Origin of the sequence: Streptomyces lienomycini (assembly GCF_027947595.1) — a bacterium.
In the GTDB taxonomy this organism is placed as follows: Bacteria; Actinomycetota; Actinomycetes; order Streptomycetales; family Streptomycetaceae; genus Streptomyces; species Streptomyces lienomycini.
In genome coordinates this window covers 6,951,927-7,009,597 of the sequence record NZ_CP116257.1, presented here as the reverse complement: position 1 = coordinate 7,009,597, position 57,671 = coordinate 6,951,927, and the positions used below count along the sequence as shown (strand labels likewise).

The following is a 57,671-nucleotide window of genomic DNA, read 5'->3' as shown; positions in this document are numbered from 1 at the left end:
ACCAGCGCGTCGGCCGCCAGGCAGAGTTCCTCGACGGGCTCGTAGGAGGAGACGTCGACGAGGCGGCCGGTGCGGCGCAGGCGCGCGAGGGGGGCGGAGGTGCCGTACGGGGTGGACGCGCCGTCGTAGAAGTAGTGGGCGCGCACCAGCAGGACCGTTTCCTCGCCGAGTCGGTCGGCGAGGTCCGCGAGGTCCAGGCGCGGGGTCCAGGCCGCCTCGTAGTCGCGGTGGGTGGGCGCGTAGAGGATCGCCCTGCGGCCGGGCGCGATGCCGAGGCGCTCGCGGACCGCGCGGACCTCGGCGGCACCGGCGGTGTAGTAGACGTCGTTGCGCGGATAGCCGTGGTCGAGGCAGATGTGGTGGGACGGGTAGGCGCGCTGCCACATGCGGGAGCTGTGGCTGTTGGAGGAGACGCTGTAGTCCCACCGGTCGACGCGCTCGAGGAGGGCCTGGAAGTCCAGTCCGTGGGCGGCGGCGGGGTAGGGCAGCTGGTCGACGCCCATGCGCTTGAGCGGGGTGCCGTGGTGGGTCTGGAGGTGGACGGTGCCGGGGCGTTTGACCACCGCGTCCGGGAAGTTGACGTTGTTGACGAGGTACTTGGCCCGGGCCAGCACCTCCCAGTAGCGGCGGGTGCCGGGCACGACGTGGTCGGTGCCGGGCGGCAGCAGGGCGGCTCCCTGTGCCGTGACCACCCACACCGGGTGGACGCCCGGGGCGAGTTCGGCGAGCTTGGCGGCGATCGCGGCCGGATTGCAGGCCACCCCGCGGTTCCAGTAGGCGGAGAAGACCGCGAGGTGCGGGTCGAGGGGGCGGGAGAGGGCGCCGCGGTACCGGAGGGCGCGCAGCCGGGTGCCGGCCCGGTGTCTGCCGGTGCGCACGGCGGAGCGCGCCCCGCGGCGGGCGTGGTTGGCGGTCTGGAGGGCGCGGTACCGGTGGTAGGCGTCCTCCTCGAGCAGCGACCGGCGCACGCCCTCGAGGCCGGCCGGGCGGCGGTGGCCCTCGGGGCGGTGGCGCCGGGCGGTCACGGACGCCCGGTGGAAGAACTCGCGCGCCACGTCGTCCGGCATCCCGGCGCGGGCGAAGGTGCGCAGGCAGTCGCGGACCATCAGGTCGTACAGGACGCCGTGGACGGCCGGCCGGTCGGCGGTGAGGCCGAGCAGGGTCTCGTAGCGGTCGACGAGCGCGTACCGCTGCGCCGGGGTGGGAGGCGGGAGGCTCTCGGGGCGCAGTCGGCGGTCCTCGTACGCGGGGTGGGGCGCGCAGGCGACGCGGTCGGCGAGCAGCAGGGCGGCGTACGCGGCGAACGCCTCGTCCTCGGTGGTCAGGAGCCGTTCGTGCCGTCGCCAGAAGGCGGCGCGCACGGCGCGGTTGCCGAGCAGCGGAGTCAGGCGGAGCAGCGCCGCGCGGTCGTGGAGGGCGAGACCTTCCTCGGCGCGGCCCGCGCGGGCGAGGCGGGGACCGTCGGGGGACGGCAGGCCCGAGGCGTGCCAGGAGCTGCGGACGTGGTCGAACAGCAGGACGTCCACCGCGTCGCAGAGGGCGGCGGCGTGCCGGGCGAGCGCGGGCGGGGCGCCGACGGGCACCCCGTCCTTGGCGTGCACGAACTGAAGCCACCGGCCCCGCGCCCGCGCCGCCCCCGCCGAACGGGCCGCGGCGTCACCGGCCCCGTCCGGGAGGGGCAGCACGGTGAAGGCGGGGGTGTGCCGCTCGGCCGTCTCCCGCGCCCAGTCCCCGACGGCGGCGACCACCACCTCGACGCCGGTCAGGGGGTGGGCGTCCAGGGAGTCGAGGAGGGCGGGCAGGTGGTCCTGGGCGTTGCGGCCGTGGACGACGACGCTGAGGTCGGGGGCCGTCTCGGGGACCGTCTCGGACATCGCGGGACTCCTTCGCCTCGGCCTTCGCTGCGTCGCTCCCGGAGCACTCCTGTGGTCGGCTTCTCTTCGGTCATACTGACATCAATCAGGCAAAAGGCTTAATCGTGGGCGCCGTGGCTCCGCCTCCCGGGGGACGGCGCGGGCACGCTCACGCGGCCGCGGGCGCCTTCGGGGCGGGTGCGCCCTTGGTCTGCGGGCCGGGCTTCGCCGCCTTGTCCGGGCCGCCGGTGAACTTCTCGTACTCCTTCAGGACGGTCTCCGTCGGCCCGTCCATCCGCAGCTCGCCGCGCTCCAGCCACAGCACCCGGTCGCAGGTGTCGCGGATGGACTTGTTGCTGTGGCTGACCAGGAACACCGTCCCGGCGTGCTTGCGCAGCTCCCGGATGCGCTCCTCGGAGCGCCGCTGGAAGGAGCGGTCGCCGGTCGCCAGGGCCTCGTCGACCAGGAGGACGTCGTGGTCCTTGGCGGCGGCGATGGAGAAGCGCAGGCGGGCCGACATGCCCGAGGAGTACGTGCGCATCGGCAGGGTGATGAAGTCGCCCTTGTCGTTGATCCCCGAGAAGTCGACGATCTCCTGGTACCGCTCCTTGATCTGCGCGCGGGACATGCCCATCGCCAGACCGCCCAGGTGCACGTTGCGCTCGCCGGTGAGGTCGTTCATCAGGGCCGCGTTGACGCCGAGCAGGGAGGGCTGGCCGTCGGTGTAGATGCGGCCGTTCTCCACCGGGAGCAGACCGGCGACCGCCTTGAGCAGCGTCGACTTGCCCGAACCGTTGGTGCCGATCAGGCCGATGGCCTCGCCCCGGTACGCCACGAAGGACACGTTCTTCACGGCGTGCACCCGGCGTACGCCCGCCGCCCGCTCGCTCTTCTCACGGCGCAGGATGCGGTTGAGGGCCGCGGTCGCGGAGCCGCGGCCGGCGCCCGTGCCGTTGACCCGGTAGACGATGTCGACGCCGTCGGCGACGACGGTGGGCACGCGCTCGGCGGGAGTGTTGTCAGCCACGACCGTACGTCTCCTCGGCCTTCCAGAAGTAGATGAAGCCGCCGATCCCGGCGACCAGCGCCCAGCCCAGCGCGAGCGCCCACACGTGGGGCGGCAGCTGGCCGCCCCCGAAGGAGTCGATCAGCGCGAAGCGCATCAGGTCGATGTAGACGACGGCGGGGTTGAGCTGCAGGACGGTGCCGACCCAGGACGGCAGGCCGCTGTCCGGGCCGGTCATGCTGTCGATGCTGAACATGACGCCCGAGGCGTACATCCAGGTGCGCAGCAGGAACGGCATCAGCTGGGCCATGTCGGGGATCTTGGAACCCACCCGGGCCATGACCATCGCCACGCCCGCGTTGAACAGGAACTGCAGCACCAGCGCCGGGACCGCCAGCATCCAGGACGGGGAGGGCGGCACGCCGAAGGCGAGCAGGATGACGACGAGGGCGGCCATCGAGAACAGCAGCTGCTGGAGCTGCTGGAGGCAGAACGAGACCGGCAGCGCCGCCCGCGGGAAGTGCAGGGCGCGGACGAGGCCCAGGTTGCCCGAGATGGCCCGGGTGCCCGCCATGATCGAACTCTGCGTGAACGTCCACACGAACACGCCGGTGACCAGGAACGGGACGAAGTCCTCGACGCCGCGCTTGGTGTCCATCAGCAGGCCGAAGATGAAGTAGTACACCGCCGCGTTGAGCAGGGGCGTCATCACCTGCCAGACCTGGCCCAGCTTCGCCTGGCTGTACTGGGCGGTGAGCTTGGCGGTGGAGAAGGCGCCGATGAAGTGCCGGCGTGCCCACAGCTGACGGACGTACTGGGGCAGGGAGGGGCGGGCGCCGCTGACCGTCAGACCGTGGCGGGCGGCGAGGGCCGCGAGGTCTTGGCCGGCGGCGGCCGGGGCGGCCCCGGCCGCTGTCGGGGACGGTGGATCGAGGACCTGGCTCACATCCGGTGCTTTCGCTCGGGGGGAGGGGGTGAGGTGGGCGAGAGGGGGAGGCCCGTCGTTCACCTGGGCGTCCGTACGCGTTCACTCACGTCGGGACGGGACCGTATCGTCGTGACGTGAGCGTAGGCCGAGAGGACGTCGGAACGCAACCGTTTCGTCGTGACGCCCTATGCTTGACCCGTATGACGACCAACGCCGCCGCCGAGCCGCCGCCGCGCCCGCGCCGCCGGGCCCCCGCCGGGGCGGCGGTGCTCCGCGAGGACGTGACGGAGGCCATCCGGGCGGCGGTCTTCGAGGAGCTCGCGGCGGTCGGCTACGCGCGCATGTCCATCGAGGGCATCGCGCGCCGCGCGGGCGTCGGCAAGACCGCCGTCTACCGGCGCTGGCGCTCCAAGCTGCACCTGGTGCTCGACATCGTCTCCGCGCTCGCCGTCCAGGGCCTGCCCGCGCCGGACACCGGCTCCCTGGAGGGCGACCTGCGCCTGCTCTACGAGGTGACGTCCCGCGCCCTGCGCCACCCGGTGGCCTCGCAGATCATCCCCGACCTCCAGGCGGAGGCGGCCCGCAACCCCGACATCGCCGAGGTGCTGCAGAAGACGCTGCGCGAGGGCCAGGACGGCGTCGCCAGCAAGATCCTCGCGGCGGCCGCGGAACGCGGTGAGCTGGGCCCCGCCGTCGACGCCGACCTCGCGCTCGACCTGATCTCGGGCCCGCTGTACTGGCGCTCGGTGGTCGTCCGCAGCGCGAAGCTGCCCAAGGGCTACCTCGGGTCGCTGGCACGGGCGACGGCGGAGGGCCTGAAGGCGCTCTGAGCCGGAGCCGCACTGTCAGTGGCCCCTGCCAGGATGCCCCGATGGAACAGAGAGAACCCACGGCGGTCGTCCACGCGTTCTGGACCCGCATGCAGGCCCGGGACTGGGAGGGCCTCGGCGCGCTCCTCGCCGACGACCTGGTGGTCGAGTGGCCGGTCAGCGCCGAGCGGATCGAGGGCCGCGCGGACTTCGTCGCCGTCAACGCCCGGTATCCGGAGGGCTGGTCGATCGAGGTGCTGCGCGTCGTGGCCGACGGCGAGGCCGTGGTCTCCGAGGTGGAGGTCCCGCACGAGACGATGGGCGTCCACCGGGTGGTGTCGCTGTGGACGGTCCGGGACGGCACGATCACCGGCGGCCGGGAGTACTGGACGGCGCTGGGCTCCGACCCCTCGCCGCAGTGGCGGGCGCCCTTCGTGCGGCCCCTGTGACCGGGCGGGCCCCGCTCACCAGGCGGTGAGCCGGACCACCTGCGCCGCGATGTCCGGCACCGCCCGTCCGTCCGTGGGCACGCGCACCGTGCCCACGGGTGCCTCCTCGGCCAGCCGCCGCCCCGTGCGCAGACTCCGCTCGATGTGGACGCCGAGCTGCGACCCGGTCTCGCGCCCGGCGAGCCGTCGCCGCACGGTGGCCTCCTCGGCGGTCAGCAGCACGCACGTCACCCTGACCTCGTCCCCGCCCATGGCCCGGCCGATCATCGGCGCCTCGAGGATGCTGACGGTGTTGGTGTAGATCAGCCGACGCTGCCCGAGCGCCGCGTAGTTCGCCCACACCGCCGCGATGTTCCGCTCCGTGATCGCCGTGCGGTGCGGGTCTCCGCCAGGGGCGGGGTGGATCTGGTCCATGCAGTCCCCCTCGATCAGGCAGTGCGCGGTCCCGGCGTCCCGCAGCAGCGCGGACACCTCCCAGCCGACGGTGCTCTTGCCGACGCCGGAGCCACCGCCGAGGAGCAACAGGTCGTACGTGCCCGCTTCTTTGTCCATGCCCGCAGTGTGAGGCGCGACCGGAGCGTCCCGCACGGATATTCGGCTCTTCCCGGAGAACGCCGCACTACGCTCGTGCCGTGACCATCACCTACCGGTGGCGGGGAGACCTCGACAACGCCGCCCTCGACGCCCTGCACGCCGACGGCTTCGGCCACCCGGCCACCGGGACCGACTGGCGCACCCGACTGGAACGGCACAGCCTCGGCTGGGTCTGCGCGGGCGAGGACGGGGCACTGGCCGGCTTCGTCAACGTCGCCTGGGACGGGGGAGACCACGCCTTCCTCCTGGACACGGTGGTGGCCCGCGACCACCGCTCCCGCGGGGTCGGCACCCGACTGGTGGAGGTCGCCGCCGAACACGCCCGTGCGGCCGGGTGCGAGTGGCTCCACGTCGACTTCGAGGACCACCTGCGCGCGTTCTACCTCGACGCGTGCGGATTCCGGACCACGGCGGCCGGGCTCATCGCGCTGTGACGTGCCGCTCCTTGGCCGCGACCCTGGCGAGCAACGTGTCGCGGACCGACGGCCACTCGTCCGCGAGCAGGCTGTAGTACACCGAGTCACGACGCGTGCCGTCCTGACGGACCATGTGGCTGCGCAGGGTGCCTTCCGGAGGATCCTGTGCGGCAGCACGGCAGCACGGCAGCACGGCAGCACGGCAGCACGGCAGCACGGCAGCACGGCAGCACGGCAGCACGGCAGCGCCGCGGACGCGGAGCGCGGTTTCGGGTGCGGGAGACTGGCGTCATGACATCGACGGCTGCCAAGACCGATCTCCGCTTCTACCTCCAGTGCGCACGCGACGCGCTGCTCTGGAAGCTGGAAGGGCTCTCGGAGTACGACGTCCGTCGCCCGGCGACACCGACCGGCACCAACCTCCTGGGGCTGGTGAAGCACGCCGCCGGTGTGGAGTTGGGGTATCTCGGCGACACCTTCGGGCGGCCGTCCGGCGAACCGTTGCCCTGGCTGGAGGACGGTGCCGAGGCCAACGCGGACATGTGGGTCACCGCCGACGAGTCACGCGAGGACGTCGTGGAGCTGTACCGCCGGGCGTGGGCCCACGCGGACGCGACGATCGACGCGCTGGCGCTGGACACGGTCGGCCGGGTGCCCTGGTGGGCCGACGGGAAGGACGAGGTGACGCTGCATCACGCCGTGACCCGCGTGATCGCCGACACCCACCGGCACGCCGGGCATGCCGACATCGTCCGGGAGCTCATGGACGGTGCCGTGGGGATGAGCGAGGGCAACGTCGGCGTGGCGCCGGGGGATGCGGCCTGGTGGGAGGACCACCGCGGCCGGCTGGAGCGGGCGGCCCGGGAGGCCGACCGGCGTGCGGCCCAGGACCGGGTCCGGTGAACGGGCCGGAGAGGCGGGGCACGAGACGGGTGTGGGCGGGACCGGCGCTGCTCCTGGTCGCCGGAGCGGGCGCGGCGACCGGGCAGGTGGTCCAGGGGCGTCCGGGCGCCGCCGCCGTGCTGCTAGCGGCGTTCGCGCTGCTGGCGGCGCTGATCTCGCCGCTGGTCTTCCCGAGGTCGATCGGCGCGCTGGAGGCGCGGCGTCGCAGTGCCGTCGACGGCCGGCCGGTCGTGTTCTGGCGGCCGGGCTGCACGTACTGCCTGCGGATGCGCGTCCGGCTGGGGCGCGGGGCGCGGCGGCTGTACTGGGTCGACATCTGGCGGGACGGCGACGGCGCGGCGCTCGTGCGCGCCGCCAACGACGGCAACGAGACGGTGCCCACGGTCCTGGTGGCGGGCCGGCCGTACACCAACCCCGACCCGGCGTGGGTGCGCGAGCAGCTCTCCTCGTCCGGGTGACCAAGCCCCGGCGCCCCGCGGACCGGACCCGCGGGGCGCCCCGGGCGTCAGGCCCGCGCCGCCTCCGGGTGCAGCCGCACCCAGCCCGCCCACGCCGACGTGATCATGTCCTCGACGTCGTACCTGGCCTTCCAGCCCAGCTCCGCGGCGGCGCGGTCGGCGGAGGCGACGACGCGGGCCGGGTCGCCGGGGCGGCGGGGGGTGACCGTCGGGGGCTGGTCGCGGCCGGTGAGGGCGTTGATGCGGTCGATCATCTCGCGGACGGAGACGCCCTCGCCCGTGCCGATGTTGAGGGTGAGGGAGCGGCCGGGGGAGGACCGCAGGGCGCGGGCCGCGGCCACGTGCGCCTCGGCCACGTCGACGACGTGGATGTAGTCGCGCACACAGGTGCCGTCCGGCGTCGCGTAGTCGTCGCCGAAGATCCGGGGCGCCTCGGACGCCGTGAGCTTCTCGAAGACCATCGGGACGAGGTTGTGGACGCCGGTGTCGGCCATCTCCGGGCTCGCCGCGCCCGCGACGTTGAAGTAGCGCAGCGAGGCCGTGGACAGACCCGTGGCCCTGCCGGTGGCCCGGACCAGCCACTCGCCGGCCAGCTTGGTCTCGCCGTACGGCGACATGGGCACGCACGGCGTCTCCTCGGTCACCAGGTCGACGTCGGGCATGCCGTACACGGCGGCGGAGGAGGAGAAGACGAAGGACGGGACGTCGGCCTTCGTGACCGCGTCCAGCAGGACGCGCAGGCCCTCGACGTTCTGCCGGTAGTAGTGCAGCGGGAGGTCCACCGACTCGCCGACCTGCTTCTTGGCGGCCGTGTGCACCACGCCGGTGACGGAGTGGTCGGCCAGGGCGCGCGCGACCCGCTCGCCGTCCAGGACCGAGCCCACCACCAGCGGGACCCCGTCGGGCACGCGCTCGGCGATCCCCGAGGACAGGTCGTCGTACACGACCGTCCGCTCGCCCGCCTCGGTCATCGCCCGTACGACGTGCGCCCCGATGTATCCGGCGCCGCCGGTGATCAGCCAGGTCATTGCGGCCGTCCTCCTCGTCGGTGGTCCTTGGTGGCCATGATCCTGCATCGCGGCGCCCTGCGGACGCCCGCCACCGTCAGGACGGGCCCGGGGCCGGATCGGTGCCGTAGGCGTCCATGGCCGCCGTGAGCCGGTCGAGGCGGGCGCGCAGGTCCTCGATCTCCGCGAGGTCCAGGCCGGTCGCCGCGGCGATCCGGCGCGGCACCTCGACGGCCCGCCCGCGCAGCGCCGCGCCCTCGCCGGTCAGCCGCACCTCCACCGAACGCTCGTCGCGCGTGCTGCGCTCACGCCGGACCAGGCCTGCCGCCTCCAGCCGCTTGAGCAGGGGCGACAGCGTGCCGGAGTCGAGGCGGAGGTGCTCGCCGAGTCTCTTCACGGGCAGCTCGCCGTGCTCCCACAGCACCAGCATCACCAGGTACTGCGGATAGGTCAGCCCCAGGTCCTTGAGGACCACGCGGTAGACGCCGCCGAAGGCGCGCGAGGCGGCGTTCAGGGAGAAGCAGATCTGCTGGTCCAGGCGGAGCCAGTCGGTCGCGGGCGTCGTCATGCCGTCCAGGGTAGCCGACAGGACTTGCCCGTCATTTAGTTGTGCACAATCAAGTTGCGTTCAATCAAATGGCGTGCTCTACTTGCGTCTGTCAGGCACGCAGCCCCACCTGAAAGGGACGGTTCCCATGGACGCGCTCTACACCGCCGCCGCCACCGCCACCCACGGCCGCGACGGCCGCACCGTCAGCTCCGACGGCACGCTCGACCTCGCGCTCGGCATCCCCGTCGAGATGGGCGGCAACGGACAGGGCACCAACCCCGAGCAGCTGTTCGCCGCCGGATACGCCGCCTGTTTCGGCAGCGCCCTCGGCGTGGTCGGCCGCGCGGCGAAGGTCGACGTCAGCGACGCCGCGGTGACCGCCGAGGTCGGCATCGGCAAGCAGGGCGAGGGCTTCGCGCTCGCCGTCACCCTCCGGGTCGAGCTGCCCGAGGGCCTCGACGCGGAGACCGGCCGCAAGCTGGTCGAGCAGGCCCACCAGGTCTGCCCCTACTCCAACGCCACCCGCGGCAACATCCCCGTCGACCTCGTCATCGAGTAACCCGCCCGCGGGGCGCTCACCCGACCCGCGCCAGCACCTCGCCCGTCCGTTCGCTCCACGCCACGACCACCGCCTCCTCGGGCACCGGGTGCCAGCGCGTCAGCAGCAGCCACCGGACGTGGTAGCGGCGGACGACGGCGGCGCGCTCGGCGCGGGTCGAACCGGGGGCGAGGTACGCCTCGACGCCGGCCACCCGCCGCCCGCGCTCCCGCTCGTCCAGCGACGGGTCCGGCCAGGCGGGCGCCGCGAGGTTCGGCCCGTACCCGGCGATGGTGTGCCCGGCGTAGTAGCCGTCGGTGATCACGACCTCGCCGGGGCCGATGTACCGGGCGGCCCACGCGTACGACGGCCACCGCGGCGGCTGCTCGAAGCCGACCGGGTCCAGGGCGCGCGGCACCACCGCCCCCGCGTGGACCGTGAGGAACCCCAGCAGCGCACCGGCCGTCGCGGTCCAGCCCAGCGCGGCCCGCCACCGCGCCCACGGCCGGGGCGCCGCCAGCTCCACCGCCAGGGCGAACTGCAACGGCACCAGCGTCAGCCCGAGGATCCGGCCGTAGGTGTAGTGCCCGCTGAACCAGCCGTACGCCACCACCGCGCAGTCCAGCGCGAACATCAGCACCAGCGGGTCGCGCGGCGAGCGGCGCCCCCGTACCCACAGGGCGGGCAGGCCGAGCAGGGCCAGCCAGAACTCGCCGGGCAGGTCGAGGTACAGCACCCGGTGCATCGCGTCCACGCTGTCGTCGCCCGCCAGGGCGAACACGTCGAAGTACGGCCAGGCCGCCGCCGTCGCCACCGCCACGGCCCCCGTCAGCGCCCACCGCCCCGCGACCGGTCCGCGCCACCCGCGCTGCCACCCGGCCACCAGCGCCACCGCGCCGAGCACCGCCGCCATCGAGGTGATCGGGTGGACCAGGAGGACCAGGCCGTAGAGGGCGCCGAGCCCCGCGTACCCGGGAAGCCCGCGCAGCCCGCTCGGCCCCACGTACCGCACCCGGCGTTCGTCGCGCGCCCGCGCCCCGGTCAGCGCCCAGGCCCAGAAGGTCAGTCCGATCGCGAACGTCGACGGATAGCCGAGGTTGCCCGTCATCGACATCAGCCCGAGGTAGCCGCTCCACCAGGCCCGCTCGGTGCCCCACAGCAGCGTCATCGCGCCCAGCGCCAGCACCGGCGCCCACGGCCGCGGGGTCAGCGCCCGGACGAAGCGGTTCAGCCCGGTCAGCAGCACCAGCAGGTTCAGCGGCCCGGCGAGCCTGACCACCTCCCAGCCGCCCAGCCCCGTCAGCCGGGCGAACACGCCCTGGGTCAGCGCGTACGGCGAGTAGTACGCGCTGCCCTCGCCCGGCAGGTCGGCCATCGGGTGGCGGGGGTGGAGCAGGTCGTCCTTCAGGCGTTCCACGACGGCGGCGTGCTGACCGGCGTCGCAGCACAGCGGGACCGCCCAGTACGCCAGCGTCGTCACGAGGAAGAAGAGGAGACCGGCGGCCTGGTACGGGGTGGGGCGCCAGACGCGGCCCCCGCGCAGCGCCGTCGCGCCGCGCACGGGCCGCCGGACGAGGGCGTCGGCGCTCACGGAATGATCGAGGGGTGGGACATCCTGGACATTTGCGGTATGTTCCCGGCGGAGTCGGGCCCATGACCACAAGTCACCTCAACGGGTGATGCTCAGCCGGTCGCCCCGACGCGGTCCGGCCGCCCCCGTGTCGGCAGCGGCACCCGGCCGTCCCGCCGCACCGCGGGGGCGAGCAGCAGCGGCACCCCCACCACCGGCAGCAGCCACGCCAGGACGATCAGCCGGTCGCCCCAGATGTTGATGTCCGGGTGCCCGGCCTGGGTGAGGATCCCCGTGAACGCCGCCGCCACCAGGAAGCCGCCGACCGCGCCCCCGCGCCGCAGCGCACCCCACGCCCCGGCGCCCAGCGCCGCCACGAACAGCGGCTGCCACGCCTGCCGGCGCAGCCACTCCACCCAGAAGTTCCCCTGCAACTGCCAGAACTCCGCCCACGGGCGCTCCCGGTCGGGACGGGCGAAGTGGCCGGTGAGCAGGTCCTGGAGGCTGTCCGCCTCGGAGGGGTGGTGCAGCAGCCGCGCCAGCAGCACCGTGACGGCCGCGCCGGCCAGGCCCACGGCCGCGAGCGCCACCGCCCGACGGGGCCCGCGACCTTCCCGCCGCCGACGCCGCCGGTGCCGCAGCAGGGCGAGGACCGTGCCCGCCGCCGCGAGGCACAGGCCCAGGAACAGCGCCTGGGAGTGCTTGACCGTGAACAGGGCGAGCAGCGACCCGGCGACCAGGGCGAGCCCGGAGCGCGTGCGTCCCGCCCGCAGCACCAGCGCGCAGCCCCACACCGCCGCCAGGGTCAGCGCCAGCAGCAGCCCCTCGGTCATCGGGCGCATCGCGGTCGTCCCGCACGGCAGCACGTAGTACAGCGCCTGCCCGGACAGCGCGAGCGGCACCGGCACCGCCAGCGTCCGCAGGATCAGGAAGGCCAGGACGCCACCCGCGCACGCGAGGACGACACCCGCCGCCCACAGGCCCCACGTGACCCCGAAAGCCAGCACGAACGGCATCAGGAACACCGGATAGCCCGGCCGCGCCTCGAAGATCCGCATGAAGCGCTCGGACATGTACGGCACGGTGTGGCCGCCGGTCTGCCCGGCCGCCAGCCGCGGCCGGACCGCCGCCCACTCCCGCGCCCGGCACTCGGCCACCACCTCGTCGGTGGGGTCCGGGCGGTGGAAGCGGACCACGTGCACGCTCTGGTCCCGGCGGGCCCGCCCCGCCCGGCTCGCGCACACGTAGTCGATGGTGGCCGCCGCCGCCTCGCGCTTGCCCGCCCCGGTCAGACTCAGCGCGTACGACAGGTAGTTCTTGGTGTCGGGCGTGTCCCGGCCGGTGACGTTCGCGAGCTGGAGCACGGCGAACACGGCGGCCAGGACCAGCACCCAGCTGCGGGGTCTCACGTGGAGGTCAGCAGGTCGCGACCCGACGGGACGGCACGGGCCCCGGGCACGCCGGACGGCTCCGGCGCGGGCATCGGCTCGCCCAGCAGCAGCGTCCGCACCACCCGCTCGGCGGCCCGGCCGTCCTCGTACTCGCAGTACCGGGCCCGGAACGCCGCCCGCAGCCGCGCCGCCTCCTCGTCCCGCCACGCCCCGGACGCCAGCAGCCACGCCAGCTCCCGGTAGGAGCGCGAGACGTGCCCGGGCGCCTCGCGGGTGATGTCGAAGTAGGCGCCGCGGCTCGCCGCGTACGTGTCCCAGTCGTCGGCGTGGACCACGACCGGGCGGTCCAGGAGGGCGTAGTCGAACATCAGGGACGAGTAGTCGGTGATCAGCAGGTCGGAGGCGAGCATCAGCTCCTCCACGTGCGGTTCGTCCGTCGCGTCGATCACCACGCCCCGCCGGTGCAGTTCCGTGAGGCCCAGGCCGCGGGCCGGACCGGTGGCGAGGGACGGGTGCAGGCGGACCACCAGGGTGTGACCGTCGCCGAGGTCGGCCGCGAGCCGGGCCACGTCGACGCGCTCGACGAGCCCGCCCCGCCGGTGGTCGCGACGCGTCGGCGCGTACAGCACGACGGTGTGGCCGTCGGGCACGCCGAGCCGCTCGCGGACCCGGCGGCCGTCCTCGGGACCCGCGTTCACCAGGACGTCGTTGCGCGGGCTGCCGGTGCGCGCGGACGCGAAGTGGCAGGGGTACGCCCGCTCCCACATCCGCTCCGCGTACCGGCCCGCGACCAGGCTGTGGTCCCAGCGGTCGGCCCGGCGCAGCATCTGCGGCACGTCCAGGCCGTGCCGGGCGCCGGGCCGGTGCAGCAGGTCGACGCCCATGTACTTGAGCGGAGTGCCCTGGTGGGTGTGGATGTGGACACTGCCGTCCCGCTTGGCCACCGCGCCGGGCCAGTTGACGTTGTTCACCAGGAACGCCGCCCGCTCGGTCACCCGGCGGTAGGCCGCGCTGCCCAGGATCACGTGCTCGGTGCCCGGCGGCAGCAGGGCCGGGTCCGCCGCGCACTCCTCGTCGCGGACCACCCACACCCCGCGCAGATGCGGGGCGAGTTCACGGGCCGCGCGGTCGATCGCCGCCGGGTCGCCGAGCACACCCCGGTGGGAGAACGCCGAGTAGACGACGAGGTCCGGGTCCAGCGAACGGCGGGGCCGCACCGCGGTCGCGGCCCGGCGCAGGGCCCGCCGCCGCGCCGCGCACCTGCCGCGTCCGGCGCTCCAGCTCCCGCGCCGCCCGCCCCGACTGCCGCCGCAGCCGGTAGGCGCCGTACGCGTGCTCCAGGACGCGCAGTTCGGCCGGGGTCTCGGCGCCCTCGGGCCGGTACGTCCGGAACATCTCGGCGGTGCGGTGGAAGAACTCGGCCTTGTCGGACGGCGGCAGCCGGTCCGGCTTGGACAGGATGTCCAGGCAGTGCTCGCCCATCTTGGCGTGCAGGAAGGACCGCCAGCGGGACGCCAGTTCGGGGCGGGCGTCCAGGAAGGCGAAGACCCGCTCGTACTGGGCGTGGACGTCGAAGTGCTTGCGGCTGGTCGTGGACAGGATGTTGCCCTGGCGGCGCTGGCGGTAGTTCAGGCAGATCCGGTCCAGCGCGACGATCCGCTCCGCGCTGAACATGACCGGGAAGGTCCAGGGCGTGTCCTCGTAGTAGCCCGGGGGGAAGGCGAAGCCCTCCCGCTCGACGAAGTCGCGCCGGTAGACCTTGTTCCACACCACCATCAGCAGGTCGAGGATCTCCGGGTGCCCGGCCGCCGTGAACGGGCCGTCACCCGCCTCCGCGAGCACCCGGGCCAGGGCGTTGCGCCGGGTGCCGCCCCACCAGTAGGTGCGCGCGTAGTCGAACACCAACACGTCCGGGGCGGTGCGGGCGTCCGGGGCGTCGGGGGTGCCCGGGGCCTCCGTCTCCGCGAGCCGGTCTGCCATGGCACGCAGGGCGCCCGGGGTGAGGGTGTCGTCGCTGTCGAGGAAGAAGAGGTAGTCGCCGCCGGCGAGCGGCATCCCGGCGTTGCGGGCCCGGCCGAGGCCCACGTTCTCCTCCAGGTGCAGCACGCGCACCCGGTCGTCGCGGGCCGCGTACTCGTCCAGGATCGCCCCCGAACCGTCCGGGGAGCAGTCGTCGACGGCGATCACCTCGATGTCCCGGAAGGACTGGTCCAGCACCGAGTCGAGGCACTCGCGCAGGAAACCCTGCACCTTGAAGCAGGGGATGATGACGCTGAAGCGGGGCACGGCGGGGTCAGCTCCTTACGAGGGTGGCGGCGGGGGCCGGGACGCGCTTCGCGAGCGGGACCACGGGCGGCAGCGCCTCGGGCGGCTCGCCGAGCAGCACCCGGCGCACGACGCGCTCGGCGGCCCGGCCGTCGTCGAACTCGCAGAACCGCTCCCGGAACGCCGCCCGCAGCGCCGCCGCCTCGGGGCCCGCGTACGTGCCGTCGCGGAAGACGCGGGCCAGCTCCTCCGGCGTCCGCGCCACCGGCCCCGGCGGCGCCGCCATCAGGTCGAAGTAGACGCCGCGGGTCTCCCGGTAGACGTCCCAGTCGTCGGCGTACACGACGATCGGGCGGTCCAGGTTGGCGTAGTCGAACATGATGGACGAGTAGTCGGTGACCAGCACGTCCGCGGCCAGGCACACGTCCTCGGAGGAGCGGTGCGCGGTCACGTCGATGATCCGGCCGGTGCGGGCCCGCTTCCCTCCCCGGTCGTAGAAGTAGTGGGCGCGCAGCAGCACCACCACGTCCTCGCCGGCCGCCTCGCAGAACGCCTCCAGGTCCGGTCCGCCCGCGCCGGAGCCGGTCTCCCAGTCCCGGTGCGTCGGCGCGTACAGGACGGCCGTCTTCCCCTCCGGCACGCCCAGTTCACGCCGGACGCGGGCCACGTCCTCGGCGCTCGCCGTGCAGTAGACGTCGTTGCGGGGATAGCCGTACTCCAGGTGCTCGTAGGAGCCGGGGAAGGCGCGCTCCCACATCTGGGTGGAGTGCCGGTTGGCGGACAGGTTGTAGTCCCAGCGGTCCACCCGGCCAAGAAGCTTGGTGAAGCTGCCGCTGGCCGCCGCCACCACCGGGTACGTCGACTGGTCCACGCCCATCGTCTTCAGCGGCGTGCCGTGCTGCGTCTGCAGGTGCACGCTGCCGGGGCGCTTGACGACCCCCTCGGCGAAGTTGGCGTTGTTCACCAGGTACGTGGCACGGGCCAGCACCTCCCAGTAGCGCCGGCCGCCGATGACGGCGTGCTCGACACCCGCCGGGACCGTGTGCGCCTGGTCCGGCTCGACCAGGAACACCGACCGCAGGTGCGGGGCGAGTTCGCGGGCCTTGGCGTGGATCGCGGCCGGGTTGCAGGCGTAGCCGCGGCCCCAGTAGGCGCAGTACACGACGAGGTGGGGATCCAGCGGGCGGCGCAGGTGGCGGCGGTATCGCAGGCGGGTGCGCAGCCCCCGGGGCCACGGCAGGCGCCGCAGTACGCCGGTCGCGGCCCGGTTGGCGGCGCGCAGGGCGCGGAATCCGGTGTACGACCCCGACGCCAGCAGCCGGTGCTGCACGCCCAGCCGTCCGCCCGGCGGCCGGAACCCGGCGGGGCGGTGGCGCCGGTACAGGCGGCTCGCCCGGCGGTAGAAGGCACGGCGCCCCCGGCGCGTCAGGCGCCGGGGATGGGTGGCCGTCTTCAGGACCGCGGCGAACAGCTGCTCGAACAGCGGGCCGCGCCGCTCGGCCGGCAGCCCGTGCTCGGCGGCGTGGGTCAGCGCCAGCTCCGCCTGGTCGAGCAGTTCCGCGTGGTGCTCGCCCGGCAGGTTCAGCCGGCTGCCCTGGCGCCGCACCAGATGCCGGACGACCACGGACCGCAGCACCGCCACCCGCTCGGCGCGCGCCGCCACCAGTGCGCCGAAGCCGACGTCCGTGAAGTGCCCGCCGGGGAACTCCAGCCGGCGCTCGGTGAGGAAGGTACGGCGGTGGACCGCGCTCCACGCGGGCAGGTGCACGCCGGTGAGGTGCGGGGCGCGGCCGGGGGAGAAGGCGCCGTCCGGTGCCTTCGCCAGCAGCGGGGCGGCCGGATTGGTGGCCTCGCCCTCCCACCAGGGCACCCGCTCGTGCTCGAAGTACAGCACGTCCACGCCGCCGGTGTCCGCCAGCCGCGCGTCCAGGGCCGTCAGCGCGCCCGGCACGAGCACGTCGTCGCCGTCGAGGAACAGCAGGTAGGCGCCGGTCGCCGCCCGCATCCCGGTGTTGCGCGCCCCGGCGAGACCGGCCGACGGCGGTGAGTGCACGGGCGTCACCCGCGAGTCCCGCTCGGCGTGCTCCGCGGCGACGCCCGCCGCGGTGGAGTCCGGGCCGTCGCAGACCGGGATCAGCTCGAAGTCGCCGAAGGACTGGGCGAGGACCGAGTCCAGTGCCGGGGAGAGCCGCCCCGCGACCCCATGGGACGGGACGATGATGCTGAAGCGGGGCATACTGCTCTTTCTCTCGAAGTCCTGGTCAGACCTGTCCCGGTCCGACGGGAGTCCCCCGCAGGCCGGGCCGGCGGCCCGGCCGCCCCGTCGGCCGCCGCGTGGACGGCCGGGTCGGGGTGGGCCGCGACGAACTGCGGGGCATGCGGACTCCCAGTGGGCAAACGGCGGTCAGAGGCTGTCGGTGACGGTGCGGGGGCCCGCGGGTTGCGGCACCGTGGTCAGCGGGGCACGCGCCGGGTCTCCTGTCGCCGCGTTCGCGTCGTCCGCCCGGAGGGCGGGCACGGCGGACGGAAGCGGGGCGACGGGGCCCAGGGAGGCGGCCGAGGGCGCGGGGCGGCGCGCGGCGAGCGGTACGACGGGCGGGAGGTCCGTCTCGCCCAGGACGACCCGGCGCACGACGCGGTCGGCGGCGCGGCCGTCGTCGTACGGGCAGAACCGCTCGCGGAAGGCGGCCCTGAGCCGGGCGGCCCGGGCGCCGTGCCAGTCGCCGCCCGCGAACACCGCGATCAGTTCGTCCTCGTCCCGCGCGATCGCGCCCGGCGGGAAGGAGCGCAGGTCGAAGTAGGTGCCGCGGGCCGCCTCGTACGCCTCGGGCTCGGCCGCGTGGATCACGACCGGGCGGTCCAGGCCCGCGTAGTCGAACATCAGGGACGAGTAGTCGGTGACCAGGGCGTCCGAGGCCAGGCACAGCGACTCCACGTGCGGATGGTCGCCGACGTCGAGGACCCGGCCGCCGGACGCCGCGAGGGGGCCGCCGTGGCGGGGGTGGGCGCGGGCCAGCACCATGAAGCGCGGGCCGAGGCGGCGCACGACACGCTCCAGGTCCAGGGCGGCGCGCTGGGTGCGCCGGTAGTCGCGGTGGGTGGGCGCGTACAGGATCGCGACCGTGCCCTCGGGGATGCCGAGGGTCTCGCGCAGCCGGGCCACGTCGGCGGCCGTCGCCCGCTGGAGGACGTCGGTGCGCGGCTGGCCGTACTCCAGGGTGGTCCAGTCGCCGGGGTGGACGCGTTCCCAGGTCAGGGTGGAGTGGCGGTTGGCGGAGACCACGTGGTCCCAGGAGTCGACGTCGCGCAGCAGCCGGGCGAAGTCGGTGCCGTGGGCGGCCGCCGGGCGCTCCTGGAGGTCCAGGCCCATGTGCTTCAGGGGCGTCCCGGCCTGCGTCTGCACCAGGACCTGGCCACGGCGCCTGAGCAGCCCCGGGTCGAAGGCCGAGTCGCGCACCAGGTAGCGGGAGCGGGCCAGGGCCGTCCAGTGGGCGGCCGTGCCGGGGGTCAGGCGCCGGGTGCCGGGCGGGACGGTGTGGTGGTGCGCGGGGTCGGCGGCCCACGCCGTGCGCACGTGCGGCGCGAGGCGGCGGAACGCCTCCTCCAGCGCGCCCGGATCGCGGCCGTACCCCCGGTTCCCCTCGACGGCGAAGACGGCACGGTCGGCGCGCAGCGGGAGGCAGCGCTGGACCCGGTAGTGCAGGCGGAGGGCGCCGGCCCGGACGGCGTTCAGCAGCGCCGTGGTGCCGTTCGCCGTACGGCGGCGCAGGGCCGACGCGAGGCGCAGCGCCGCGTAGGTGCGGCGCAGGCCGAGGCGGAGCAGGGCGTGGCGCAGCCGGACGGGCAGCGGGGCGGGGGCGCCGGGGACCCGGTAGCGGCGGCAGTGGACGCGGGCCCGGCGCAGGAACTCGGCGCGCAGGGAACGCGGGAGGCGGTCGGGGCGGGTGTACACCGTCGTCAGGTGGTCGGCCATCCGGCGGTACAGCAGGGGCCGCCAGCGGGCCGGGTCGGGGTGCGTCCCGGGGCGGGACTCGCGGGACTCCAGGAACGCGAAGACGCGGTCGTACTGGTCGAAGACGTCCAGGTGGCGCTCGCTCGGCGTGCCCAGGATGCTGCCGCGCCGGCGCTGCCGGTAGTGCACGCAGACCCGGTCGAGGGTGGCGACGGACCCCGCCGTCATCAGGACCGGGTACGTCCACGGGGTGTCCTCGTAGTAGCCCGGCGGGAAGGTGAGGCCCTCGCGCTCGGCGAACTCCCGGCGCACCGCCTTGTTCCAGGCCACCATCAGCAGCTTCAGCAGCCCCGGCCGGTCCGTGAGCCGGAACGGCGCCGGGCCCTGCTCGGTGAGGTGCGCGGCGGCCTGGTTGCGGACGGTCTCGCCGGTCCAGTACGTGCGCGCGTAGTCGTAGACCAGGACGTCCGGGCCGCCGGTCTCCTTGATCCGGTCGGCCACGGCCCGCAGCGCGCCCGGGGTGAGGGTGTCGTCGCCGTCGAGGAAGACCAGGTAGTCGCCGCCCGCGCGTGCCATTCCCGCGTTGCGGGCGGGGCCCAGGCCCTCGTTGCGCGGCAGGCGGACGACACGGACGCGCGGGTCGAGGGCCGCGAACTCGTCGGCGATCGCGCCGCAGGCGTCCGGCGAGCCGTCGTCGACCACGATCAGTTCGAAGTCCGGGTACGACTGGGCCAGCACCGACTCCAGGCACGCGTGCAGATACGCCTGAACCCGGTACGCGGGAACGATGACACTGAACCTGGGCACGGGGGACATCCATGGGTCGGCGGGGTCGGTGCGGGCGCTCGGCCCGGCAACGGCCGGGGGAGCGACTTGGTTACGGCCCCCGCGGCATTCGGGGGACGCCGTACCCGTACGGATGAGAGGGACGGCCCGGTGTCCGGACCGCCCCTCTCAAGGGTGTTGCCGCATCGGCTACTTGACAGCGCCCGCCATCACGCCGGAGACGAACTGGCGCTGGAACGCGAAGAACACGGCCAGCGGGATCACCATGGAGATGAACGCTCCCGGCGCCAGTACGTCGATGTTGTTGCCGAACTGCCGTACCTGGGTCTGCAGGGCGACCGTGATCGGCTGGCTCCCGGAGTCCGAGAAGATCAGCGCGACCAGCATGTCGTTCCACACCCACAGGAACTGGAAGATGCCGAGGCTCGCGATCGCGGGACCGCCGAGCGGCATCACCACCCGGGCGAACAGCCGCAGTTCACCCGCTCCGTCCAGGCGGGCGGCCTCCAGCAGCTCCCGCGGGATCTCCGCGAAGAAGTTCCGCAGCAGGAACACCGCGAAGGGCAGACCGAAGCCGGTGTGGAAGAGGACCACGCCGACGACCGAGCCGAACAGGCCGATCTTGCCGAAGAGTTCGGCGATCGGGATCAGCGCGACCTGCACCGGCACGACGAGCAGGCCGACCACCGCCAGGAACCACCAGTCGCGGCCGGGGAAGTCCATCCACGCGAAGGCGTATCCGGCCAGCGACCCGATGACCACGACCAGGACCGTCGCCGGGACCGTGATCATCACGGTGTTGAGGAGGGACGAGGTGATGTCGCCGTTCCTGAGCAGTTCCTCGTAGCTCTGGAAGGTCAGCTGGGACGGCTTGGTGAAGACCTCCCACCAGCCGCTCGCCGCCATGTCCCGGGGTGTGCGCAGCGAGGACAGCAGCAGACCGATCGTCGGGACCAGCCAGAACAGGCCCACCACGATCAGGAACACCCGGACGAGCCCGCCGCTGACCGCCTCGGCGAGCCGGGACCCGAGGGACCGCCTGGCCTTGACGACGGTCTCGGGCGGCTGGGTGGCCGCCGGGGTGAGGGCACCCGTGTCCGCGGTCATCGCCGCACCTCCCGCCGGAGTCGCCGTACGTTGAACCACATCACCGGGATGACCAGGAGCAGCAGGAACACCGCGATGGCGCTGGCGACGCCGGGCTGGTCGGAGGCGAAGCCCTTGCGGTACAGCTCCAGGGCCAGCACGTTCGCGTCGTCCTGGGAGGAGCCCGGGGCGATGATGAAGACCAGGTCGAAGACCTTCAGCACGTTGATCATCAGGGTGACGACGACGACCGCGAGGACCGGTGCCAGCAGGGGCACCGTGACCCGTCTGAAGACCTGCCACTCGTTGGCGCCGTCCACCCGGGCGGCCTCCAGGAGCTCCCGGGGCATCCCGGCCAGGCCCGCCGCGATCAGCACCATCGCGAAGCCCGCCCACATCCACACGTACGATCCGATGATCGCCGGGGTGACGAGGGAGGGGCCGAGCCAGTTCAGGCCGTTGTAGGGCTCCTTGAAGTTGTCGGCGGGCAGTCTGAGCAGTGCCCCGTCGGCCGCGGCGGGCAGCGTGAAGGTGCCGTCCCCGGCCGCCGTGGCCGTCGCGACGACCTCGCCGTCCTTGACCGCCTCGATCTTCATCCCGGCGTAGCCCAGTTCGGCCGCGTCGACGCCGCCCAGCTTCCCCACGCCCTTGCCGCGGGTGAAGTCCTGCCAGGTGGTGCCGGTGACCCGGCCGTCCTCGGGCTCGGCGGCCACCGCCTTCCTCGCGCCGTCCGGCATCGTGTCGGGGGCGACGCCCACGAGGGGCAGGACGACCGGGGTGCCGAGGCCGACCGGCTGTTTCGTGATGAACGCGCCGCCGCCGGCGGGCTCCAGCGGCGAGTCACGGCCCGGGTGCGCCTTGGGGAACGCCGACGACTCCGCGAACGTGTCGTGCACCCCGACCCACACCGCGTTGGCGACGCCCTTGTCCGGGTTCTGGTCGTACACCAGACGGAAGATGATGCCCGCCGCGAGCATGGAGATCGCCATCGGCATGAAGACGACCAGCTTGAACGCCGTGCCCCAGCGGATGCGTTCGGTCAGCACCGCGAAGATCAGACCGAGGGCGGTGGCGACCGTCGGCGCGAACACCACCCAGATGATGTTGTTCTTCAGGGCGGTGCGGATGCCGTCGTTGGTGAACAGCGCCTCGTAGTTGTCGAAACCGGCGAAGGAGTCGCCGGACTGGTCGTAGAAGCTGCGGATCAGCGAGTAGCCGATCGGGTAGACCACGAGCGCGCCGAGCAGCACCAGGGCGGGCAGCAGGAACAGCGCGGCCACGGACCCGCGGGTGCCGGTCACGCTCCCGCGCGACGTGGGTGACTTGGGCGTCCTGGGTGTCCTGGGTGTCTTGGGTGTCTTGGGGGCGGCGGGGTCCGGTGGGGTCCCCGCCGCCGTGGCCGACGTCATCGCGTCAGCCTCCGTAGGCGGCGGCCGCGTCCGCCTCCAGCTTCGCCTGGGCGCCCGCGACGTCCTTCGGGTTCTTCAGGAAGTCCTGCAGCGTCTTCCACTCGCCCTTGCCCGGGGTGCCGCCGAAGGCCTGCGGGGCCTGGTCCGACATGTCGAAGCGGAAGTCGTCCCCGGCCGCGACCAGCGCCTCGGCGATCTTCTTCTGCACCTCGTTCGGGTACACCGAGGAGTCGATGCTCTTGTTGGGCGAGAGGAACCCGCCGAGCTTCGCCTGGATCGCCGCCGCGTCCGGCGAGGCCAGCCAGGTGGCCAGCGCCTGCGCCGCCTCGGAGTCCTCCAGGATCACGGCCGCGTCGCCGCCGGACACCACCGGCGCGGTGCCGCCGACGGCCGGGAACGGGAACACCTTCGCGTCCGTGCCGACCTTCGCGTCGGTCTCACCGATGTTGACCTGGGCGAAGTCGCCCTCGAAGACCATGCCCGCCTTCGGCTGGTCGCCGCCGGTGAACGTCTGCGTCACCGACGCCGGGAACTCCGTCTGGAGCGCGCCGGACGCGCCGCCGGCGACGAAGTCCTTCTTGCCCCAGATCTGGGCGAGCGTGGTCAGGGCCTCCTTCACGGAGGGGTCCGTCCACTTGATCTCGTGCTGGGCGAGTTGGTCGTACTTCTCCGGGCCCGCCTGCGAGAGGTAGACGTTCTCGAACCAGTCGGTGAGGGTCCAGCCGTCCGCGCCGCCGACCGAGAACGGTGTGACACCGGAGTCGTAGATCGTCTGGGCGGTGGTGAGCAACTCGTCCCAGGTCCCCGGTTCGGCGGCGCCCGCGTTCTCGAAGACCTGCGCGTTGTACCAGATCAGGGACTTGTTGGCGGCCTTGTAGTACACGCCGTACTGCTTGCCGTCGACCTTGCCGATGTCCTGCCAGCCCTGCGAGTAGTTCTCACCGAGTTCCTTGGCGGCCTCGGCGCCCAGCGGCTTGGCCCAGCCCTTCTCGACGGCCTGCTTGATGGCGCCGGGCTGCGGCAGCATCGCCACGTCCGGCGGGGCGCCGCCCGCGATCTTCGAGCCGAGGAAGTTGATGATCGGGTCCTGGGCGGGCACGAAGGTCACCTTGGCGCCGGTGCGCTTCTCGAACTCGGCGAGGACCTTCTTGAAGTTCTCCTGCTCGGTCCCGGTCCAGACGGCGGCGACCTCCAGGCTCTCGCCGTCGAGCTTCGGGAGGGTGACGGAGGAGGCCGGCTGCTTGTCGCCGCCGGCCTCGCCGCCCTTGTCCCCGCCCCCGTCGTCGTCCCCGCCGCCGCACGCCGTGAGCGAGAGCGCGAGGGCTCCCGCGGCCAGCGTGGCGGAGATCCTGGTGGCCCTCTTGACGGTTCCGCGTGTCCGGATGGTGCTGCTCGTGCGCATCACTGCCCCGTTCTTCGTTCCTCGTCGAACGCTCGGCGCTGTCCCGTGCGCTCTGGTGTACGCCAGGCGGGTGAGGGCGGCAAGAGCGCGTCAGCCGTCAACAGGGGGATCGTGACCGCGTCGTGATCGTCCGGTCAGGGGGTGCCGGGAATCGGGCCGAAGGGGGAAGGGTCGCGGGAGCCGCCCCCGTCCTCCTGCCACCGCAGGGGACCGCCCACGACGAACCCCCGCATCCCGTCCGCGCCGATCACGTGCAGACGGACGTTCGCGTCGACCGGGACACCGAACTCGGTCCTCACCCGCTCGGCCTCCGCCGGTGTGCCGGTGCGGATCACCAGGCCGCGGTAGACCGGTTCGAGCAGCAGTCCGACGACGCCGTCGACGTGCAGGTCGATACGGGGTGCGTCCGCTTCCGCCTTGGCACGCAGCAGGAGGCGGTTGCCGTGTGCCGCGGTGTAGTGCCAGAGCGTGAAGATCCGGTCGGAGCGGAAAATCTCAGCCATGTCTTCCGTTGCTTCTTCGTGAGGACGCGCAGGGGCGCGTGAGGACGGGGGGACAGGTGGGGACATGAGCCGCGGCCCGGACCGCTGGTGTGCCGGTCCGGGCCGCGGAGCCTCCACCGCTATGCGGTCGGGGGCATGGGAGGGAATCCGGAGGGTTCGTCGTCCGACGCGTGGCTCTCGTGGTACTGGAGAGGGCCTCCGAGGACGAAGCCGGCCGTGTGACCGCCTTCGATCATGTGGAGGATCTGTCCGCGCTCGAACGGGTCGGGGCCGACAAGCGAGATCACGCGGCGCCGCTCGTCCTCCGTGCCCTCACGGATCGTGATCCGTTCGTAGGAGGGGCGCAGGAACATGGCCGACACTCCTCCCACGTGCAGGTCGATCCGGCTGTCACGGTCCGTGCGCCGCGGGCTGCGCAGCAGGACCCGGGAGTGGTGGGCGATCGTGTACTGCCACACCGTGAAGGTCCGGTCGGAGGAGAAGGAATCGGTTGTGATCATCGTCAGCCCGCCTTCGGTGCGTCGATGGTGATTTTCTCCCCCTTGTCCCCCCACCAGGTGATGTTGTCCCAGTCGAGATTCCCCACCCGGTTGTGGAAGACGAGGCGGCTCATCTCCCACTCCGTGGACCGCCACTTTCCTTCCTCGACCTGCTTCAGGGCGAGGTCGAACTTCTCCTGATAGGAACCGCCGGGAGGGTCGAACCCCTTCAAGGAAACGGAGATCTTGCCATTTTGCCGCATCACGTTCTCGACTTCCGCCATCCACGCGGTATATGGAGTGCCATCGGGTAGCGTGCCGACCACTTCCTCCAGCTTCGGATCCATGAAGTTGTAGCCGTTGAGTCGGGTGGTCTCACTCTCGACGTGCTCTTTGACTCCCAGCACCAGTACCTTGCACTCCGAGTTGTGCACCAGGAGCGGGGTGCCGCCTGCCAGCACGTAGAAGGAGTGCAGACCTTCGACGGTGAGACTGTAGGTGCTGGTCCGCCGGTCGAGGGAGCGGGTGGCGACGACGGTCGCCCCGGTGCCGCCGTCGGTGCGCAGGGTGTCGCCGGGCCGCAGGGCTCCGGCCGGTGCCCAGGACCGGAAGCTCGGGCTCCAGAACGGGTGGTCCTCGGTGGCCGTGACCGTCCCGAGGTCCCCGGTGGGGCCTCGAATGGTGATCGCGGAGAGGTGCTTGTCGCCCTTCTCCGTGACGATCCGCTGGGCGACCCGGCGTGCGCCGGTCTCGCCGGTGACGGGATCCGTGGCCCGGACCCGGTCCCCCACGTGGACCTTCTCGATGGGGGTGCTGCTTCCGTCCGCGAGCAGGACCCGGGTGCCGGGCAGGAAGCACTGCGTGCAGCCGCGCATCAGGTCGCGCAAGGCTCTCGTCGCCACGCCCAGCGCCCGGAACTTCGCCGAGATGAGCACGTCCTGGTGCAGCTGCACACAGGAGTTGAAATCGCCCTTCCGTACGCAGTTCTCCAGCTCACTGAGCCCGAGGACGGCCTTCTCGAACTCCCAGAGCCTCTTGCCGGCCGCTTCCGCTTCCGGTCCGATCGCCGCGAGCGAACAGATCACCTCGTTGTGCTGGCAGTAGCGCGCCGGATGGTCCCGCGCCTCGCAGCCGAGCAGCCCGCAGCGGTACAACTCCGCGGGTGTCGTGCCCCGCGCCTCCGCGGCCTCCTTCTCGGCCACGGCCTCACGACGTCTCTGCTCCGCCTCCTCGCGGTACTTGGTGATCGTCGCGGTCAGGGCCCCCAGGGCCGCCGCCTTCGCCTCCGTGGCGCTCTTGCCAGCCCGTTCCGCGGAGACCCGGGCCTGCTGGGCCGACGCCCAGGCCGAGCCGGCCGAGTTCTGGGCCAGATTGGCGGACAGCGTGGCATCGGCGGCCGAGACCGCGGCCTGGTGTGCCGACTTGTCGGCCCGTTGTGCCGCGGCGCGTGCCGTTCTGGCCGACTCCGCCGCCTGCCGTGCGGACGCCTCCGCGTCCCGTGCGTGCTGGTCGGCCTCCGTGGCGTAGGACGCGGCGAGGTCTGCCGAGTCCTTGGCCTTGTCCGCCCACTTCTGCGCGTCCTCGGCGGCGTTGCGGGCCTTGGCGGCGGTGGCGTTCGCGGTCGCCGCGTCCTTCTGCGCCTGCGCGCCCGCCATCGCCGCCTCGGCGACGAGTTGCTGCACCTGCTGATCGTGCGTGAGAGCCAGCAGGTCCTTGCGCTGGGCGGTGTACTGGGTGGACTCGATGAACCGGTGAAGCAGGTAGGCCGGGCCGTCCAGAGCGATGCGTGCGGCGGCCTTCACCTCCGGGGTACCGGTGTCGATCAGCTGGGCGGCCGTCACCCGGTCGTCCTGCTCCTGCGCTTCGGCGAGGGTGCTGGTGAGGAAGGTCCGGTAGGCCGCGGTCGTCCCCGTGCCCAGTGCCTGCCGTGCGCGCTCGCCGACGACGGGTCCGCCGGCGTCCGCCGCCTGGGCCACCGCGACGCGGAACGCCTCGGTGCCCGCCGTGTACTGCCCCTCGTGAAGGAAGGCGCTCACCGCGGCGGCGTCGCCGTCCAAGGCGGCCTCGGCGGCGTCCCGCACCTCCTTGACGGCACTCTCCTCCGCCAGCCGTTCGACCTCGGTGCGGTCGTCCTGTGCCTGGGCGTCGGCGCGGCCGCTGCCCACGTACTCCACCACGCCCGCGGCGTCCGCTCCCAACGCCGTCTGCGCGGCGGCCCGGAGCCACGGTCCGCCATGCCTCAGATCGAGCAGGGCGACCTGCCGCCCCAGTCCGGCGACTTCGTCGTCGGAGGCGCCTTCCTGGGCCTGACGGGTGAGTTCCGTGGCCTTGTCGCGAGCCTCCTCGACCGCGGCCGCCTGCTCCGCGCGCTGCTTCCCGGCGGCCTCCTCCTCCGCCTTCAGGTCGCGTGCCTTGGCGATACCGGCGTTGGTACGGGTGAGAAGCTCCTCGGCCTCGATCTTGCGGGCCAGGGTGTACACCGTCTTCGCCTTCGCGGCGGCCCCGGAAGCGGCGTCCGCGGCCTCCGCCGCCGCTTCGGCGTGTGCGGTGGACCGCTCCGCCGCCTCGGCGGCCTCACCGGCGTGCTCGGCGGCGTCCTCGGCCGCGTCCGCCGCCTTGCGCGCGTGACTTGCCGCGGACCGGGCGGAGTCGCGTGCCTCGGTGGCCGCCGTGGCCGCCTGGCCGGCCAACGACTCGGCGGCACCGGCGGCACGATTGGCCTCCGCGGCCTGACGGTGAGCCGACGCCGCTGCGGCCCGGGCCTGCTGTGCCGCGGTGCTGCTCTGACCCGCGTACTGCCCCGCCACGACCGCGGCGTCGGCCGCCGCGGCGGCGTTCGCGCCGGCGCCCGCAGCCGAAGACGCCGCCTGTACCGCGGCGCCGGCGGCCTTGACCGCCTGATCCGCCGCGTCAGCGGCCTTGGTCGCTCCCTCGGCCGCCGCACGGGCCTTGACGGCGGCGTTTCGTGCCGCGTCCGCCTTCGAGGCGTCGGTCGCCGCCGCGGCGGCTGCGCCACGCGCGTTGGACGCGGCGTTGGAGGCGCCGACCGCCGCGGCTGCGGCCTGCGCGGCGGCCTGCGCGGCCACGCGCGCGGACCGGCTCGCGGAGTTGGCCGCCGAGATGGCCCGTTGTGCCGCCACGGCAGCCGAAGAGGCGGCCTTCGCTGCCCGGCCGGCCGCGCGTGCGGCATCCGCCGAGTCCTGCTTGGTGGCCGCGGCCTCCTTCGCCGCCTGCTGCGCGGCCTCCTTGGCCAGCTCGGCCGCCTCGACCGCTTCGGCGGAGGCGTCCTCGGCGGCCTTGGTCTCCTTGGCCGCCAGCTTGCCCGCCCGTTCGGCCTGATCGGCCAGGTCCGCGACGGTGGCGTGCTCCTGGTCGCGGCTGCGGGCGATGAACTGCCCCACGTCGAGGAACTCACGGATGTCGTCGGCGGTGCCCGTTAGGGCGAGGCGGCCCGCGGCCCGTACCTGGGCTCCTCCCGCGGCGATGAGCTGGGTGACCAGAACCCGGTCGTCCTGTTGCTGTGCCTCGGTCAGCCCCGAGTCCAGGAACGCCTGCACGTCCTCGGTCGTACCCCCGAGCGCCGCTCGGCCGCGCGCCTGCACCTCGGGACCACCGGCGTCGACGGCGCGGGCCACGCGCACGCGCTGGTCCTGCTCGAACGGTTCCAGCCAACCGCCCTCGACCAGTTGGGCCACGTCCCTCTGGGAGCCGGCCAGTGCCCGTCGCACAGCGGCCAGGGTGTTCTCCCCGCCCAGGTCGGTGAGTTGCGCGGCCTCGACCCGCAGATCCTGCGTATGGAACTCCTCGTACGTGGCGAGGAAGGCGGCGATGTCGTCACCGCCGCCGAGGAGAGCGGCTTCCGCTGCCGCCCTGACCCCGTCGCCACCTGTGGCCCACAGGTCCACCACCTTTTGGCGCGCGGTCCGGTGGATCGGCTCCACGGGCCCTTCGGCGGCCCCGTCGGCGGCGGCGGTCGGTACCGCGAGCAGGCCGAGCAACACCACAGAGGCCGTCACCAGCGAGATGCGTCGAGCGCGTCTGTGTCTTCTGAGAGACCAGCGCCGTTTCCGGATCATCCGACTCCTTGGTTCAGGAACGAGCGGGATCCGACGCGGCCACTTGGCCCCTTTGCCTCAACGTGTGCACGCCATCACCCTTTGTGACGCGGGGGAAGGTATCAAACATACGTTCTAATTGACATGGTGTTTCAGGCCTTGATGGAGTCGCTCACACCCTCTACAGCAGCGAGGGGACCTCCGCCGCCGAGACCTCGCGTGCCGCCCTTTCCAGCGCGCTGGCCAGCAGGGCCAAGTCGGTCGGGCCGTTGCCCAGTTCGCGGACCGGGCGGCGGGTGGGAGGGTCGCCCATGCGGTGCCACTCCAGGGGGACCACCGTGGGGCGCAGCGTCGCCGTGCGGGGGATGCGGCCCGTGACCCGGCCGCCCTGGAACACCACGGCGCGTCCGTCCGCGCGGGCCAGCCGGCCACGCCCCGGCATCGGTTCGTCCGGTCCCGGCACCGGGGCGTCCAGGGCAACGCGCAGGGTCGCGCGAAGGGCGGGCTCCGTGCGGTCCGTACGGCCGTCGGGCGCGGTGGCGGCCACCAGGTGGACGCCGAGCCGCTCGCCCTCCCGCGCGACGGCCTCCAGCGCCCGCATCACCGACCCCGCCGCGGGCCGTCCGGGCGAACCGAGCGGGGGCGTGACCAGGGCGTCGAGGTCGTCCACGACCACGACGAGCCGGGGCAGCGGCGGCACCGCACCCGCCCGGCGCCTGGCCGCGCCCGGCCGCAACCGCAGGGTGGAGCTGGGCGGGGACTCGACGTCCCCGGAGTCGGAGACCGGCGCGGGTGCCTTGCCCGCGGGCGTGCGCTGGGCGACGAGTCGGCCCGACACCTCCCGCCCGGTGTGCCACTCGGTGAAGTCCGACCGCCCGAGCAGCTCGGCACGCCGTTTCAGCTCCGCGCTCAGGGACTGTGCGAACTCCCGCATCCGCACGGGGTCGTTGGCGGTGAGGTGCGTGGTGACGTGCGGTACGTCCGTGCACACGCGCAGGCCCTCGCCGTGGGCGCCGCCCGAACTCACGCTGTCGCGGCCGTCCACGAGGACGACCCCGAGTCGGTCGGGGCGCTCGGCGGAGGCGAGCGAGGCGACGAGTGCCCGCAGCAGCTCGGTGCGGCCGCTGCCGGGCGGCCCCTCGATCAGCAGGTGCGGTCCCTCGGCGGCGAGGTCGACCGCGACGGGGCCGCGCGGACCAGCACCCAGCACCGCCTGCGCGCGTCCCCCGAGAGCCTCCGCGTCGTCGGCCGCGTCGGCCCAACGGGCCATCAGGGAGGCCGGGGTGGCACGCGCCAGGCCCAACTCGTCGAGGAGCCGGGCCGCCTGGGGCAGCGGCGCCGACACGCGCGCGTGCCGCTCGCCGCCGACACCGGTGCCGGTGCGCAGCGGGGCCAGGGCGCGGGCGAAACGCTCGGCCCAGGGCAGGGAGACGGCGTCCACCGTGCCGAGGGTGCCGTGGCCGACCGGTCCGGCGGGGGCGGCCGGGGCCCCGGGGCGGCACTCGCGCGGGCCACGCGCAGCAGCCGCAGGGTCGTCGCCACGTCGCCGCTGAGCAGCGCCACGGCCCCGCACTCCCGGAACACCGGCGACACCGCGCAGGCCGCCTCGTACGTGCGCCCCACCGGGGAGGTGGGGGAGGCGGCGGCCGTCTCGGCGAGGCACAGGACGTGGACCCCGGCCCGCGGGCCCTCCAGGGCCAGCCGGGCCACCGCCTCGCGCACGTCGGCACCGCCGGGGTCCCCGTCCACGACGACCACGGTGTACGGCCCGGAGAAACGGCCGGCCGGGGCGGGCCCGTCGTCCTGCCGCACCCAGGAGGGCTGCTGCCGGGCTGCTCCCGTGTCCTGGGCCGCCGGGAGCGGGGCGCCGTCCGGGAGGTGGTCCTCCAGACGGCGCAGGAGTTCGTGGGCGCGGGCCATGGCCTGTTCGCGGTCGTGGGCCAGCAGCAGGCGGCAGTCCTGGCCCTGACCCGGACGCACCTGCGGAAGCCAGCCCAGCCAGGACCACTCGGCGTCCCGCTCGGCGAGCGGACGGGCGCGGTCCGCGCTGATCAGGACGATCTCCAGGGTGTCGGCGGAGTGCAGCGCGGCGAGCTGGGCCAGCACCGAGCGGGCCAGTCCGGCGAGCCGCTCCCGCGGGCCCGCGAGTCCGAGCGCGCCGACCTCGCGCAGACCGGCGGTCACCGGCACCGCGGGCAGCGGCGCCGCACCGCCCGGCGCCACCCGGTCGGCCGTACCGAGCCGCACGGTGAGCGCCTCCGGGTGGTCCGGGCCGCGCTCCCACAGCCGCGGCCCCGGCCCGAGGGCCGTCAGCAGCAGCGACGCGGGGTCCGGCCAGGTCTCGAGGGCGCGGGAGGGGCCGGCCGGGGCGGTCGGTACCGCTCCGGGCGCCGCCTCGTCGTACCCGTGCGCGCCGGACGCGGTGGCCTCCTGCGCGGTCGCGCGCCCACCGGTCAGCCGCCGCGCCCACGCCCCTATCCCACCCCGCCTGCGGACCTCCTGCGGCACGTCGGTGCCGCGCAGGGGAGTCCCCTTGCGCCCGGTGCGGGCGCCGCCGTCGCCGGAACCGGAACCGGGGCCGCTCCCGCTCCCGCGGCTCTCCCGATCCCCCACGCCCGCGCGGCCGGCCGTGCCGTCGCCGCCCTCCCGGCCGGGAGAACCCGCACCGGAAGGGGCCCGGCGGGACGAACCGGCGCCCGCGGAGCCCGGGCCGTACGCGTCGTCGCCCGGCGTGCCCGGGCCTGCCGCGCGGTACCCGCCCGCGTCGGGGCCGCCCGTCGCGTACCCGCCCGCGTCGGGGCCGCCCGTCGCGTACGAACCCGCGCCCCGGGCACCGCCGTGCGTCTCGCCCCCGGCGGGGAACTGCCGGGGCAGACCCGCCGCGGGGCCGGTGCCGTGACTCTCGATGCGGGGCGCGCGGCCCTGCCCGGGCACCTGCGGCGGCTCCGCGGGCGACCCGCCCCCGTACCCCGACGCGGCGTACCCCGATGTGCCGTACGCGTGATGAGTCCGCCCGGCGGGTCCGCCATGTCCGGTGGGCCCGGTCGTCCCGTCCGCCCCGGCGCCGTGGGCCGCGGTGCCCGGTGCGCCCGGGGCCGCGGCACCGGGCGCACGCGGCGAACCGCCCGGCCCGTCGGCCACCCCGCGCGCGGGGCCGGCTGCCGCGGAGGGCCTGCGCGCGTCCCCACCGCCCGGCCCGGCAGCCCGGGCGAATCCGGTCGGACCGGCCGGGCCCGGCACGCGGGAGCGTCCGCCCGCCTCTCCGGCCTGTCCCTGCGACCCGTCGGCCACGCGCGCGTGGACCACCGCGTCACCGGCACCGTCCCCGCCGCCCGGCGAGGGCGTCCGGGCCCCGGACAGCCGTACGTGGCCCTCCCCGTCCGGTGTCGTGGCCACCCGTGCCTCCGCCGCCGGAGGCACCGGCACGAGCCGCAGGGCAGACTCGCCGATCCGCAGCAGCGCCCCCGGCGCGAAGCGGACCGGGCGGCTGCCCACGCGCGTGCCGTCCAGCGTGGTGCCGTTGGTGGAACCGAGGTCGGCGACCGAGACGCGGGCGTCGGGACCCACGGTCACGGCGCAGTGCATCCGGGAGACGTCCGGGTCGTCGAGCGCCACGTCGGCGTCGGCGGAGCGGCCGAGCCGGATCTGGCCGCCGTGCAGCAGGTGGACGCCGCCCGCGTCGGGCCCCGCGACCACGTGGAGCTGGGCGGGGACGTCGGCCGGCTCGGCCTGCGGGTCGGGCTCGCCGGGGGCGCCCAGGCAGAGCACGGCGCCGTCGATCAGCGGAGGCTCGCCCAGGGTGCTGCGCTGGCCGTCGAGCCGCTGCGCACCGGCGTACAGCACCACCTGGCCGGAGCCGGGGCCCTCGCCGCCGGGGAGCGCCGCGGCGAGCGCGGAGGCGACCGCGGCCAGGGCCGTGCCGGCCGGTGCGGTGACCAGCACGTCGCAGCTCGCGGCGCGGCCCCCCACCGAAGCATGCGGGCCCAGCGGGTCTACGACGGTCAGCCGGATCTGCATCGCCGTCAGCGGTCCCTTCGCGCGGGCGCCCGCACGCCGGGACAGAAGCCGTCACCACGGTCCCCCACCGCGGACTTCCCCCACCGCCACACGAGCACGTCGGCCAGTACTGCAGGCATCCTCGCACCTGCCACTGACAACATGCCCGCCCCCGACCGCCAAATGATCTTGATTGGTCGGCTCTGCCCCCAAAAATGCCTGACAGGTGTCCTGTGAATGACCGGAAGCGGTCCGCTTGAGATCGGTCACGTCCGGGCAGCGGCAACCAAGGGACCGGGTCGAGCGTCTTTCCTTCGAACACGGTCCGGGGGGGGGCGGCATTACAGTTGGGTCGGACTGGGACCGACCGTTCTGCGACAGTGGGTCCGAACAGCCAGCAAGCAACTAGGAGCGCATGACGTGCGGCCGGTAGGCAGCAAGTACCTCCTCGAGGAGCCCCTCGGTCGCGGCGCCACGGGCACCGTCTGGCGGGCCCGCCAGCGCGAGACCGCGGGCGCCGAGGCGGCCGTGGCAGGACAGCCCGGCGAAACCGTCGCGATCAAGGTCCTCAAGGAAGAGCTCGCGAGCGACGCCGACATCGTGATGCGCTTCCTGCGCGAGCGCTCCGTCCTGCTCCGGCTCACCCACCCCAACATCGTCCGGGTCCGCGACCTGGTCGTCGAGGGCGAGCTGCTGGCCCTCGTCATGGACCTCGTCGACGGCCCCGACCTCCACCGCTACCTGCGCGAAAACGGGCCGCTCACCCCGGTTGCGGCGGCCCTGCTCACCGCGCAGATCGCCGACGCCCTCGCCGCGAGCCACGCCGACGGCGTCGTGCACCGCGACCTCAAGCCGGCCAACGTCCTGCTGAAGCAGACCGGCGGCGAGATGCACCCGATGCTCACCGACTTCGGCATCGCCCGCCTCGCCGACTCGCCCGGCCTCACCCGCACCCACGAGTTCGTCGGCACGCCCGCGTACATCGCCCCGGAGTCCGCCGAGGGCCGCCCGCAGACCTCCGCGGTCGACGTCTACGGCGCGGGCATCCTGCTGTACGAGCTGGTCACCGGCCGTCCCCCGTTCGGCGGGGGCTCCGCCCTCGAAGTGCTGCACCAGCACCTGAGCGCCGAACCGCGCCGCCCTTCCACCGTCCCCGACCCGCTGTGGACGGTCATCGAGCGCTGCCTGCGCAAGAACCCGGACGACCGCCCCAGCGCCGAGAACCTCGCCCGCGGCCTGCGCGTCGTCGCCGAGGGCATCGGCGTGCACGCCAACAGCGCGCAGATCGGCGCCGCCGAGAGCGTGGGCGCGCTCCTCGTCCCCGACCCGGAGCCCGCGCAGGTCCCGGGCGACCCCGCCGCCGCGTACGACCCGAACGGCGCGACCAGCGTCCTGCCGCACACCTCGGGCCCGGCGGGCGCCGCCGACCCCACCGCCGTACTCCCGAACACGGGAGCGGCCGACCCCACCGCCGTCATGCCGCCGGTGCCGCCGGGAGCCCCCGGACCGGGCGGTCCCGAGGACCCGCACCCCTGGCAGAACCAGCTGCGGGCCGCCCGCGACCGCAACGAGCAGACGCAGGTCCAGTACCTCGACCCGAACCAGGACCCGCTGCGCCGCCGCCCCCAGCGACAGGTCTCCCGCCCGCCGCAGCAGGCCCCGCAGGGCCCGCCGCCCCAGCAGCCCGGCTACGGCTATCCGCAGCAGCAACAGCCGCACCGCTACGCCACCCCGCAGCCCCCGCCCCCGCAGCCGCAACGCCCCCAGCCGCAGCGGTACGCCCCGCCGCCCGCACCCGAGCCGCAGCCGCCCCGGCGCGAGCCCAGGCCGCCGCGGCAGCGCAGCGCCAACCCCATGCGCATCCCCGGCCTCGGCTGCCTCAAGGGATGCCTGGTCACGATCGTCATCCTGTTCGTGGCCGGCTGGCTCGTCTGGGAGCTGAGCCCGCTGCAGGACTGGATCGGCACGGGCAAGGGCTACTGGGACCAGCTCAGCGACTGGTTCACCACGGTGACCGACTGGATCGGGGACCTGGGCGGCTCCAGCGGCGGCTGAACAGCCGTCGAGTCGGCCGAGTCGGGAGACTTGTCGACATCCAGAGGGTGATTTCCGCCTCCGCCGTGAAGGTCGGCTCCTCGGACGCGTACTTTTAGGCGCAACACGCGTCGGTAGGAGCAGTCTTGGCACGGAAGATCGGCAGCCGGTACACCGCCCACCAGATCCTCGGGCGGGGCAGCGCCGGCACGGTGTGGCTGGGCGAGGGTCCCGAGGGACCCGTCGCGATCAAGCTCCTGCGCGAGGACCTGGCGTCCGACCAGGAACTCGTCTCCCGCTTCGTGCAGGAGCGCACCGCCCTGCTCGGCCTGGAGCACCCGCACGTCGTCTCCGTGCGCGACCTCGTCGTCGACGGCAACGACCTCGCGCTGGTCATGGACCTGGTCCGGGGCACCGACCTGCGCACCCGCCTCGACCGGGAGCGGCGCCTGGCGCCCGAGGCCGCGGTGGCCGTCGTCGCCGACGTCGCCGACGGGCTGGCCGCCGCACACGCCGCCGGGGTCGTGCACCGCGACGTCAAGCCCGAGAACGTACTGCTCGACATGCAGGGCCCGCTCGGACCCGGCGGGTCGCACCCGGCGCTGCTGACGGACTTCGGGGTGGCCAAGCTCATCGACACCCCGCGCCGCACCCGCGCCACGAAGATCATCGGCACGCCGGACTACCTCGCCCCCGAGATCGTCGAGGGCCTGCCCCCGCGCGCGGCGGTCGACATCTACGCGCTGGCCACGGTGCTCTACGAGCTGCTCGCCGGCTTCACCCCCTTCGGCGGCGGCCACCCCGGCGCCGTACTGCGCCGCCATGTGACCGAGACCGTCGTCCCGCTGCCCGGCATCCCCGACGAGCTGTGGCAGCTCCTCGTCCAGTGCCTCGCCAAGGCCCCGGCCTCCCGGCTGCGCGCCTCCGAGCTGAGCGCCCGGCTGCGCGAGCTGCTGCCGATGCTCGCCGGCATGGGCCCGCTGGAGGTCGACGAGCCCGACGCGGAGCAGGAGGAGGACGGCCCCGACGAGTCCGCGGCGCCACCGGCCGCGCCCGCGTCCGCCGGGGAGCCCGTACGGCGCAGGGGAGCGGTGCCCCTGGTGCCGGGCGCCAAGCCCGCCGACTCCAACCGGGACACCCACACGTCGATGCGCGTGCCCGCCCCCGACGAGCTGGCCGGCGGTGCCCGCGGCACCGCACGCGCCCCGCGCGCGGCGGGCTCCCCGCGCCCCGGCTCGGCCCGCAACCGGGCCACCGCACGGCGCCGCCGGATCGCGGTGGGGGTGGGCGCGGTCGCCCTGGTGGCGGCGATCGGAGCCGGTACGTGGCTGGCCACGGGCGGTGACGAGGGCGACACCGGACCCCAGGACACACGGAACTCCGCACCCGCCTCCCCCTGAGGCCGGGCGCGGCACGGTGACCACCGTCGGGCGACGGCCCGGCGAAGACCGCTGGACGGAGCCGTTACGCTGGATGCGTGGCAGTCGTCGATGTATCCGAAGAGCTGAAGTCCCTCTCCTCGACCATGGAGTCGATCGAGGCCGTCCTGGACCTCGACAGGCTGAGGGCAGACATCGCCGTGCTCGAGGAGCAGGCGGCCGCTCCCTCCCTGTGGGACGACCCGGAGGCGGCGCAGAAGATCACCAGCAAGCTCTCGCACCTTCAGGCCGAGGTGCGGAAGGCCGAGGCCCTGCGCGGCCGGATCGACGATCTCGGCGTGCTCTTCGAGATGGCCGAGGAGGAGGACGACCCGGACACCCGTGCCGAGGCGGAGTCCGAGCTCACGGCCGTCCGCAAGGCGCTGGACGAGATGGAGGTCCGCACCCTGCTCTCGGGCGAGTACGACGCGCGCGAGGCGCTCGTCAACATCCGCGCCGAGGCCGGTGGCGTGGACGCCGCCGACTTCGCCGAGAAGCTCCAGCGCATGTACCTGCGCTGGGCCGAGCAGCACGGCTACAAGACCGAGGTCTACGAGACGTCGTACGCCGAGGAGGCCGGCATCAAGTCGACCACCTTCGCCGTGCAGTCGCCGTACGCCTACGGCACCCTCTCCGTCGAGCAGGGCACGCACCGGCTGGTGCGCATCTCGCCCTTCGACAACCAGGGACGCCGCCAGACCTCCTTCGCGGGCGTCGAGATCCTCCCCGTGGTCGAGCAGACCGACCACATCGAGATCGACGAGACCGAGCTGCGGGTGGACGTGTACCGCTCCTCCGGCCCCGGCGGCCAGGGCGTGAACACCACCGACTCCGCGGTGCGCCTCACCCACCTGCCCACCGGCATCGTCGTCTCCTGCCAGAACGAGCGCTCCCAGATCCAGAACAAGGCCACCGCGATGAACGTCCTCCAGGCCAAGCTCCTGGAGCGGCGCCGCCAGGAGGAGCAGGCCAAGATGGACGCCCTCAAGGGCGACGGCGGCAACTCCTGGGGCAACCAGATGCGTTCGTACGTGCTGCACCCGTACCAGATGGTCAAGGACCTGCGCACGGAGCACGAAGTGGGCAACCCCGAGGCCGTGTTCAACGGTGAGATCGACGGCTTCCTGGAGGCCGGCATTCGCTGGCGCAAGCAGCAGGAGAAGTAGCACGGAGGACGGCGCGAGAACACCGCTTTGTCGACAAGGCAACTGCCCCCATCCCGGGGGCGGTTGCCTTTTTCTGACGGCGGCACCCGGCTTTTACGTCACACTCACACCCTTTGTGTCCGGCATACGTCCCTTACCCGGACATCGCGTACGCAACGGCCTTGACGTTGCTTTGAACATTCGTAAGGGTGATGCTCGGCATGCGTATTTCTGGGGCGCATGTGAACCGGGGGACTTGAGCGCACACAGCCACCCCCGTCGATCACGGCCCCCGAGTGCGGCCTCACCGACTAATCGGCTACTGGGGGTAGCAACTACATGATGAAGAAGACGCGCATTCGTGTCGCGCGCATAGCGGCCGGCGCCGTGATCGCGGCCGGCGCCTCGCTGACCGCCGCGGGTGCCGCCTCGGCGCTCGATTTCACCGTCGGCGTCAGCGTCGACGATCCCGACCCGTGCGACATCGGTACCGGTCCCGACTGCCCGACGGACCCGACCGACCCGACCGACCCGACCGACCCGACCGACCCGACGGACCCGACCGATCCCACGGACCCGACGGACCCGACGGATCCCACGGACCCGACCGACCCGACGGATCCCACGGACCCGACGGATCCCACGGACCCGACCGACCCGACCGACCCCACGGACCCGACGGACCCGGGCAACGGCAACAACGGGGGTAACGGCAACAACGGCGGCAACGGCAACGGCGGTTCCGGCAACAACGGCGGCAACGGCAACGGTGGCGGCAACGGCAACGGTGGCCACAACGGCAACGGTGGCAACACCGGCGGCGGCAACGGTGGTTCCACCGGCGGTGACTCCACCGGCGGCACCACGCCCGACGGTGGCGGCAACGCCAACGTCACCCAGAACCAGGGTTCCTCCGCCCTGACGGACACCAGCGAGCAGGCCCCGGCCTCCTCCGACGCCGCCGCCCAGGGCGACGGCAAGGAGCTCGCCGAGACCGGTGCCGCGGAGACCACGTTCCTCCTGGTCGGCGCCGCCACGATGATCGCCGGTGGCATCGGCTTCCGCCTGCTGCCGCGCATGATGAACGGTCGCGGCGGGGCTGCTGCCTGACGGTAGCCGTCCGCGCACGCACCGCGTACGCACACGAAGGGGCCCGGAGCGTCATCGCTCCGGGCCCCTTCCGTGTCTCCCCGTCCGCGCCCTGGAGGCCCTCAGGGCCGCTCCAGGCCCGTCAGACGGTCTGGTGGGCCAGCAGGGCCACCGCCGCGATCAGCACCGCCAGCAGCGCGATCAGCGCCATCGGGTTCAGCCCCGCGAAGGGGTGGTTCTCCTGCTGCAGCCGCTCGCGGTTGGCCCGGCACACCGGGCACCTGCCCTCACTCACGGGCGCCGCACAGTTGGCGCACACCAAGCGGTCGTACGTCATGCGCTCGCCCTCCTTGCCGCCGGCTCTGTCCGGACAACGCCCGCGACGACGCGAACGTTCCCTTCCACTGTGCCAGGTTCCGCGGGGCCCCGCGCGCCCTCCGGTGGGGACAAAACGTGCAACTGATACGCAACCCCGACCGGTGACTGCGGTCCGCTCCCCGGTTCGCGTATGGTCACGCACATCTACCCCCGGCGACCCGTGGTGCATTCGTGATCCGATTCGACAACGTCTCCAAGGTCTACCCCAAACAGAGCCACCCAGCCCTCAGGGACGTCTCCCTGGAGGTCGAGAAGGGCGAGTTCGTCTTCCTCGTGGGTTCCTCCGGCTCCGGAAAGTCCACCTTCCTGCGGCTGGTCCTCCGTGAGGAGCGGTGCAGTCACGGACAGGTGCACGTCCTGGGGAAGGACCTCGCCCGCCTCTCCAACTGGAAGGTGCCGCAGATGCGGCGCCAGCTGGGGACGGTGTTCCAGGACTTCCGCCTGCTGCCGAACAAGACGGTCGGCGAGAACGTCGCCTTCGCCCAGGAGGTCATCGGCAAGTCCCGCGGCGAGATCCGCAAGTCCGTGCCGCAGGTGCTCGACCTCGTCGGGCTCGGCGGCAAGGAGGACCGCAGGCCCGGCGAGCTGTCCGGCGGCGAGCAGCAGCGCGTCGCCATCGCGCGCGCCTTCGTCAACCGGCCCAAGCTGCTGATCGCCGACGAGCCCACGGGCAACCTCGACCCGCAGACCTCCGTCGGCATCATGAAGCTGCTCGACCGCATCAACCGGACGGGCACCACCGTGATCATGGCCACCCACGACCAGAACATCGTGGACCAGATGCGCAAGCGCGTCATCGAGCTGGAGAAGGGCCGCCTCGTCCGTGACCAGGCACGCGGCGTCTACGGCTACCAGCACTGACGACGAGGAACGAAGGGCTTAACGAGACGCAATGCGCGCCCAGTTCGTGCTCTCGGAGATCGGTGTCGGTCTTCGCCGCAATCTGACGATGACCTTCGCGGTGATCGTCTCCGTCGCCCTCTCCCTGGCCCTGTTCGGCGGTTCGCTGCTGATGAGCGACCAGGTCAACACCATGAAGGGCTACTGGTACGACAAGGTCAACGTCTCGGTCTTCCTCTGCAACAAGAGCGACGCCGAGTCCGACCCCAACTGCGCCAAGGGCGCGGTGACCGCGGACCAGAAGAAGCAGATCATGTCCGACCTCGACGAGATGGCCGTCGTCGAGAAGGTGACGTACGAGTCGCAGGACGAGGCGTACAAGCACTACAAGGAGCAGTTCGGCGACTCGCCGCTGGCCAGCTCCCTCACGCCCGACCAGATGCAGGAGTCGTACCGGATCAAGCTGCAGGACCCGGAGAAGTACCAGGTCATCGCGACCGCCTTCGACGGCCGGGACGGCGTGCAGTCCGTGCAGGACCAGAAGGGCATCCTGGACAACCTCTTCGGTCTGCTGAACGGCATGAACTGGGCCGCCCGCGCGGTGATGGCACTCATGCTGGTCGTCGCCCTGATGCTGATCGTCAACACCGTGCGCGTGTCGGCGTTCAGCCGGCGGCGCGAGACCGGCATCATGCGCCTCGTCGGTGCGTCGGGCTTCTACATCCAGGCACCGTTCATCATGGAGGCGGCGGTCGCCGGTCTCATCGGCGGTGGTGTCGCCTGCGGCTTCCTGGTGATCGCCAGATACTTCATCATCGACCACGGGCTCGCCCTGTCCGAGAAGCTGAACCTGATCAACTTCATCGGCTGGGACGCCGTGCTGACGAAGCTGCCGCTGATCCTGGCCACCAGTCTGCTGATGCCCGCGTTGGCCGCGTTCTTCGCGTTGCGCAAGTACCTGAAGGTGTGACACATGCCAAGGGGGTCGCACGGTCAAGCGACCGTGCGGCCCTTACGCGTTGTCCTAGACTCACCGGCATGTCAGGTCGTGACCTGTTCTGTCAGCCCCGTCGCGTGCGCCACGGGGCCGCCCTGACCTTGGTGTTCGCGAGCGTGCTCGCCACCGGCGCGGCCACCGGCTCGCTCCCCGGGACCGACCGGAAGCCCGAGTCCGGCGCGGCCCGGTCGGCCGCCCCGGCCGACCGGCAGACCCGGCACGACGACGTGGCCCGCGCCGCCGCCGAGGCCATGGCCGACGGCAAGTCCCCGGTGGAGGCCGCCGAACGCGCGGTCAGCCGCAGCGGGGACCGCTGGGGCGCCGTCTACTCCCGGGGCGAGTACGAGGAGTTGGAGGACGCCCTCGACGGCCGGTACACCGGGGTGGGGCTCTCCGCCCGACGCGAACGCGACGGCCGCATCGAGGTGGCCCAGGTGCGCTCCGGCTCGCCCGCCGCCGACGCCGGGATCCGTGAGGGCGACCGGCTGCGCACCGTGGACGGCGAGCGGGTCGACGGGCGCCCCGTCACCGAGGTCGTCTCCATACTGCGCGGTGACGCCGAGCGGGAGCCCGCCGGCAGTGCCGTCCGGCTCGGACTGGAGCGCGGCACGCGCGCGTGGACCGAGACCGTGCACCGCGCCCGGCTGTCCACGGACCCCGTGACCGTCCGCACGCTCGCCGGCGGCCCCACCGTCGTCAAGGTCGTCTCCTTCACCAAGGGCGTCGGCGAACAGGTGCGCACCGCCGTCGACGGGCTCCCGTCCGACGCCGGGATCGTCCTCGACCTGCGCGGGAACTCCGGGGGCCTGGTCGCCGAGGCCGTCACCGCCGCCTCCGCCTTCCTCGACGGCGGCCTGGTCGCCACGTACGACGTCGACGGCGCCCAGCGGGCCCTGCACGCCGAACCCGGCGGGGACACCGGCAGACCCCTGGTCGCCCTCGTCGACGGCGGCACGATGAGCGCGGCCGAGCTGCTCACCGGGGCCCTCCAGGACCGCGGCCGGGCGGTAGTCCTGGGCTCCCGCACGTTCGGCAAGGGATCGGTGCAGATGCCGAGCCGGCTGCCCGGCGGCTCGGTGGCCGAGCTGACCGTCGGCCACTACCGCACCCCCTCCGGCCGCGGCGTCGACGGCACGGGCATCACGCCCGACCTGGAGGTCGACCCGACGGACCCGACCGCCCTGGAGCAGGCCCGGACGGTACTGAGCGGGCTGGGGCGCTAGGACCCGCCCCGGACGCCGGCCCCCGTAATCGGCTTTCCCCGGGACCCCTCCGTAGTGCCAAAATGGACCGCACTATGGCTAAGGAAAAAGGGCGCAAGCTGATCGCGCAGAACAAGAAGGCGCGGCACGACTACCAGATCCTCGACACCTACGAGGCGGGCCTCGTGCTGTCCGGTACCGAGGTCAAGTCGCTGCGCCAGGGGCGGGCCTCGCTGGCCGACGGCTTCGTGCAGCTGGACGGTCACGAGGCGTGGCTGCACAACGTGCACGTGCCGGAGTACAGCCAGGGCACCTGGACCAACCACAGTGCCCGCCGCAAGCGGAAGCTGCTGCTGCACCGGGTGGAGATCGACAAGCTGGAGTCGAAGTCGCAGGAGACCGGTCACACGATCGTGCCCCTGGCGCTCTACTTCAAGGACGGCCGGGCCAAGGTCGAGATCGCGCTGGCGCGCGGCAAGAAGGAGTACGACAAGCGTCAGACCCTCCGGGAGAAGCAGGACCGCCGCGAGGCGGAGCGGACGATCTCCGCGATCCGGCGCAAGCAGCGGGCCTGACCCTCGGGAATAGGCTGGCACGGGTACGCGTTGGTCCCGTACGATGGTGCAAGCACCCCGACGCGGGTGCGGTGATTGAAAAATCAACATGGGGATGATCGGTTTCGACAGCGGATGTCGAAGCAGGGGAAGCGTGTCGAGGAAGCGGCCATGATCTCGTAAACCACAGGCCGAAAAAATAATCGCCAACACCAAGCGCGATTCCTCCCAGCAGGCCTTCGCCCTCGCTGCCTGATCTCAGGTAGCGAAGCGAGCCTCCTACTAAGGGAGTGTCAGCCCGGGGCTGTTCCCGACCCGGATCCTGGCATCAGCTAGGGGACTAAACCTTGATCCCGGTCACGGGGTGAAGAGGGAAACCAAACAGTGACTGGGCCCGTCGGAGACTTGTTCGCGTGATCTCCGGGGCCGAGAAAATCGAAGCGGACTGCACACGGAGAAGCCCTGATTCCGCACCGTTGGACGCGGGTTCGATTCCCGCCATCTCCACGAGGTCGAGGGTGAGGTGTGCTCGCGTAAGCGCGAGCACACCTCACCCTCGTCGTTTTTGTGCGGTACGTCGGTGCGGCAGCAGGCTGAGGAGCAGGGCCAGTGCGGCCGCCGTGACCGGTATGGCGTAGCCGGCCGTGGGGGAGAGGTGCTCCACCGTCCAGCCGCCCGCCGCGCTGCCGCAGGCGATGCCGCCGAGCAGGCCGGTCACCGCGAGGGTCATGCCCTCGTTCAGCCGGCCCTCCGGAGTGCGGTGCTGCACCAGCGTCATCGTGGTGACCATCGTGGGTGCCGTCGCCATCCCGCCGACCAGCAGCGTGAGCGCCAGCAGGGGCAGTGAGCCGCTGAGGGACGCCGCGAGCAGCGGCAGCGTCAGCAGGGCCGCCATCGCGGCCACGCACCACGGCAGTCGGCGCTCGACCGGCCCGGTCGGCCTGACCACGCCGTACAGCAGGCCCGCCGCGCAGGAACCGGCCGCCTGCAGCGCGAGGACCGCACCGGCCGCCGCACGGTGCCCCTGTGCGTCCGCGAACGCGATCGTGACGACCTCCATGGCGCCGAACACGCCGCCCGTCGCCAGGCACACCACCAACAGCGGGGGAATGCCCGGAGCCCGCAACGGCGCCTTCGCCGTCGGGCGCGGGCGGGCCGGCGGCTCGGTCGCACGCTGCGCGGCGAACAGCAGCATGCCCGCCACCAGCAGCACCACGCCCACGAGCGTGCCGGCCTCCGGGAACACCGCGGTGCACAGGAACGCCGCGACGACCGGCCCGAGCATGTAGCACAGCTCGTCCGTGGCCTGCTCGAAGGAGTTCGCGGTGTGCAGCGCGTCGGCGTCGCCCCTCAGCAGGTGGGCCCAGCGGGCGCGGGCCATGCCGCCGGTGTTGGGCGTCGTCGCGGTGGCGGCGTACGCGGCGAACAGCGTCCAGGCCGGCGCCCCGTACCGGACGCACAGCAGCAGGGCGACGGAGCCCAGCGCGGCGAAGAGGGTGGCGGGCACGGCGACCCGGGCCTGGCCGTGCCGGTCGACGAGCCGCGCGGTCCACGGCGCGACCAGGGCCGTCGCCGCCAGGCCCGTCGCGGTGACGGCGCCCGCCAGGGCGTACGAACCACGGGTGTCGGCGATCATCACGACCGCGCTCACGCTGAACATGCCCATGGGCAGCCGGGCGGTCAGATTACCGATCGTGAAGGCGCGGGCGCCGGGTGTGGAGAGGAGACGCCGGTACGGGCCGGGCGGCCGGCGCCGGGTACGGGGACGGAAGTCGGCCGCGACCACGGTGTCGGCGGTGACGGTCAGGAAGGGGGCGGACGGAGCGGGGCGGGACGGTCGCGCCGGAGTCGGTTGCGGCATGCGCCCACCGTCACCCGGGAACGATCAGGGGGTCCAACACCTTCTCCGTGGCAATTCACGCACCCTCGTTGTAAGTTCACCGGATGCCCGCACCCGCCCACCTCGACCCCCGCCTCCTGCGCGCCTTCACCACCGTCGCCGAGGAGTTGCACTTCACCCGCGCCGCCGCCCGTCTCTACGTGGCCCAGCAGGCGCTCAGCAAGGATGTGCGGCGCCTGGAACGGGAGTTGGGCGCCGAGCTGTTCGTCCGGACCACCCGGCAGGTGACGTTGACGGCCGACGGCGTGCGCCTGCTGCCGTACGCCCGCCGGGTCCTCCAGGCGCAGGACGATTTGCTGGCAGCCTTCGGGCAGGCCCGCCCGCTGCTGGTCGACCTCAACTCCCCGGGCCTGGTCACCGGCCGCCTGGTCCTGGAGCGGGCCCGCGCACTCGCTCCCGAGCAGGAGCTGATGGCGCGGTACGAGAGCGGCCTGACGCACGCCGCCGGTGAACTGCTCGCCGGCCGCGTCGACGCCTCCTTCGGCCGCTTCGCGGGACTGCCCGCGGCACTCGGGTCGGGGCTCGGCCATCAGCCCGTGCGCTACGAACCCATGGCCGTCGTCCTGCCCGAGGAGCATCCGCTGGCCCGGCTGGCGGAGGTGCCGCTGCCCGCACTCGCCGGGGAGAGCGTGTACGCCGGGGCGGGCAACCCGCGCACGCCGGAGTGGACCGACCTCGCGCATCGCCTGTTCGAGGGACGTGGCATCGACGTGGCGTCACCCGCTCCGCTGGCGATCGGGGAGGAGGAGTTCCAGCGGATCATGGACAAGACGCGCAATCCGATCCTCGCGGTGGAGAGCTTTCCGGCCATGGCGGCGACCGTGGTGCGTCCGCTCGTCGACCCCGTGCCGCTGTCGCCGGTCTCACTTGTCTGGCGAAAGGGACTGGTGCATCCGGCGCTCGACGCGCTGCGCGGGGCGGCGTCCCAGGTCGCGGCCGAAAACGACTGGCTCCGGGTGCCTGTCGGGGGATGGATTCCGGCCGCGGACGCCGCTGTGATGTCCGCCCACAAGTGACACGCGGCAACCACACATCCTCCGCGTGCGCTACATTCTCTGCCTGAGCACGGTGTGATACAGGGGGCGCTCGAACCTGGTGGGGGCCGGTTCGGCCGACGTGTGCTCGGAGTCGTGTGCGCACCCGGAAGTGGTCCGTGGGGGGAAGTGCGCGCGCGTGAAGAAATGGCAAAAAGACGCCCAACCGGAGTGGCCTGTGGCCGAGTCCGGGGCTCGTGATCTCCCGGAGGCGAGACAGGATGCCGACGCCACCGAGGTGCTGCCCGCGGCCGCGGCCGTCCCGCCGGCCGGGAGGCCTCCGATGAGCGCGACGGACCCGGGCTGGTTCGCAGGGTCCGGCGACGGGCCGCGTCACGATGCCGACGCCGACGCGACCGAGATACTCGGGGCCCGAATAGGCGACCGGGACCGGACCGGCCGGAGCCCGATGCACGGTCCCCCGACGAGCGGCGCCCGTGCGGCCCTCGGCCTCGGCCCCGACCCGCTGGGCCGAGGACGCATAACCTGGGGCAAGCCCGACCCGAACGGCACGAACCCGAACGACGCGCAGCCCGGCCGTACGACCCCCAACGAACAGGGCCCAGGCCCGTACACCGCGAATCCCGGTCGTCCGACCCCGGGCGGCGCGAACCCTCGTCGTACGGACCTGGGCGATCCGGGCCCTGGTGGCCCCGGCCCTTACGGCGCGAACCCTGCTGGCACGACCTCGAACGGCGCGAACTCCGGCCGTCCGACCCCGGGCGATCCGGGCCCTGGTGGCCCCGGCCCCTACGGCGCGAACCCTGCTGGCACGACCTCGAACGGCGCGAACTCCGGCCGTCCGACCCCGGGCGGACAGGGCCCTGGTGGCCCCGGCCCGTACGCTGCGAATCCCGGTCGTCCGACCCCGGGCGGCGCGTACCCCGGTCGTCCGACCCCGAGTGAACCGCGCCCCGGTGGCCCCGGCCCGTACAGCCCGCGCCCCGACGGCCCCGGTACCCACGGTCCGCGCCCGAACCGGCCGGAGCAGGCGGCCCCGCGGAGTCCCCGCCCCGTCGGGACCGACCCGACCGCCCTCGACCCCACGAGGACCCACCCGACCGCCCTCGACCCCACGAGGGCCCGCACGGCCGGGGCGGACCCGAGAAGGGCCCACGCGGCCGGAGCCGACCCCACGAGGACGATCTCCTTCGGCACGGTGACCGGCGCCGCCCCGGCGACCGGAACCGGTCGGCCCCCCGGCGACGGTCCCGACGCGGACCGGACGGACGTCCTCCCGCCGGTCCGTCCCGCCGCCCCGACCGACCGCACCCGCGTCCTCCCCACGCCCCGCACCGCACCCGCGCCCGGCCCCGCCACCGCCGCGCTGCGCGACCCCTGGCAGGAGACCCCGGGTGCGGACGGCGACGAGGGCGCCCACGCCGGTGCCCACACCCACGACCCGCACGAGGTGACAGTCCAGCTCGACGCCGTCCACCTCGGCGACGGTGTGCTCCTGCGGGCCGACGGCGGACACCGCAAGCGCGCTGCCGAGGCCTCCGACGGCCCCGTCTTCGTCGACTCGTCGGGGCGCCGCAGCCGTCTGTACCGCCGGCTCGGCATCCTCGTCGGCATCGCCTGCGCGGTCTATGCCGTCGTCATCGTCTCCACGCTGCTCTCCGGCAACTCCGACGCGCCCTGGATGCCCGCACCGGGCCAGGAGGAGGGCCAGCCGGCCGGCCAGGTCGACACCACCCCGCTGCCCTCGCAACCGGTGCGGCCCTCCGCCACCGGCACCGACGGACCCCAGGCCGACCCCTCGGCCACCACCGGCGTGACCACCTCGCCCGGCGGCGGGTCGACGGCGTCCGGCACCTCCGGCGCGTCCGGCGGCGGCACAGGCCGGCCCGTGACGAGCACCGGCCCCGAGTCGACGGCGTCCGGGACCGGACAGCAGCCGGGCGGTACCGGCGCGACCGGACCGGACCCGACGCAGTCGACCCAGGTGCCGCCCCCCGTCACCACGAACCCGTCGGACCCGGCGGGCGGCGGCGAGACCACGGGCGACCCGACCACCCCGACCGGCGGCTCCACCACGGGCACCGACCCGGGCGCGAGCGGCACCAACGCCAACGGTGCGAGCGGTACGGGCCCCGTGGCGGGACCGGCCGGCGCACCCGTCGTCGCCGCCGGGCCCGGCGGCACCCGCACCTCCACCTCGTCCTCTTCCCTGTCCCCGGAGAACACCCTCTGATGGCATCCCGCACCCGCCGTCACGGGGCCGCGCGCAGCGCCCGTGAGGGCTCCCGCCGTCGCCTGCCCTTGCGCCTGCTGCTCCCGCTGCTCGTCCTGGTCGCCCTGGTGGCCATGCTCATGCTGCGCGGATACGTGCACAGCGAGATCCTCGCCGACCACCGCATCCAGCCGCCCGCCGCCACCGGCCAGGTACCGCAGAAGATCCTGGACGGCGGCCCGGTCATCGACGTCCGCGACGGCCGCACCGAGAGCCTCAGCGTGCCCGACCACCGGCTCGTCCTCACCTTCGACGACGGCCCGGACCCGACCTGGACGCCGCGCGTGCTGGACGTGCTGAAGAAGCACGACGCGCACGCGGTCTTCTTCGTCACCGGCACCATGGCCTCCCGCTACCCGGACCTCGTCAAACGCATGGTCGACGAGGGCCACGAGGTGGGCCTGCACACCTTCAACCACCCCGACCTCTCCTACCAGTCCAAGAAGCGCATCGACTGGGAGCTGTCGCAGAACCAGTTGGCGATCACCGGCGCGGCCGGCGTGCGCACCTCGCTGTTCCGCCCGCCGTACTCCTCCTTCGCCGACGCCATGGACGACAAGTCCTGGCCCGTCACGCAGTACATAGGCAGCCGCGGCTACATCACCGTCGTCAACAACACCGACAGCGAGGACTGGAAGAAGCCCGGCGTCCACGAGATCATCCGCCGGGCCACGCCGCACGGCGGCAAGGGCGCCATCGTCCTCATGCACGACTCCGGCGGCGACCGCCACCAGACCGTGCAGGCTCTGGACAGGTTCCTGCCCGACCTGAAGAAGCAGGGCTACGAGTTCGACAACCTCACCGAGGCCCTGGACGTCCCCAGCGCCATGAGCCCGGTGACCGGCGTCGACCTGTGGAAGGGCAAGGCCTGGGTCTTCCTGGTCCAGGCCTCGGAACGGCTCACCGACGCCCTGGTGGTGGGCCTGGCCGTCATCGGCACGCTGGTCATCGGCCGTTTCGTCCTGATGCTGCTCCTGTCCGGCGTCCACGCCCGCCGGGTCCGCCGCCGGCGCTTCAGCTGGGGAGCGGCGATCACCGAACCGGTGACGGTGCTGGTCCCGGCGTACAACGAGGCCAAGTGCATCGAGAACACGGTCCGTTCCCTGATGGAGAGCGACCACCCGATCGAGGTCATCGTCATCGACGACGGCTCCAGTGACGGCACCGCCCGGATCGTGGAGGGCCTCGGCCTGCCGAACGTCCGGGTGATCCGCCAGCTCAACGCCGGCAAGCCGGCCGCCCTCAACCGCGGCCTGGCCAACGCCCGTTACGACATCGTCGTGATGATGGACGGCGACACCGTCTTCGAACCGTCCACCGTCCGCGAACTCGTCCAGCCCTTCGGCGACCCGAGGGTGGGCGCGGTGGCCGGCAACGCGAAGGTCGGCAACAAGGACACCCTCATCGGCGCCTGGCAGCACATCGAGTACGTGATGGGCTTCAACCTGGACCGCCGGATGTACGACGTCCTCGGCTGCATGCCGACGATCCCCGGTGCCGTCGGCGCCTTCCGCCGCTCCGCCCTGGAGCCCTTCGGGGGCATGAGCGACGACACGCTCGCCGAGGACACCGACGTCACCATGGCGCTGCACCGCGCCGGCTGGCGCGTCGTCTACGCCGAGAACGCCCGCGCCTGGACCGAGGCCCCGGAGTCCGTCAGCCAACTCTGGTCCCAGCGTTACCGCTGGTCGTACGGCACCATGCAGGCCATCTGGAAGCACCGCCGCGCGGTGATCGAGAAGGGCCCCTCGGGCCGCTTCGGCCGCGTGGGCCTGCCCTTCGTCTCCCTGTTCATGATCGTGGCCCCGCTGCTGGCCCCGCTGATCGACGTCTTCCTGCTCTACGGCCTCGTCTTCGGCCCGACCCAGCAGACGGTCATGGCGTGGCTGGGCGTCCTCGCCATCCAGGCGGTCTGCGCGGCCTTCGCCTTCCGGCTCGACCGGGAACGGCTGGCCCCGCTCATCTCGCTGCCCCTCCAGCAGATCCTGTACCGCCAGATCATGTACGTGGTGCTGCTCCAGTCCTGGATCACGGCGCTCACCGGCGGCCGGCTGCGCTGGCAGAAGCTGCGGCGCAGCGGCGGCGTGTCCGCGCCGCCGCCCGGAGCCGACGGCGTACCGCCCCAGCGGCGGTCCGGTGCCATGGACGGGAGGCCGGTCGGATGACCACCCCGCCGTTCGACCCGACGCGCCCGCCGCGGCCGACGCCCGTCCCGCCCGCCCCGGCCGCCGCCGCGCCCGCCACCACCCGGAGAGTCCCGCACGTGACCGCACCACCCCCGCCGCCGTACCCGTCCGTCGGCGCGGAACCTCCGTACCCGCCCCTCGGCGCCGCACCGGGCGTACCGACCGGACCCGCTGGACCCGCTGGGCCCGCCGGACCGGCCGGACCCGTCATGCCCCAGCAGAAGCAGGCCCGGCGGGGCCCCGTCCGCGACCGGTACTTCGACCTGCTGCGGGCCGTGGCCCTCTTCCGTGTGGTCCTGTACCACCTGATGGGCTGGGCCTGGCTGCCGGTGGTGTTCCCGTCCATGGGCGTGATGTTCGCCCTCGCGGGCAACCTGATGGCCCGCTCCCTCAAGCGCCCGGCCGTCCAGGTCGTCCGCAGCCGCATGCGCCGGCTGCTGCCGCCGCTGTGGCTGCTGGGCGCCGTCGGCGTCACCGGCATGGTGCTGCAGGGCTGGGGCCCGAACGACGAGGGCCACCCCGGCTGGTGGTGGTTCCACCTCCTCTACTGGGTCCTGCCGCTGAGCGACCCGCCGTTCGGCGAGGGACTGCCGGGCATCCACGGGATCCTCGCCGACAACTGGGCGTCCGACCTCGCGGGACCGCTCTGGTACATCCGCGCCTACCTCTGGTACGTCCTGCTCTCCCCGCTCCTGCTGCGCGCGCTGCGCTCCCTGCCGTGGGTGACGATCCTGGCGCCGCTCGCGCTGTCGGCCGCCTTCCAGTTCGGCTACCTCAACCTGCCGGGCGAGCGCTTCCCCTCGGCGCTCACCGACTTCAGCACCTTCGGCGCCTGCTGGGTGCTGGGCATGGCCCACCAGGAAGGCGTCCTGAAGCGGCTGCCGCGCTACGCCGTGCCCTCGGTGGCCCCGATCATCGCCGCCCTCGGCCTCTGGTACGCCTTCAGGGAAGGCTTCAAGACCGGCTACGACCTGGACTCCATCCCCTTCGCACAGGCCGTCTGGTCCTTCGCGACGGTGCTGCTGCTCCTGCACGTCAGCCCGTCGTGGGCCGAGTGGCCGCGCCGGCTGCGCCGCTGGGACCGCCTGATCACCCTGCTCAACTCCCGTGCCGTGACGATCTACCTGTGGCACAACATCTGCATCGTCGTCGCGGCCACGCTGTGGGACCAGCTGTGGGGCTTCGAGGTCATGTACGAGAACGTCCCCTGGCTGCTGAACAGCCCCTGGCCGGTCCTCGCCATCGCCTGGGTGCTCATCGGGAGCTGCATCGTCTGGTTCGGCTGGATGGAGGACGTGGCCGCCAAGCGCACCCCGCAGATGTGGCCGGACGGCGGGAAGCGGACCGAGCGGAAACCGGCCGGGGCCCGCGCCGCGCACCGGGGCTGACGCGTGCCGGCCCTCCGTGCGAGACTGCCCCGGTCGCGCGGGTGAACAGCGTGGCGTGAGCGGTCAGGGGGAGCGGGCGGAATGAGCAGGCGGCAGACGCAGAAGATGCTGCGGTTGATGGCGAGCGGGGAGCCGGTCCAGCTCACCAGCCCGATGGCGTCCGTGAAGAAGCTCGCCAGACTCGCCTTCGTCGCCCAGCAGTTCGGCTACGAGTACGCCGACGTGCGCCAGGGCGGCGGGAACAACGCCTCGCTCACCATGCTCCTGCTTCCCGACCCGAGCCCGCAGGCCCGGACCCGGGCCGCGCAGAACTGGGCGCAGTACCCGAACGCCGGGGACGGCGTCTCGCTGCCGCCGCTGGTGCCGGACGCCTTCGAACTGCTCAAGGCCCGCATCAACTTCGACCTCACCGGCAAGAACGCCGAGAAGCGGATGGGCTACGGCGCGCTCGGCGTCACCGTCGGCTGCGTCGTCCTCGCCTACCGCGCGGGCGGCTCCTCCGACGACTTCGTCGTGGCCGCGGTCGTCTGGCTCGTCGTCCTGGCGATCCTGGGCGTCGGCTTCCTCGTCACCCGCAAGCGCAACGCCAGGTTCGCGGCCCGGCTGGGGGCCGCCGGCTTCACGCCGGTGGCCGACGAGGAGGGGCGGGTGCGCTACCTCCCGCCCGGGGGCTACGGACAGCCGGCCCCCGGCCCGTACGCCGCCCAGCCGCCGCAGCAGCCCTACGGCGGACCGCAGCAGCCGTACCCGCCCCAGCAGCCGCCGTACGCCCAGCCGCAGCAGCCGTACGGGCAGCCGCCCCAGCCGTACGCCCAGCCGCAGCAGCCCCACCCGGCCCAGCAGCCCCAGCCGTACCCGCCCCAGCAGGCCCCGCAGGCGTACGCCCCGCAGCCGTACGCCCCGCCGCAGCAGAACCCGCACTGGCAGCAGCGGCCCCCGCAGGGCTGAGCGTGTTCTCTCATCCCGTACCGGCGGCGGGTGAGAGCAACGTTCCCTTCCGGTCATCCACAGCCCCACCGGCCCGAAACGCGTCCTGCCTAGCTTCGGTGCGAACGAGCTGTGGAGCACCGTGGAGGCGTCATGACAGTCCCTGGCGGCCGCTGGATCGCGTACTGGGATCCGGAGGACGAGACCTTCTGGAGGGAGACGGGGGAGCGGACCGCCCGGCGGAACCTGTTCTTCTCCGTGCTCTCGGAGCACATCGGGTTCTCGGTCTGGACGCTGTGGTCCGTGCTGGTGCTCTTCATGGGCCCGGAGTACGGGCTGACTCCCGCCGACAAGTTCCTGCTGACGTCCGCGGTGACGCTCGTCGGCGCGGTCGTGCGGGTGCCGTACACCTTCGCCGTCGCCGTCTTCGGCGGGCGGAACTGGACGATCGCCTCCGCCGGGCTGCTGCTGGTGCCGACCGTCGCGGCCTTCGCCGTCATGGAACCGGGGACCTCCTTCTCGACGTTCCTGCTCGTCGGGATGCTGGCCGGCATCGGCGGCGGCAACTTCGCCTCCTCCATGACCAACATCAACGCCTTCTTCCCGCTCAGGAAGAAGGGCTGGGCGCTCGGCCTCAACGCCGGGGGCGGCAACATCGGCGTGCCGGTCATCCAGCTCGTCGCCCTCGCGATCATCGGGGCGAGCGGCGGGCCCCGGGTGCTGCTGGGCGTCTACATCCCGCTGATCCTGGCGGCCGCCGTCCTCGCCGCCTGCTTCATGGACAACCTGGCCTCCGTGAGGAACGACACCGGGGCCGCCAAGGACGCCGCCCGGCAGGCCCACACCTGGATCATGTCGGTGCTGTACGTCGGCACGTTCGGCTCGTTCATCGGCTACAGCTTCGCCTTCGGGCAGGTGCTGCAGAGCCAGTTCGGGCGCACCCCGCTCCAGGCGGCCTACCTCACCTTCATCGGTCCGCTGCTCGGCTCCCTCGTCCGGCCGCTGGGCGGCAGGCTCGCCGACCGGTACGGCGGCGCGCGGATCACCCTGTGGAACTTCGTCGCCATGGCCGCCGCCACGGCCGCCCTCGTCGCGGCCGGCCTGGCGGAGTCGCTCGGGCTGTTCGCGGCCGTGTTCGTGGTGCTGTTCGTGCTCAGCGGGCTGGGCAACGGCTCGACGTTCAAGATGATCCCGGGGATCTTCCAGAACAAGGCGCTGGACAAGGGGCTGACGGGGGAGGAAGCGGTGGCGTACGGGCGCCGGCTCTCCGGCGCCTCCATGGGGCTGATCGGCGCGGTGGGCGCGCTCGGCGGAGTCGCCGTCAACCTCGCCTTCCGGCAGTCCTTCCTGTCCTCCGGCTCGGGCACGGGCGCCTTCGTCGCGTTCCTCGCCTTCTACGCCGTGTGCTTCGCCGTGACGTGGGCGGTATACCTTCGTCGTCCCGCCGTCCGGACGCCGGAGGGCGCGGTCGGCCGGGAACGGGTGGGGGCCGGGCTCCGCCACGCCGAGGTGTGAGGTGACGTAACACTGGTGACATGAGGCGGAACCGAGCCCGTCACGCACCGTTGACAGGCTCGGTCGCCAGGTGACTGTGCACGCGGGTGCGAACGGATCGGAGCGCGGCGAACAATGGACGACGTGAGCGACGCGGACGGCGGGGGCGGGAAGGCGCGGCGGCCCGACCACGGTCCGCTGGCCGGATTCACCGTGGGCGTGACCGCCGCCCGCCGGGCCGACGAACTGGGCGCGCTGCTGGGGCGGCGCGGTGCCGCCGTCCAGTACGCGCCGGCGCTGCGGATCGTGCCGCTCTCCGACGACGCCGAGCTGATGTCCGCGACCAAGAGGATCGTCGACCGGGCCCCGGACGTCGTCGTCGCCACCACCGCCATCGGGTTCAGGGGGTGGGTCGAGGCCGCGGACGGCTGGGGGCTCGGCGACGCGCTGCTGGAACGGCTGCGCGCGGTGGAGCTGCTGGCGCGCGGGCCCAAGGTCAAGGGGGCGGTGCGGGCCGCGGGACTCACCGAGCGCTGGTCACCGGCGTCGGAGTCGATGGCCGAGGTGCTCGACCGGCTCCTGGAGGAAGGCGTCGCGGGCCGCCGGATCGCCGTACAGCTGCACGGTGAGCCGCTGCCGGGGTTCGTGGAGGCGCTGCGCGAGGCCGGCGCCGACGTCGTCGGGGTGCCCGTGTACCGGTGGCTGCCGCCGGAGGACCTCGGCCCCGTGGACCGGTTGCTGGACGCCGCCGTGTCGCGGGGCGTGGACGCCGTGACGTTCACCAGCGCGCCCGCCGCGGTGTCCCTGCTGGGCCGGGCCGAGGAGCGGGGTCTGCTGCCGGACCTGCTCGCCGCGTTCGGGCACGACGTGCTGCCGGCCTGCGTCGGACCGGTCACCGCGGTGCCGCTCCAGGCACACGGCGTCGCCACGGTCCAGCCCGAACGCTTCCGGCTCGGCCCCCTCGTCCAACTGCTCTGCCAGGAGCTGCCGGCCCGCGCCCGCGCCCTGCCGGTCGCCGGGTACCGGCTGGAGATCCGCGGCCACGCGGTGCTCGTCGACGGCGACCCGAGGCCCGTGCCGCCCGCCGGCATGGCCCTGCTGCGTGCCCTCGCCCGGCGGCCCGGCTGGGTCGTGCCCCGCGCGGAGCTGCTGCGCGCCCTGCCGGGCACCGGCCGCGACGAACACGCCGTCGAGACCGCGATGGCCCGCCTGCGCACGTCCCTCGGCGCCCCCAAGCTGATCCAGACGGTGGTCAAGCGCGGCTACCGCCTGTCCCTGGACCCGGCCACGGACGCCAAGTACACGACGGACTGAGGGCCCGTCACCGGTTCGCCGAGCCGTGCCGCCCGCGCCCCCGGACCAGGAGCCCCGCGGCCAGGCACCCCGTCGCCACCGTCGACAGCACGGCACGGACGGTGTTCCACGCCACCCACGGGTCCTCGAACCGCTCGCGCAGCGCCGCCGGATCGCCGGGCCGCGCCAGGGCGTCGTTGAGCGGGACGTTCCCGGCCACGGTGACCAGGAAGGCGAGCGCGTACGCCGTCGCGCCCGCCAGGACCCACCAACGGCCCGGCACACGGCGGGACTGCCACCCCGCCAGCCCCGCCAGCACCAGCGCCCCCATGAAGCCCAGCAGGAACACCGGGTTCTCGATGACCTCGTTGACGTCGCGCATCACCGCGACGTACACCCGGTCGTCGCTGCGGGCCAGCGCGGGCATCACGGCGCAGGCGAAGACGTAGAACGTCCCGGCCATCAGACCCGCGGCGACCGTGGCCGCGACCAGCACTCCACCGGCGGTGCGGGACCGCCGCTCCCTGTCGTTGTCTGCCATGCGTCCAGTCAACGGGCGCCGCCGCACGCCGGACATGGCCCGGACGCGCGGGCGCATACGCGAGCGTCCACGCGGCGGCGGTACGAGGGGTTCCGGGCGCGCACGCGGGCAGGCACTGTAGAGGCAGTGGTCCGCAAGCGGCCCCCTGCTCCCCTTCCCGGCCCGCGCCCCGGCGGGCAAGCCCTAGGCGGTGACAGGAACATGGCACTGGGTACGGCCACCGACCCCTACGAGCTGCGGTTCGACACCGGGCGGATCTGCCTGGACCTCATCGCCACCACCCACCCCGTGGAACGCCTCGGCTCCCTGGACGCCCTGCGCGCCTGGATCACCGGCTCCGGACTCGTCCCGCCCGGCACGCCGCTGGCCCACGCCGACCCCTCCTGGCTGACCGGCTTCCGCGAACTGCGCTGCGAGACCGCGAGACTGGTGCGCGCCCGACCGGCACCGCGTGCCCGCCCGTACGACCTCGCGCTCGCCCGCGTCAACGAACTCGCCCTCGCCGCACCCCCGGCGCCCCGTGCGGTGCCCGGCGAGGACGGCGTACTGGTGCGGGAGCTGACCGGGCCGCCGCGGTGCTCGGCGCTGCTCGGCGCCCTCGCGCGGGACGCCGTGGAACTGCTCACCGACCCGGTCGCCCGGGCGGGCCTGCGGCAGTGCGAGGGCGACAACTGCCCCATCGTCTACCTCGACACCTCCCGCGGCCGGCGCCGGCGCTGGTGCTCCAGCGAGATCTGCGGCAACCGCGAGCGCGTCGCCCGACACCGCCGCCGCGCCGCCCTCGCCCGCTGAACCAGGCCCGCCGGAAACCACGCACACCGGTGTGACAGAGATGTGAAGAGATAGGGGCGGTTATGTGCCGCAGTGTCCCCCCTCGCCGTGCCGTCCCCGAGAAATCCGCCATCCCCCTTTGAACACGCCGCACTTCACGTCCGTACCGAATGGGCGAGCGACCGACTGGGGGAACCCCCGGACATCGGAGGTGGGCGTGCGCAAGGATTCCGTCGTGGCCGGTGAACGTGGTGCGAGGGCCCGACATCGCATGTCGCAGTCGTCCTCGGAACCCGACGAGGAGCTGATGCGCGCGCTGTACCGCGAGCACGCCGGCCCCTTGCTGGCCTATGTGCTGCGGCTGGTCGCGGGGGACCGCCAGCGCGCCGAGGACGTCGTCCAGGAGACGCTCATCCGTGCCTGGAAGAACGCCGGTCAGCTCAACCGGGCGACCGGATCGGTACGCCCCTGGCTGGTGACGGTCGCGCGTCGCATCGTCATCGACGGCCACCGCAGCCGGCAGGCCCGGCCGCAGGAGGTCGATCCGTCGCCGCTGGAGGTCATCCCCGCGGAGGACGAGATCGACAAGGCGCTGTGGCTGATGACGCTGTCGGACGCGCTCGACGACCTGACCCCGGCCCACCGGGAGGTCCTCGTCGAGACGTACTTCAAGGGGCGTACCGTCAATGAGGCGGCGCAGACACTGGGCATACCCAGCGGCACCGTTCGCTCCCGGGTGTTCTACGCCCTGCGTTCGATGAAGCTGGCTCTGGAGGAGCGGGGGGTGACGGCGTGATGAGCGGGTACGGGGGAGTTCAGGGTTTCGACGGGGGATTCGGCCCGGGTGACACGGGTAATTCTGTCCCCATGCAGGGATCACCGGCGCCGAACGAGCACGAGACCGTCGGCGCCTACGCCCTCGGAATCCTCGACGACGCCGAGGCGACGGCCTTCGAGGCCCACCTCGCCACCTGCGACTGGTGCGCCCAGCAGCTCGACGAGCTGGCCGGCCTGGAGCCGATGATGGCCGCGCTCGCGGATCTGCCGGGCACCGGCACACCCGCGATCGCCGAGTCGCTCACCGCGAAGCCGAGCCCCCGGCTCTCGGAGAAGCTCGTCGACGAGGTCGCCGAACGCCGCGCGCGCAAACGCCGACGCAACCTCTACCTGGTGGGCACCGCGGCCGCGCTGATCATCGGCGGCCCGTTCGCCGCCGTGGCGACCACGGGCGGAGGGGGAGGCGACGACGGCGGCGGCCGCAGGACCGAGGCGGCGCAGCCGACCGCGGCGAGCCCCGCCGAGTCCGCCTTCGCCGCCATGCCGGACCGGGTCACCGCCACCGACCCGGCCACCCGGGTCAGCGCGACCGTGGCCCTGCAGAGGAAGGCCTGGGGCACCGAGACGGTCCTGGAGCTGAAGAACCTCCGGGGCCCCCAGAAGTGCTCCCTGATCGCCGTCGGCAAGAACGGCGAGCGGGAGACCCTCACCTCCTGGACGGTCCCCGACCGGGGCTACGGCATCCCCGACGCCACCGCCGACAAGGGCGGGAAGCCGCTCTACGTGCACGGCGGCGCCGCCTTCGAACCCAACCAGATCTCCCACTTCGAGGTCATGACCTTCGACGGGAAGCGACTGGTGGAGGTCGACGCGTAGCCCCGTCTCCAGGCGTGCCGTAGCTTCCGGCGCCCCCTTCGCGTATTTTTGACGGCTGCCCAGCACGTCAGAAGGGGGCCCGGTGGCCGCACAGGCTCAACAGGATTCAGCGGTCGACTCGGCGCACGCGTCCGTACGAGGGGACTCCGCGCGGGAGGACTCCGTACGGGACCGAGAGATCGACGTGGA

45 protein-coding genes, 1 other RNA gene and 2 pseudogenes (2 of these 48 cut by a window edge) are annotated in these 57,671 nt (G+C 73.4%); 26 read left to right on the top strand and 22 right to left on the bottom strand.

From position 1 onward, the window contains the following. The 3 genes from BJ961_RS31975 to BJ961_RS31965 form a co-directional block, all read right to left on the bottom strand. A protein-coding gene (locus tag BJ961_RS31975; protein WP_271416249.1) for a CDP-glycerol glycerophosphotransferase family protein crosses the window boundary here: on the bottom strand, positions 1-1,874 show its 5' portion. It extends 373 nt beyond the left edge of the window; the window shows 1,874 of its 2,247 coding nt (coding positions 1-1,874); its start codon is at positions 1,872-1,874; its stop codon lies off the left edge, out of view. Between the two features lie 148 nt (positions 1,875-2,022). Further along, positions 2,023-2,880: an ABC transporter ATP-binding protein gene (locus BJ961_RS31970; protein ID WP_271416248.1), complete on the bottom strand. Its 858-nt coding sequence runs from the start codon at positions 2,878-2,880 to the stop codon at positions 2,023-2,025. After that, entirely contained in the window at positions 2,873-3,805 is a 933-nt protein-coding gene (locus tag BJ961_RS31965) for an ABC transporter permease (RefSeq protein ID WP_271416247.1), read from the bottom strand. Before BJ961_RS31965 ends, BJ961_RS31970 begins: the two co-directional genes overlap by 8 nt. Positions 3,806-3,987: 182 nt before the next feature. On the opposite strand from BJ961_RS31965, the gene BJ961_RS31960 reads away from it, so the two are divergent. Next, entirely contained in the window at positions 3,988-4,617 is a 630-nt protein-coding gene (locus BJ961_RS31960; RefSeq protein ID WP_271416246.1) for a TetR/AcrR family transcriptional regulator, read from the top strand. A 41-nt stretch (positions 4,618-4,658) separates the two neighbouring features. Beyond that, complete coding sequence (locus tag BJ961_RS31955) at positions 4,659-5,045, top strand: nuclear transport factor 2 family protein (RefSeq protein ID WP_271416245.1); 387 nt, start codon at positions 4,659-4,661, stop codon at positions 5,043-5,045. Positions 5,046-5,060: 15 nt separating this feature from the next. Here BJ961_RS31955 and BJ961_RS31950 read toward each other — a convergent pair whose 3' ends face one another. Next, the gene (locus tag BJ961_RS31950; RefSeq protein WP_271416244.1) at positions 5,061-5,597 is read right to left on the bottom strand and encodes a hypothetical protein; all 537 of its coding nucleotides are present in this window, start codon (positions 5,595-5,597) and stop codon (positions 5,061-5,063) included. 80 nt (positions 5,598-5,677) lie between these two features. Here BJ961_RS31950 and BJ961_RS31945 point away from each other — a divergent pair, with 80 nt between their 5' ends. Beyond that, positions 5,678-6,073 carry a GNAT family N-acetyltransferase gene (locus BJ961_RS31945; protein WP_271416243.1) on the top strand — a complete coding sequence of 132 codons (396 nt, stop codon included), beginning with the start codon at positions 5,678-5,680 and terminating at the stop codon, positions 6,071-6,073. Here BJ961_RS31945 and BJ961_RS31940 read toward each other — a convergent pair. Beyond that, positions 6,060-6,188 carry a hypothetical protein gene (locus BJ961_RS31940; RefSeq protein WP_271417291.1) on the bottom strand — a complete coding sequence of 43 codons (129 nt, stop codon included), beginning with the start codon at positions 6,186-6,188 and terminating at the stop codon, positions 6,060-6,062. The two genes, BJ961_RS31945 and BJ961_RS31940, sit on opposite strands and share 14 nt — an antisense overlap. Before the next feature lie 158 nt (positions 6,189-6,346). Here BJ961_RS31940 and BJ961_RS31935 point away from each other — a divergent pair, with 158 nt between their 5' ends. Both BJ961_RS31935 and BJ961_RS31930 read left to right on the top strand, forming a co-directional pair. Continuing rightward, on the top strand, positions 6,347-6,958 hold the full coding sequence (locus tag BJ961_RS31935) for a DinB family protein (protein ID WP_271416242.1): 612 nt from the start codon (positions 6,347-6,349) through the stop codon (positions 6,956-6,958). Next, positions 6,955-7,416: a thioredoxin domain-containing protein gene (locus tag BJ961_RS31930; protein WP_271416241.1), complete on the top strand. Its 462-nt coding sequence runs from the start codon at positions 6,955-6,957 to the stop codon at positions 7,414-7,416. The genes BJ961_RS31935 and BJ961_RS31930 overlap by 4 nt, the downstream gene beginning before the upstream one ends. Before the next feature lie 47 nt (positions 7,417-7,463). Here the strand turns inward: BJ961_RS31930 and galE are convergent, their stop codons facing one another. Together galE and BJ961_RS31920 are read right to left on the bottom strand one after the other, a co-directional pair. Beyond that, positions 7,464-8,444 (bottom strand): UDP-glucose 4-epimerase GalE, encoded by a 981-nt coding sequence (gene galE / locus BJ961_RS31925; protein WP_271416240.1) that lies wholly within the window; start codon positions 8,442-8,444, stop codon positions 7,464-7,466. Between the two features lie 76 nt (positions 8,445-8,520). Continuing rightward, complete coding sequence (locus tag BJ961_RS31920; protein ID WP_271416239.1) at positions 8,521-8,991, bottom strand: MarR family winged helix-turn-helix transcriptional regulator; 471 nt, start codon at positions 8,989-8,991, stop codon at positions 8,521-8,523. Positions 8,992-9,118: 127 nt separating this feature from the next. Between BJ961_RS31920 and BJ961_RS31915 the strand changes: the two genes are divergently transcribed. Continuing rightward, positions 9,119-9,532, top strand: coding sequence for an organic hydroperoxide resistance protein (locus tag BJ961_RS31915; RefSeq protein ID WP_271416238.1), 414 nt, complete (start codon positions 9,119-9,121; stop codon positions 9,530-9,532). Between the two features lie 16 nt (positions 9,533-9,548). Here the strand turns inward: BJ961_RS31915 and BJ961_RS31910 are convergent, their stop codons facing one another. The 12 genes and pseudogenes from BJ961_RS31910 to BJ961_RS31855 all read right to left on the bottom strand — a co-directional run bounded on the left by BJ961_RS31910 (position 9,549) and on the right by BJ961_RS31855 (position 32,426). Then, positions 9,549-11,102 (bottom strand): hypothetical protein, encoded by a 1,554-nt coding sequence (locus BJ961_RS31910; RefSeq protein WP_271416237.1) that lies wholly within the window; start codon positions 11,100-11,102, stop codon positions 9,549-9,551. A 92-nt stretch (positions 11,103-11,194) separates the two neighbouring features. Further along, the gene (locus tag BJ961_RS31905; RefSeq protein WP_271416236.1) at positions 11,195-12,490 is read right to left on the bottom strand and encodes a hypothetical protein; all 1,296 of its coding nucleotides are present in this window, start codon (positions 12,488-12,490) and stop codon (positions 11,195-11,197) included. Beyond that, positions 12,487-14,758 (bottom strand): annotated as a pseudogene (locus tag BJ961_RS31900) (bifunctional glycosyltransferase/CDP-glycerol:glycerophosphate glycerophosphotransferase). The gene BJ961_RS31905 and the pseudogene BJ961_RS31900 overlap by 4 nt, the downstream one beginning before the upstream one ends. A 7-nt stretch (positions 14,759-14,765) precedes the next feature. Next, positions 14,766-16,973, bottom strand: coding sequence for a bifunctional glycosyltransferase/CDP-glycerol:glycerophosphate glycerophosphotransferase (locus tag BJ961_RS31895; RefSeq protein ID WP_271416235.1), 2,208 nt, complete (start codon positions 16,971-16,973; stop codon positions 14,766-14,768). 168 nt (positions 16,974-17,141) lie between these two features. Continuing rightward, the gene (locus BJ961_RS31890; RefSeq protein ID WP_271416234.1) at positions 17,142-19,496 is read right to left on the bottom strand and encodes a bifunctional glycosyltransferase/CDP-glycerol:glycerophosphate glycerophosphotransferase; all 2,355 of its coding nucleotides are present in this window, start codon (positions 19,494-19,496) and stop codon (positions 17,142-17,144) included. 168 nt (positions 19,497-19,664) lie between these two features. Continuing rightward, on the bottom strand, positions 19,665-20,582 hold the full coding sequence (locus BJ961_RS31885) for a carbohydrate ABC transporter permease (RefSeq protein ID WP_271416233.1): 918 nt from the start codon (positions 20,580-20,582) through the stop codon (positions 19,665-19,667). Continuing rightward, complete coding sequence (locus BJ961_RS31880; RefSeq protein WP_271416232.1) at positions 20,579-21,970, bottom strand: carbohydrate ABC transporter permease; 1,392 nt, start codon at positions 21,968-21,970, stop codon at positions 20,579-20,581. Before BJ961_RS31880 ends, BJ961_RS31885 begins: the two co-directional genes overlap by 4 nt. Positions 21,971-21,974: 4 nt before the next feature. Further along, a complete protein-coding gene (locus BJ961_RS31875) occupies positions 21,975-23,372 on the bottom strand; it encodes an ABC transporter substrate-binding protein (protein WP_271416231.1) in 1,398 nt (465 codons plus the stop codon). 134 nt (positions 23,373-23,506) lie between these two features. Further along, positions 23,507-23,875 (bottom strand): hypothetical protein, encoded by a 369-nt coding sequence (locus BJ961_RS31870; protein ID WP_271416230.1) that lies wholly within the window; start codon positions 23,873-23,875, stop codon positions 23,507-23,509. A 119-nt stretch (positions 23,876-23,994) separates the two neighbouring features. After that, positions 23,995-24,375 (bottom strand): hypothetical protein, encoded by a 381-nt coding sequence (locus BJ961_RS31865; RefSeq protein ID WP_271416229.1) that lies wholly within the window; start codon positions 24,373-24,375, stop codon positions 23,995-23,997. A gap of 2 nt (positions 24,376-24,377) precedes the next feature. After that, entirely contained in the window at positions 24,378-28,370 is a 3,993-nt protein-coding gene (locus BJ961_RS31860) for a polymorphic toxin-type HINT domain-containing protein (protein ID WP_271416228.1), read from the bottom strand. Between the two features lie 220 nt (positions 28,371-28,590). Beyond that, positions 28,591-32,426: pseudogene (locus BJ961_RS31855) on the bottom strand (FHA domain-containing protein). Between the two features lie 399 nt (positions 32,427-32,825). Here BJ961_RS31855 and BJ961_RS31850 point away from each other — a divergent pair. The 4 genes from BJ961_RS31850 (at position 32,826) to BJ961_RS31835 (ending at position 38,112) form a co-directional block, all read left to right on the top strand. Continuing rightward, a complete protein-coding gene (locus BJ961_RS31850; protein ID WP_271416227.1) occupies positions 32,826-34,460 on the top strand; it encodes a serine/threonine-protein kinase in 1,635 nt (544 codons plus the stop codon). 125 nt (positions 34,461-34,585) lie between these two features. After that, positions 34,586-35,839 (top strand): serine/threonine-protein kinase, encoded by a 1,254-nt coding sequence (locus tag BJ961_RS31845; protein ID WP_271416226.1) that lies wholly within the window; start codon positions 34,586-34,588, stop codon positions 35,837-35,839. Positions 35,840-35,916: 77 nt separating this feature from the next. After that, entirely contained in the window at positions 35,917-37,023 is a 1,107-nt protein-coding gene (gene prfB / locus BJ961_RS31840; RefSeq protein WP_271416225.1) for a peptide chain release factor 2, read from the top strand. A 318-nt stretch (positions 37,024-37,341) separates the two neighbouring features. Next, the gene (locus tag BJ961_RS31835) at positions 37,342-38,112 is read left to right on the top strand and encodes a hypothetical protein (protein ID WP_271416224.1); all 771 of its coding nucleotides are present in this window, start codon (positions 37,342-37,344) and stop codon (positions 38,110-38,112) included. Between the two features lie 121 nt (positions 38,113-38,233). Here BJ961_RS31835 and BJ961_RS31830 read toward each other — a convergent pair whose 3' ends face one another. Next, a complete protein-coding gene (locus BJ961_RS31830) occupies positions 38,234-38,428 on the bottom strand; it encodes a hypothetical protein (protein ID WP_271416223.1) in 195 nt (64 codons plus the stop codon). A gap of 212 nt (positions 38,429-38,640) precedes the next feature. On the opposite strand from BJ961_RS31830, the gene ftsE reads away from it, so the two are divergent. The 5 genes from ftsE to ssrA all read left to right on the top strand — a co-directional run bounded on the left by ftsE (position 38,641) and on the right by ssrA (position 42,572). Beyond that, positions 38,641-39,330 carry a cell division ATP-binding protein FtsE gene (gene ftsE, locus BJ961_RS31825; protein WP_073723721.1) on the top strand — a complete coding sequence of 230 codons (690 nt, stop codon included), beginning with the start codon at positions 38,641-38,643 and terminating at the stop codon, positions 39,328-39,330. Between the two features lie 31 nt (positions 39,331-39,361). Continuing rightward, positions 39,362-40,279 (top strand): permease-like cell division protein FtsX, encoded by a 918-nt coding sequence (gene ftsX / locus BJ961_RS31820; RefSeq protein WP_271416222.1) that lies wholly within the window; start codon positions 39,362-39,364, stop codon positions 40,277-40,279. Positions 40,280-40,347: 68 nt separating this feature from the next. After that, positions 40,348-41,529 (top strand): S41 family peptidase, encoded by a 1,182-nt coding sequence (locus tag BJ961_RS31815; protein ID WP_271416221.1) that lies wholly within the window; start codon positions 40,348-40,350, stop codon positions 41,527-41,529. A 74-nt stretch (positions 41,530-41,603) separates the two neighbouring features. After that, positions 41,604-42,083, top strand: coding sequence for an SsrA-binding protein SmpB (gene smpB, locus BJ961_RS31810; protein ID WP_052841735.1), 480 nt, complete (start codon positions 41,604-41,606; stop codon positions 42,081-42,083). Between the two features lie 90 nt (positions 42,084-42,173). Beyond that, positions 42,174-42,572: a transfer-messenger RNA gene (gene ssrA, locus BJ961_RS31805) on the top strand. Positions 42,573-42,612: 40 nt separating this feature from the next. On the opposite strand, the gene BJ961_RS31800 is transcribed toward ssrA, so the two are convergent. Beyond that, positions 42,613-43,923 (bottom strand): MFS transporter, encoded by a 1,311-nt coding sequence (locus tag BJ961_RS31800; protein WP_271416220.1) that lies wholly within the window; start codon positions 43,921-43,923, stop codon positions 42,613-42,615. 83 nt (positions 43,924-44,006) lie between these two features. On the opposite strand from BJ961_RS31800, the gene BJ961_RS31795 reads away from it, so the two are divergent. The 7 genes from BJ961_RS31795 (at position 44,007) to BJ961_RS31765 (ending at position 54,538) form a co-directional block, all read left to right on the top strand. Next, positions 44,007-44,978 (top strand): LysR family transcriptional regulator, encoded by a 972-nt coding sequence (locus BJ961_RS31795; protein WP_271416219.1) that lies wholly within the window; start codon positions 44,007-44,009, stop codon positions 44,976-44,978. Positions 44,979-46,155: 1,177 nt separating this feature from the next. Beyond that, entirely contained in the window at positions 46,156-47,190 is a 1,035-nt protein-coding gene (locus tag BJ961_RS31790; RefSeq protein ID WP_271416218.1) for a hypothetical protein, read from the top strand. Next, positions 47,190-49,394, top strand: coding sequence for a polysaccharide deacetylase family protein (locus BJ961_RS31785; RefSeq protein WP_271416217.1), 2,205 nt, complete (start codon positions 47,190-47,192; stop codon positions 49,392-49,394). Before BJ961_RS31790 ends, BJ961_RS31785 begins: the two co-directional genes overlap by 1 nt. A 230-nt stretch (positions 49,395-49,624) precedes the next feature. After that, on the top strand, positions 49,625-50,803 hold the full coding sequence (locus tag BJ961_RS31780) for an acyltransferase family protein (RefSeq protein ID WP_271416216.1): 1,179 nt from the start codon (positions 49,625-49,627) through the stop codon (positions 50,801-50,803). 81 nt (positions 50,804-50,884) lie between these two features. Then, a complete protein-coding gene (locus tag BJ961_RS31775) occupies positions 50,885-51,751 on the top strand; it encodes a hypothetical protein (protein ID WP_271416215.1) in 867 nt (288 codons plus the stop codon). 132 nt (positions 51,752-51,883) lie between these two features. Further along, positions 51,884-53,245: a nitrate/nitrite transporter gene (locus BJ961_RS31770; RefSeq protein WP_271416214.1), complete on the top strand. Its 1,362-nt coding sequence runs from the start codon at positions 51,884-51,886 to the stop codon at positions 53,243-53,245. Between the two features lie 114 nt (positions 53,246-53,359). Continuing rightward, a complete protein-coding gene (locus tag BJ961_RS31765) occupies positions 53,360-54,538 on the top strand; it encodes a uroporphyrinogen-III synthase (RefSeq protein WP_271416213.1) in 1,179 nt (392 codons plus the stop codon). A gap of 7 nt (positions 54,539-54,545) precedes the next feature. Here BJ961_RS31765 and BJ961_RS31760 read toward each other — a convergent pair whose 3' ends face one another. Beyond that, on the bottom strand, positions 54,546-55,058 hold the full coding sequence (locus tag BJ961_RS31760; RefSeq protein WP_271416212.1) for an anthrone oxygenase family protein: 513 nt from the start codon (positions 55,056-55,058) through the stop codon (positions 54,546-54,548). Between the two features lie 201 nt (positions 55,059-55,259). Here BJ961_RS31760 and BJ961_RS31755 point away from each other — a divergent pair, with 201 nt between their 5' ends. The 4 genes from BJ961_RS31755 to BJ961_RS31740 form a co-directional block, all read left to right on the top strand. Beyond that, a complete protein-coding gene (locus BJ961_RS31755; RefSeq protein WP_271416211.1) occupies positions 55,260-55,850 on the top strand; it encodes a CGNR zinc finger domain-containing protein in 591 nt (196 codons plus the stop codon). A gap of 250 nt (positions 55,851-56,100) precedes the next feature. Next, the gene (locus tag BJ961_RS31750) at positions 56,101-56,625 is read left to right on the top strand and encodes a sigma-70 family RNA polymerase sigma factor (RefSeq protein WP_007450155.1); all 525 of its coding nucleotides are present in this window, start codon (positions 56,101-56,103) and stop codon (positions 56,623-56,625) included. A gap of 71 nt (positions 56,626-56,696) precedes the next feature. Then, positions 56,697-57,482: an anti-sigma factor family protein gene (locus BJ961_RS31745; protein WP_271416210.1), complete on the top strand. Its 786-nt coding sequence runs from the start codon at positions 56,697-56,699 to the stop codon at positions 57,480-57,482. An 82-nt stretch (positions 57,483-57,564) separates the two neighbouring features. Beyond that, positions 57,565-57,671, top strand: the 5' end (the start) of a protein-coding gene (locus BJ961_RS31740; protein ID WP_271416209.1) for a HelD family protein. The gene runs 2,221 nt beyond the window's last position; the window shows 107 of its 2,328 coding nt (coding positions 1-107); the start codon lies at positions 57,565-57,567; its stop codon lies beyond the right edge, outside the window.

Excerpts from the sequence above, each read along its gene's own strand:
- BJ961_RS31765 (WP_271416213.1), top strand. The coding sequence starts at position 53,360 with ATGGACGACGTGAGCGACGCGGACGGCGGGGGCGGGAAGGCGCGGCGG.
- BJ961_RS31940 (WP_271417291.1), bottom strand. The coding sequence starts at position 6,188 with ATGGTCCGTCAGGACGGCACGCGTCGTGACTCGGTGTACTACAGCCTG.
- BJ961_RS31895 (WP_271416235.1), bottom strand. The coding sequence starts at position 16,973 with ATGCCCCGCTTCAGCATCATCGTCCCGTCCCATGGGGTCGCGGGGCGG.
- BJ961_RS31780 (WP_271416216.1), top strand. The coding sequence starts at position 49,625 with ATGCCCCAGCAGAAGCAGGCCCGGCGGGGCCCCGTCCGCGACCGGTAC.
- BJ961_RS31880 (WP_271416232.1), bottom strand. The coding sequence starts at position 21,970 with ATGACGTCGGCCACGGCGGCGGGGACCCCACCGGACCCCGCCGCCCCC.
- BJ961_RS31770 (WP_271416214.1), top strand. The coding sequence starts at position 51,884 with ATGACAGTCCCTGGCGGCCGCTGGATCGCGTACTGGGATCCGGAGGAC.
- BJ961_RS31865 (WP_271416229.1), bottom strand. The coding sequence starts at position 24,375 with ATGATCACAACCGATTCCTTCTCCTCCGACCGGACCTTCACGGTGTGG.
- BJ961_RS31745 (WP_271416210.1), top strand. The coding sequence starts at position 56,697 with ATGCAGGGATCACCGGCGCCGAACGAGCACGAGACCGTCGGCGCCTAC.
- BJ961_RS31760 (WP_271416212.1), bottom strand. The coding sequence starts at position 55,058 with ATGGCAGACAACGACAGGGAGCGGCGGTCCCGCACCGCCGGTGGAGTG.
- BJ961_RS31795 (WP_271416219.1), top strand. The coding sequence starts at position 44,007 with ATGCCCGCACCCGCCCACCTCGACCCCCGCCTCCTGCGCGCCTTCACC.
- BJ961_RS31835 (WP_271416224.1), top strand. The coding sequence starts at position 37,342 with ATGATGAAGAAGACGCGCATTCGTGTCGCGCGCATAGCGGCCGGCGCC.
- BJ961_RS31800 (WP_271416220.1), bottom strand. The coding sequence starts at position 43,923 with ATGCCGCAACCGACTCCGGCGCGACCGTCCCGCCCCGCTCCGTCCGCC.
- BJ961_RS31875 (WP_271416231.1), bottom strand. The coding sequence starts at position 23,372 with ATGCGCACGAGCAGCACCATCCGGACACGCGGAACCGTCAAGAGGGCC.
- BJ961_RS31920 (WP_271416239.1), bottom strand. The coding sequence starts at position 8,991 with ATGACGACGCCCGCGACCGACTGGCTCCGCCTGGACCAGCAGATCTGC.
- BJ961_RS31955 (WP_271416245.1), top strand. The coding sequence starts at position 4,659 with ATGGAACAGAGAGAACCCACGGCGGTCGTCCACGCGTTCTGGACCCGC.
- BJ961_RS31755 (WP_271416211.1), top strand. The coding sequence starts at position 55,260 with ATGGCACTGGGTACGGCCACCGACCCCTACGAGCTGCGGTTCGACACC.
- smpB (WP_052841735.1), top strand. The coding sequence starts at position 41,604 with ATGGCTAAGGAAAAAGGGCGCAAGCTGATCGCGCAGAACAAGAAGGCG.
- BJ961_RS31775 (WP_271416215.1), top strand. The coding sequence starts at position 50,885 with ATGAGCAGGCGGCAGACGCAGAAGATGCTGCGGTTGATGGCGAGCGGG.
- BJ961_RS31885 (WP_271416233.1), bottom strand. The coding sequence starts at position 20,582 with ATGACCGCGGACACGGGTGCCCTCACCCCGGCGGCCACCCAGCCGCCC.
- BJ961_RS31870 (WP_271416230.1), bottom strand. The coding sequence starts at position 23,875 with ATGGCTGAGATTTTCCGCTCCGACCGGATCTTCACGCTCTGGCACTAC.
- BJ961_RS31935 (WP_271416242.1), top strand. The coding sequence starts at position 6,347 with ATGACATCGACGGCTGCCAAGACCGATCTCCGCTTCTACCTCCAGTGC.
- BJ961_RS31950 (WP_271416244.1), bottom strand. The coding sequence starts at position 5,597 with ATGGACAAAGAAGCGGGCACGTACGACCTGTTGCTCCTCGGCGGTGGC.
- BJ961_RS31960 (WP_271416246.1), top strand. The coding sequence starts at position 3,988 with ATGACGACCAACGCCGCCGCCGAGCCGCCGCCGCGCCCGCGCCGCCGG.
- galE (WP_271416240.1), bottom strand. The coding sequence starts at position 8,444 with ATGACCTGGCTGATCACCGGCGGCGCCGGATACATCGGGGCGCACGTC.
- BJ961_RS31815 (WP_271416221.1), top strand. The coding sequence starts at position 40,348 with ATGTCAGGTCGTGACCTGTTCTGTCAGCCCCGTCGCGTGCGCCACGGG.
- BJ961_RS31830 (WP_271416223.1), bottom strand. The coding sequence starts at position 38,428 with ATGACGTACGACCGCTTGGTGTGCGCCAACTGTGCGGCGCCCGTGAGT.
- BJ961_RS31915 (WP_271416238.1), top strand. The coding sequence starts at position 9,119 with ATGGACGCGCTCTACACCGCCGCCGCCACCGCCACCCACGGCCGCGAC.
- BJ961_RS31750 (WP_007450155.1), top strand. The coding sequence starts at position 56,101 with ATGTCGCAGTCGTCCTCGGAACCCGACGAGGAGCTGATGCGCGCGCTG.
- BJ961_RS31785 (WP_271416217.1), top strand. The coding sequence starts at position 47,190 with ATGGCATCCCGCACCCGCCGTCACGGGGCCGCGCGCAGCGCCCGTGAG.
- ftsX (WP_271416222.1), top strand. The coding sequence starts at position 39,362 with ATGCGCGCCCAGTTCGTGCTCTCGGAGATCGGTGTCGGTCTTCGCCGC.